This window comes from Aquimarina sp. Aq107 (genome assembly GCF_943733665.1).
Taxonomy (GTDB): domain Bacteria; phylum Bacteroidota; class Bacteroidia; order Flavobacteriales; family Flavobacteriaceae; genus Aquimarina.
Genome location: NZ_OX030782.1, coordinates 1,309,890 through 1,367,560 on the forward strand (window position 1 = coordinate 1,309,890; position 57,671 = coordinate 1,367,560).

Below are 57,671 nucleotides of genomic sequence, written 5' to 3' on the forward strand. Positions count from 1 at the left end.
CATGGGTCGTACTGCAGGATCTTGATGAACTTTAGGTATGAGTTCTACAAAGGCATCTATATAAGGTAAAATAGCTTCTAACTTTTTTTTACATAAAAATTCTAACCCCCACGATGCTCTACATGAGATCTCATCATCCACTTGATTGCAGATTTCGATAAGTTGAGGTAATAACTCAGGATTTTGCAAGATTAAGTTTGCAAAATGGCTTCGTTTTTCTCTAGAGTGGTTGGTGTTTTTAATTTCCTCTTCTAGATTAATCATGAATTCTAAATTATATGGCGATACACTATCCAGCTAATTCTTGTACCACTTTTGGGACACCAATTGTAGCTTTATCTGCTAATATGGTTAGATTTTTTTTTGGAGAAATAGCAGGTTTAGGGTCTATAAAATATATCGGTGTATCCGTAGGAGCAAATTGTACCAAACTAGCGGCCGGGTATACTTGCATAGAAGTTCCTATAATAATAAGAATATCTGCTTGTTCTGTGATTTTTATAGCTTTATCCAGCATAGGTACCTCTTCTCCGAACCAAACAATGTGTGGTCGTAACTGAGAATTATGCTCACATAAGTCACCAAGATTAAGATCTGTTTTCCAATCTAAAACTAAATTCTCATCAAATTGACTTCGGACTTTTAAGAGTTCTCCGTGTAAGTGCACTACATTGCTGCTTCCAGCACGTTCGTGTAAGTCATCTACATTTTGTGTTACAATGGTAACTTTATGTGTTTTCTCCAGTTCTACTAGTGCTAGATGCCCTTGGTTAGGACTTACGGTTGGTAACTGACTTCGTCTTTTGTTATAGAAATCTAATACTAATTTGGGGTTGTTATTCCATCCGATTGGGGAGGCGACTTCCATAATATCATGACCTTCCCATAATCCATTAGCATCTCTAAAGGTATTAATACCACTTTCTGCACTAATTCCTGCGCCCGTGAGCACAACTACGTTTTTCATTAGAATTTGTTTTTCTAAAACTATTTAAAATATTTTAATTGTAGATCTGTTTCTAAATAAAATAATGGAATTCATGGATAGAATGATTTATGAAAATTAGATGTAAACTGTAAATATTTGATTATTAGTAGTTGTATGAAACTTCGGATTATCCTGTGTTTTCTGGGTTAATTTCGCTTTTTTCTGGTCATATATACTAATTTCTTTCTTTTTTCGTTTAGAGAATCTAAACCCCATAAACCGATAACATGCAATATATTTCGATCAAAGAAATCTCCTTAAACCCCGTAAATAGTACGACTCCGTATTAATATTGTGGTTTTACCGTAACCTAAATATTATTAAAAAACATAACTTGTAGTCAGTAAATGTGTACAATTTTTTTTTGAATACTGACAGTATTTAATAACCAACGCTAACCTTTAATTGTTTACCTCATGAAATACCCTTACATCATTATTGATAATGATCAGAATTCTGCACGCACAATTCAGATCGCATTAGAAGATCACAATGATTATATCTGTACTGGAATTGCTAAAAATGAGCAAGAAGCGTTGGACTTAATTTTAGAAAGAAAACCAAGATTGGTTTTTCTTGAACCGGAAGTTCCGGGAGTTCAATCGTCCAAAACACAGTATAATTTATTGTCAGAACTAACCAAGTATATGACAAACTTACCCGAGTTTATCATTATGACTAAAACTACAGATTATGCTATAGAAGGTATACGTAATAGTGTACTGGATTATATCCTAAAACCTCTAAGCAAGAGTGATCTTATAAAAACGCTATTAAGGTTCGAGAAGGACTTTGATGAAGTAATGGATAACACACTATGCTTTAAGTCTTATGGTGATTATCGATTTGTTAATATCGATGAGGTGTTATATCTAAAAGCAGATAATAATACTACGGATTTTATAATGAGCAATGGTAATAAAGTAGAGGCGTTTAAGACGCTTAAGCATTTTCAGAACTTATTACCAGATCATTTTGTTCGTATCCATAATAGCTATATAATCAATACTAAATATGTATCTAGGATACATTTTGGTAAAGCGAAATGTGCTATTAAGAACACTAGTGATATGATTCCTTTTTCTAAATCTTATAAGACAAACGTAGAAGAAATCAAGGATACACTAGCAAAAAATAGTTTCTTATATGTGTAGTAAAAAGCACTAAGAGACTGATAATGATTAGGATGTTATTTATAAGTATCTAGTAAATGTGTATGATGACAGCCAAATTGTTTTATTTGATACTATATCACACAATATCATTTGTATAATAAAACGCAGGTCTAGAAAACCTTCCCAATTCGGGGAGGTTTTTTTGTTTTTAATAGAATTAGCTAATAACAAAGGAGGAATTTTCTGTCTGGATTATTTTTGTTTTGATAGCTAAATTTTCTTGTTGATTGGAAGCAAGTGAATTTTGTGGTTGTATAATTCCCTTATTTTCCTAGGTGCAATTTGTGTTACTTTATCTTTTTGGTTTCATATTTCTGTAATGTTGTTACGTATGTATAAGTTTGTTTTTTGAATAAAAAAATTCCCGGTGCTATCTGGTGTTTGTTTGTTGTTAGATGGTTTTTGAGACATGGGGATTTTTTCTATTTATTCTGAAGCTAAATACCTACAGTTAATAAAGGGAATTTTTTTGTAAAATTTTGGGGAATATCTATAATCCATTCTTTTTCAGGGGTCCAGGTGATTTAGTTCATGAAAAGAACAAAAGATTCTTTTTACTTGATTTTTGTTTTTTTTAAGCTTTTTTTATGGTTTTTTTTATCTAAACTAGAAGAGTAATCTATTTCCTACACTTTTTGCTGTTTTTTAAAATCGGGTCATCTACTCGTATAATCTACCCATCTACTTCTTAGAGGTACCCATCCACTAAACACACCTTAATATATTAGGCGCGAGGGGGCAATCTCCCTACATTTGTAGTGTACAATTAAGGTTATCAACCTATTACACATTTACTAAAAAGGATATACAAAGAGAAATCTAAGTATTAGCTGGCCAGCGAAATCCTTAACAACAAAAATTAGAATAGATGAAAGTCCATTCGAGCAGGGCAAAAAAAGTCTTGAAAAGGAAAAATTTTAATAACAAATAATTACAAACCAGAATAAAATATAATTATAAAAGATAAACCGTTATGAAAGCTATAAAAACTATATTCGCAGTATTATTCGTAAGTTCAATGTTCATCGCTTGTGAGTCAGACAGTATCAATGAAGAAGTAGGAATTGATGAGGTAGAGTTTGAAAATTTTGCAGGTGAAGAAGATGATGATGAAACAGTACGAGGAAACTAAAAATTAAATATAAAATATATTTAAAAGCTGTTTGTGATATGCAAACGGCTTTTTTATTTTTCGTATTTTAGTTTGATAATTATACTTACAAAGATTTTAAAGCGAAATGAACTTCCTTTCAAGAAATAAATCAATTCTATTTTTCATTGTTGTAATCGTTACTTTTTGTTCTTGCGATACAAAAACTACCGATTTCAAAGATGAAGAGTTAAAATACAAGTTAATAGATTCACATATAGAAAAATCTAAAGATGAAAGTAAAACTTTAGGAGAAAGAAAGCAAAGTGCTAATACAGCCTATGGATTATATTCCACTCTTGAAGGAGATACTAAATTAAAACTAAAAAGAATAGAGGAAATTTCTACAATATATTATGATCTAGGGGATTATGAAACTTCTTCAGAAATGGATCAAAAAATGTTAGATCTGGCTATTTCTATTAAGGATTCATTGTCTATTGCTAAATCGTATTGGTTTAGAGGTATATATTTTAGGAATAGAGAATTGGATAGTGCCTACAAGAATTTTTATCGCTCTGATAAAATATATAGTGCTTTAGATAATAGTAATTCAATGAATCCTATGGATTATGCTTTTGATCATGGTACAGTTCTTATTGACTTAGCAAAACTATGCAGAATGGTTAAGGATTATGGGCAAAGTGAAGACCTCACTATCAGAGCAATCAAAAAATTTGAACTGTCAGGAAATCTTTCTTATTTACCGTTATCATACAATAATTTAGGAATCGTTGCTAAGCATATGGAGCGTTATGATGATGCTGTAGAGTATTATTCAAGAGTTATAGAATATGCAAAAAACACGGAAAAGGAAACGTTGTATGCTGCCTTAGGAAATAATAATATAGGAACTGTTTATAAAACAATTAAAGAATATGATAAAGCGGAAGAATATTATAAAAAGGCATTATCATTTAAAGATTTTTTGGACAAAAGACCTAAGAGATACGCTAGGTACTTAGACAATCTGGCTTATGTTCAATTTTTATCAGGGAAGAATGATGAAGATATTCTTGAGGTGTTTAATAAAACCCTCAAAATAAGAGATAGTTTGGAGGATCTGGTTGGTATATCGACCAATACATTGCATTTGGCTGAATATTATCAATTAAAAGATAATGACAGTATCGCAAAGACATTTGCAGAGAGAGCGCGAGATGCTTCTTCCAAGGTCAATAATAATGTAGAGTTATTGCAGTCTTATAAATTACTCTCCCAGGTTTCGGGTAGTGGCGAAGGGTTGGTGTATGCTCAAAATTATATTAAACTAAATGATAGTCTTCAAAGAGAGGAGCGTTTGTTTAAAAATAAATTTGCTAGAATAAAGTTTGAAACTGCAGAAAAGGTTGAGAAAATTGCAGCAATAAGTAGAGAAAATCAATATTTAGTTTTTGCAATTCTTGGGTTATCTGTATTATCCTTATTGGGATATGTAATTTTTAAACAGCAGCAGAGTAATAAAGAATTACTATTCGAGCAGAATCAGCAACAATCCAATCAAGAGATTTATCGTTTACTACTTAGTCAGCAATTAAAATTAGAAGAAGGTCGTAAGATGGAGCAACATCGTATGTCCGAGGAGTTGCATGATGGGGTATTAGGTAGACTATTTGGTGTGCGGTTAAGTCTGGATGGGATCAATCAGCGAGCTAATGATGGATTTACAGATGCCAGGAACAAATATATAGACGAGTTAAAATCCATAGAACGAGAAATTAGATTGATCTCCCATGATCTTGGTACAGAAACCTTATCACCTGATATAGCGTATGTAGATGTAGTAGAGAGTTTGGTGAGTGATTTATGTACAGTTCATAAAATGGATTTTGCATTTGCTAATGATGAAAACATAGATTGGGAGACGGTAGATGATCAGAAAAAAGTAAACCTGTTCCGTATTATACAAGAGTCTTTACAGAATATATTTAAGCACGCTCGTGCAAAAAGCGTAAAAATAAACTTCGATTATGTGGATGATAAAATAAATCTTACTATTTTAGATGATGGAATAGGATTCAAAAGCAGTAAGGTCAAAAGAGGAATTGGTTTAAAAAATATTACATCTAGAGTTACTCAAATGGATGGTGTAGTAGATTTTATAAGTAATCAGGATTCAGGTACGAAAGTATCTGTTGGTATACCAATTTAATTAATGTAAAAAGTTGTCTGATCTGGTTTTCCATATAATAATAGGTGATAACTATAGTTACTACTATATAGAACCGATAGGATAACAACTGACACACAAAATTTTAAAGATGAAGAAAAAGTTAAAAGTTCTTATGATTGATGATCATCCTATGATTATTGAAGGATACAAGAACACCTTATTAGGAGAAAATCAAAAAGAATATCAGATTAAAATAGATATCGCATCCAATTGTGATGATGCATATGATAATATTCTAAAATCTTCTAAGACGACTCCTTATGATATGCTTTTTGTGGACATTAAATTACCACCTTCCTCTGATGGGAAAATTACATCCGGAGAGGATTTAGCAAAACATGCAAAAGAATTATTACCTAAGGCTAAGATTATTATTCTTACCATGCATAGAGAAGATCATAGGATTCATAATATATTAAAGAATATAAATCCATCAGGATTTTTAATAAAAAGTGATCTTACTTCTAGTGAGTTATTATTGGCTTTTAATAATATAGTAAGTGGTACTCCTTATTATAGCGCTACGGTGAATAATCATTTTAGAAAAATGATGACTAATAACTTCTCGTTAGATGAGAAAAACCTAAAGATTTTATATCATTTGTCTAGAGGTGTAAAAACAAAGAATTTACCTAATTACGTAAGTTTGTCATTGAGTGCAATTGAGAAGCGTAAGAATCAGATAAAAGAAATGTTTTCTATTGCAAAGGCAGATGATCAAAAATTATTAGAAGAAGCACGTAAAAGAGGTTTTGTATAGGATATAAAACACTTTTTTAAACTAATATGATAAGAAGGATAGCTATTTGCTATCCTTTTTTTATTTGATAACATATCGATGGAGAGTGAAATTATCTAATGTAACTCAAAGTGAACATAAAAAAAATGGAATAATCTAATTTTTATACAGGGGATTTTTCCCTTATTTATTAATGAAATTAACTTTTTTTTATGATCTGTAATGTATTTTTATTGATTAACGTTAATTCTGTTGTTAATTGAGGTGAATCCGTAATGATATAGGTGTGTTTATATTTGGTTTTCAATAGATTAGCATCGTATTAATAATGTGCTTTAATACTTCACACAAACTTTCTTTTTATAGTTCCTTTTTCTGAAATCATAAGATGTATGATGTTTTTTAGAAGAATATCATAATATGGATTTTCGACATAATCTGTAAGTGTCGTAAAATGTTTACAGAAAAATCAAATTTATTTTAATTATGAAGAAGTTATCAAGTTTACAGGGTGTGAGTGTTTTAAGTAAAAAAGCACAAAAAACCGTTCATGGCGGGGATTATGTTATGGCTAGCTGTAGCGACTATTGCCCAGGAACAGTTCAGGGCAATATTTTTACCGGACAATGCACTTGTATTACAGGAGAGTAATCAATATACCCCATATCCTTTAATATAAACCTAAAATTATTTAATTATGAAAAATCTAAAAAATGTTATCGGTGTAACTGTATTAAGTAAAAAAGCACAAAAAACAGTTCACGGCGGTGATTATGTTATGAGTAGTTGCAGTGATTATTGTCCAGGAACTGTTCAAGGAAACATTTTTACAGGGCAATGTACCTGTATTACAGGAGAATAATGATCTAGACAGTATTATGTCGTATATATATTAGTAAAACCTTCCTTGATCGGAGGGTTTTTTTATTGAAAAGAATCATTAAAACTGATACAGTATAAGTATTTATTAAAGTTAGAGCTTCATTGTAAACTGGTATTGGATGTTCACTAATTTAATTTTTTGTGACAGATTATTTTCAACCGTAATATTCCCCAAGTTTATTAAGGGAATTTATATGTTTAATGTTATTTATTTTTAAAGGGAAATATCACTTTTTTTTCTCACTATTTTATTTACCAATTGAATTATTTTTTATTAGTACGGTTTTTAAGTAAATATTTTGAGGTTATTATTTGCTGATAATCAGATTAATATAAGTAAATTTAAAATGTTAAAAATTATATTGTTGTTTTTTTACTGTTTGGTATCGGTGTTCGTGAGTTTTATGTTAATTTTTAACACGTTGATTTTCGACAATTTTTAACATTTTAACAAGTGTTTTTTTTAGGTGTTTTTTGTTTTTTTTTATTGTTGTTTTTTAAAAAATAGTCGTTGTCTTTTTTGTGTATTTTTTAATTAAAATTTGATCTATATTATTTAGTAGTAATAGGGCTTTATCAATTGATTAATTAAAGGAATAAACTTATAATAATAGATGTGTATGAAAATAATTACTTTAAGGAATAAACTATCATTACATATATATGTATACATAGCGATGATTTTCTGGTTAAGTGACCTTTACCCTTTTTTTATAAAAAGCTTTTTGAAACTGAGATTGTTTAGATTTCTAAATAAAAGAAATATTAAGAATCTTCACAATATGTGTTGGAAATTCTTTTTTCAGAACAGACCGCCAAAGAAAATATTTTGTTTTTTTCAATTACCTCCTAATGCCGTTATACTTCATATTAGGAATTCTCTAGTAAACCTACTCCGTACCCATATTTATATAATAAACTTTAAAATACTTGATCTGCACAAAAATGCTTTTGGACTTAAGATAACCACCGTTTTATCGATAAATAAAAATTTTCTAGAGTGGTTTTTTCTAAGTTTAAAAATAGGAAGAGCAATTAAATGGTCGAGTACTCCATTAGGACTATATACGTAAGTAGTAACTTCTATATAAACCCTAACCGAATTAGTAGTAAAGAATAAACAACTGTTTGTATTTACTATTAATAGAAATTGTTTTTAAGAAAAATATTAAAATCTAAGGTGTACTGATGCAAAAAGTAAATAATAAAACTATCACTAATCGATTAATCTTTTTAAATAAATATAATACAAAGTTTAAATCGGGATTTGAAAAATTCAGGAAACTCAAATTCTTTTTATTTGTATTGTATCTAGTATGTTTTATCAATCCTAAGGATCTTTTTGCTCAGAAAAAACCGTCAATCACAAAAGTCGAAGCATATCAGAATTTTTATCCACAGGATCAAGAAAGCAGCTTGAAAGGTAATGATTTATTGCTAAGAAGATCAAAAGTAGGTTTTAAGACAGAATCGTTACCGGTTTTTTCAAGTAAATCATTTTCATCGAGATCACCATCAGATCCTCCTACTTTAGATTTAGATGAGTTTACAGTCGGTAACAATTACGAATATGATTTAGAACCAACAACAGGTAATGTTTTTGCTATTTCTAGAGGAAATGTGGCGATTACTTCTGATACAGGTACTTTATCTAGTGCTACGATAACCGTTAGTGGAACTGTAGATGCAAGTGAGTTATTAGCGATAAATAATGGAGCTGGTTTTGATTTATATTTTTTAGCAAACCCTCCTAATACGTTCACTTATGATAGAGGGGGAGGTATTATTTTACAGGTATCCCGAACGGGAACTACCTTCACCATTACAGAAACTACCAATGATCCTATTCCGAATAGTGTTTTTGAAGATTTTATAGGGATTATGTTTTATGGAGATTTAACAGATCCATATACCGAAGGAACAAGAACGATAGATATTACCTTAAATGATTCAACAGGAGGTTCCTCCTCATCTCAGACTATTATTAACATAACAAGATTACCAGAAGCTGTTGATGATAATAATAGTATCGCTGCGAATGCGGTTACACCAGTAACAGGAAACGTACTCACAAATGATGTAGATAATACACCTGGAGAGATGTTATCAGTATCTGAGGTAAATGTATTTCCTTCTGAAGTGGGTATGAGTTACAATACTTTATATGGGACATTTACCATTCAGTCAAATGGATCCTATTCATATACGGTAGATACAACGAATCCGGCAGTGGCTGGACTAATAAACGGAACTAGTTTAGATGATATCGTTGCATATACGGTAGAAGATCTTGACGGAAATTTTGATTATGGTATTTTATCAATAACTATTAACGGAGTGGATGATCCACCAGTAGCAGTAGATGATTTTAATAGCGTAACTGTAGGAGTTACGAATACCGTAACTAGTAATCTTATAGAAGGTGATGGAGTTAATGGACAAGATTTATTGGATAGGCCATTATCTATGTTAGTTTGGGAAAGTCAATTTACAAATGGACAAGAAGTGAATGGTTTATCAAGAACTATAGATGGAATAACATTAGATTTTACCGAAGCGGATCCTGATAATATAGGGACCGTTAGTAATCTGGTGTCTCAAAATACAGCTACTAATGGAGGACATACAGGATATTTATTGTTTAATATAGATCCAGCCACAAATCCAAATGCTGATACTTCTATCACAGTTGATTTTGATCAAGAAGTTTTTAACCTTGGTTTTTTAGTAGTAGATATTGATTATTCACAGGGAACAGCTTGGCAGGATCAAATGACGATTCAAGGGTTTTTGGATGGTGTCCCTGTAACTTTTACTAATACTATAACTGGCGGAATTGTAGATGCTGGTGGAGATACTTATTATGGAACAGGTTCTGCTGTACCTTCTGATGCTACGGGTAATATTAATGTGGCGTTTGATGGGCCGATTAATCAATTAGTATTATCATACAATTACGGTCCAGATGCAACTGCAGCTGATCCTGGTGGACAAATAGCAGGTATTTCGGATATTTTTTGGCAAGGAGATAATGGGGTAACGGTGATAACTATTAATGGAACTCCTGTTGTTGGAGTAACAACCGTGGCTACCACCTATGGATTTATTACTGTTAATCCAGATGGAACATATACGTATACAGTAGATACCACAAACCCTGCAGTGGCTAATTTGCTGGTAGGGCAAACTCTTACAGACACGATTCCATATATATTAGAGGATGCTTTATCAAGCACAGATAATGCTAATCTTATAATAACAATTAATGGGTCCGCTGTAGATACTGATATGGATGGAGAACCAGATTGGACTGATTTAGATGATGATAATGACGGTATATTGGATGAAAATGAATGCTATGTAAGTCAAGTACTTATTGGTAATCCTGATGGGGTAGAAGATGGTAGTTTTGGAGTAGGGTATTGGGACACTGAATATTATAGTGGGCATTTTGCAATTGTAGGTTCTACTTTTGGCAACAGTAATCAGAATAGTACACTTAATGGATCTGTAGGTACACCTACTTTTGTTGGAGAGGCTTTTTTAGGTGGAAATTCTTTAAGTTTTACGGAGTCAGGGTCTTATGCTGAAACTTCATCAGGTGTTTTTGATACAAATACGAGTACAGGTTTAGTACCTTCAAGTTATGTGGGTACAAATGTTGATGATGTGGGTTTCCAACCTTATTATCAAACAATATTTAAACGTGAAGCAGATATAGATGGAGTATTAACTTTTGGAAGCACTGGATTTAGTGTTGACGATGTATTCGAACTTTTTATTAATGGAACCAGAGAAGTTTTTGCTTCTTTTTGTTGTGGTGCTACGGATTCTCCAAATGATTCTTTTAGTTTTAATGTTACTAAAGGAGATGAACTAGAAATTAGATATACTAATTTAGGTTTTGTAGGTAGTTTTCAATTTAATTTAGAATTAACGCCTTCTTGTAATATGGATGTTGATGGAGATGGCGATCCTAATGGACAGGACTTGGATAGTGATAATGATGGTTGTGATGATGTCATAGAATCAGGTGGAGTTGATACAACTCCAGCAGATGGAGTATTAGATGGTACTGGTTTTGATGGAAATGGTCTAGTAACTGGTGGTACTGGAGGTTATGATGGAATTACAGGAAATGAATATGTAGCTACGCAATTAACAGTGGGTACTCCACCTGCAAACGAAACCGTAAATGCAGGAGAGACTGCTACTTTTAGTGTTGTTGCTACCGCTCAATCGACTACTACATTCTCTAGTGGTACGCCAAATTATACAGTGCCTCCCGCTACGGATGTATCAGGTACTATTGTATACCAATGGCAAAGAAACGGAGTAAATATTAATGGAACTACGGATGGTGGTGTATATAGTGGATTCAATGGAGCTACCTTAACAATCACAAATCCAACAACAGCTTTAGATGGGAATACATATAACGTGATTGTCACGCATCCTACTAATGTATGTATTAATGAACAAAATAGTGCAACGTTAACAGTAAATCCAACCAGTGACTTGTCACTTACCAAAGGAGTTGTATTGACTACAGATGCCGATACTAGTGGAAGTATCAGTGCTGGTGATACGGTTACTTTTAGTATTACAGTGACCAATTCAGGTCCAAACAATGCTACGGGTGTTGGCGTAGGGGATACAGTTCCAGATGGATATACGACAATAGGAAGTATTAGTGATAGTGGAAGTGAAGCAGGTGGCTTGATCAGCTGGAGTGGATTAAGTGTTACTACTACGACTCCATTAGTATTGACCTATACAGCCGTAGTTACTGCTACAGGTAACTACACAAACTTTGCAGAGGTTACCGCTAGTGATCAGACAGATTTAGATAGTACTCCAGATAGTACTCCCGATACAGATACTCCAACGGAGGATGATGAGACGAGTGCTACACCAACGGTTGCGGCAATCGCAGATTTAAGTATTGCAAAGAGTGCAGTATTGACCACGGATGCTGATACTAGTGGAAGTATCAGTGCTGGTGATACAGTTACTTTTAGTATTACAGTGACCAATTCAGGTCCAAACAATGCTACGGGTGTTGGCGTAGGGGATACATTTCCAGATGGATATACGACAATAGGAAGTATTAGTGATAGTGGAAGTGAAGCAGGTGGCTTGATCAGCTGGAGTGGATTAAGTGTTACTACTACGACTCCATTAGTATTGACCTATACAGCCGTAGTTACTGCTACAGGTAACTACACAAACTTTGCAGAAGTTACGGCTAGTGATCAGACAGATTTAGATAGTACTCCAGATAGTACTCCCGATACAGATACTCCAACGGAGGATGATGAGACGAGTGCTACACCAACGGTTGCGGCAATCGCAGATTTAAGTATTGCAAAGAGTGCAGTATTGACCACGGATGCTGATACTAGTGGAAGTATCAGTGCTGGTGATACAGTTACTTTTAGTATTACAGTGACCAATTCAGGTCCAAACAATGCTACGGGTGTTGGCGTAGGGGATACATTTCCAGATGGATATACGACAATAGGAAGTATTAGTGATAGTGGAAGTGAAGCAGGTGGCTTGATCAGCTGGAGTGGATTAAGTGTTACTACTACGACTCCATTAGTATTGACCTATACAGCCGTAGTTACTGCTACAGGTAACTACACAAACTTTGCAGAAGTTACGGCTAGTGATCAGACAGATTTAGATAGTACTCCAGATAGTACTCCCGATACAGATACTCCAACGGAGGATGATGAGACGAGTGCTACACCAACGGTTGCGGCAATCGCAGATTTAAGTATTGCAAAGAGTGCAGTATTGACCACGGATGCTGATACTAGTGGAAGTATCAGTGCTGGTGATACAGTTACTTTTAGTATTACAGTGACCAATTCAGGTCCAAACAATGCTACGGGTGTTGGCGTAGGGGATACAGTTCCAGATGGCTATACAACAATAGGAAGTATTAGTGATAGTGGAAGTGAAGCAGGTGGCTTGATCAGCTGGAGTGGATTAAGTGTTACTACTACGACTCCATTAGTATTGACCTATACAGCCGTAGTTACTGCTACAGGTAACTACACAAACTTTGCAGAGGTTACGGCTAGTGATCAGACAGATTTAGATAGTACTCCAGATAGTACTCCCGATACAGATACTCCAACGGAGGATGATGAGACGAGTGCTACACCAACGGTTGCGGCAATCGCAGATTTAAGTATTGCAAAGAGTGCAGTATTGACCACGGATGCTGATACTAGTGGAAGTATCAGTGCTGGTGATACAGTTACTTTTAGTATTACAGTGACCAATTCAGGTCCAAACAATGCTACGGGTGTTGGCGTAGGGGATACAGTTCCAGATGGATATACGACAATAGGAAGTATTAGTGATAGTGGAAGTGAAGCAGGTGGCTTGATCAGCTGGAGTGGATTAAGTGTTACTACTACGACTCCATTAGTATTGACCTATACAGCCGTAGTTACTGCTACAGGTAACTACACAAACTTTGCAGAAGTTACGGCTAGTGATCAGACAGATTTAGATAGTACTCCAGATAGTACTCCCGATACAGATACTCCAACGGAGGATGATGAGACGAGTGCTACACCAACGGTTGCGGCAATCGCAGATTTAAGTATTGCAAAGAGTGCAGTATTGACTACAGATGCCGATACTAGTGGAAGTATCAGTGCTGGTGATACAGTTACTTTTAGTATTACAGTGACCAATTCAGGTCCAAACAATGCTACGGGTGTTGGCGTAGGGGATACAGTTCCAGATGGTTATACGACAATAGGAAGTATTAGTGATAGTGGAAGTGAAGCAGGTGGCTTGATCAGCTGGAGTGGATTAAGTGTTACTACTACGACTCCATTAGTATTGACCTATACAGCCGTAGTTACTGCTACAGGTAACTACACAAACTTTGCAGAAGTTACGGCTAGTGATCAGACAGATTTAGATAGTACTCCAGATAGTACTCCCGATACAGATACTCCAACGGAGGATGATGAGACGAGTGCTACACCAACGGTTGCGGCAATCGCAGATTTAAGTATTGCAAAGAGTGCAGTATTGACCACGGATGCTGATACTAGTGGTAGTATCAGTGCTGGTGATACAGTTACTTTTAGTATTACAGTGACCAATTCAGGTCCAAACAATGCTACGGGTGTTGGCGTAGGGGATACAGTTCCAGATGGTTATACGACAATAGGAAGTATTAGTGATAGTGGAAGTGAAGCAGGTGGCTTGATCAGCTGGAGTGGATTAAGTGTTACTACTACGACTCCATTAGTATTGACCTATACAGCCGTAGTTACTGCTACAGGTAACTACACAAACTTTGCAGAAGTTACGGCTAGTGATCAGACAGATTTAGATAGTACTCCAGATAGTACTCCCGATACAGATACTCCAACGGAGGATGATGAGACGAGTGCTACACCAACGGTTGCGGCAATCGCAGATTTAAGTATTGCAAAGAGTGCAGTATTGACCACGGATGCTGATACTAGTGGAAGTATCAGTGCTGGTGATACAGTTACTTTTAGTATTACAGTGACCAATTCAGGTCCAAACAATGCTACGGGTGTTGGCGTAGGGGATACAGTTCCAGATGGATATACGACAATAGGAAGTATTAGTGATAGTGGAAGTGAAGCAGGTGGCTTGATCAGCTGGAGTGGATTAAGTGTTACTACTACGACTCCATTAGTATTGACCTATACAGCCGTAGTTACTGCTACAGGTAACTACACAAACTTTGCAGAGGTTACCGCTAGTGATCAGACAGATTTAGATAGTACTCCAGATAGTACTCCCGATACAGATACTCCAACGGAGGATGATGAGACGAGTGCTACACCAACGGTTGCGGCAATCGCAGATTTAAGTATTGCAAAGAGTGCAGTATTGACCACGGATGCTGATACTAGTGGTAGTATCAGTGCTGGTGATACAGTTACTTTTAGTATTACAGTGACCAATTCAGGTCCAAACAATGCTACGGGTGTTGGCGTAGGGGATACATTTCCAGATGGATATACGACAATAGGAAGTATTAGTGATAGTGGAAGTGAAGCAGGTGGCTTGATCAGCTGGAGTGGATTAAGTGTTACTACTACGACTCCATTAGTATTGACCTATACAGCCGTAGTTACTGCTACAGGTAACTACACAAACTTTGCAGAAGTTACGGCTAGTGATCAGACAGATTTAGATAGTACTCCAGATAGTACTCCCGATACAGATACTCCAACGGAGGATGATGAGACGAGTGCTACACCAACGGTTGCGGCAATCGCAGATTTAAGTATTGCAAAGAGTGCAGTATTGACCACGGATGCTGATACTAGTGGTAGTATCAGTGCTGGTGATACAGTTACTTTTAGTATTACAGTGACCAATTCAGGTCCAAACAATGCTACGGGTGTTGGCGTAGGGGATACATTTCCAGATGGATATACGACAATAGGAAGTATTAGTGATAGTGGAAGTGAAGCAGGTGGCTTGATCAGCTGGAGTGGATTAAGTGTTACTACTACGACTCCATTAGTATTGACCTATACAGCCGTAGTTACTGCTACAGGTAACTACACAAACTTTGCAGAAGTTACGGCTAGTGATCAGACAGATTTAGATAGTACTCCAGATAGTACTCCCGATACAGATACTCCAACGGAGGATGATGAGACGAGTGCTACACCAACGGTTGCGGCAATCGCAGATTTAAGTATTGCAAAGAGTGCAGTATTGACTACAGATGCTGATACTAGTGGAAGTATCAGTGCTGGTGATACGGTTACTTTTAGTATTACAGTGACCAATTCAGGTCCAAACAATGCTACGGGTGTTGGCGTAGGGGATACAGTTCCAGATGGATATACGACAATAGGAAGTATTAGTGATAGTGGAAGTGAAGCAGGTGGCTTGATCAGCTGGAGTGGATTAAGTGTTACTACTACGACTCCATTAGTATTGACCTATACAGCCGTAGTTACTGCTACAGGTAACTACACAAACTTTGCAGAAGTTACGGCTAGTGATCAGACAGATTTAGATAGTACTCCAGATAGTACTCCCGATACAGATACTCCAACGGAGGATGATGAGACGAGTGCTACGCCAACGGTTGCGGCAATTGCAGATTTAAGTATTGCAAAGAGTGCAGTGTTGACTACAGATGCCGATACTAGTGGAAGTATCAGTGCTGGTGATACGGTTACTTTTAGTATTACAGTGACCAATTCAGGTCCAAACAATGCTACGGGTGTTGGCGTAGGGGATACAGTTCCAGATGGATATACGACAATAGGAAGTATTAGTGATAGTGGAAGTGAAGCAGGTGGCTTGATCAGCTGGAGTGGATTAAGTGTTACTACTACGACTCCATTAGTATTGACCTATACAGCCGTAGTTACTGCTACAGGTAACTACACAAACTTTGCAGAAGTTACGGCTAGTGATCAGACAGATTTAGATAGTACTCCAGATAGTACTCCCGATACAGATACTCCAACGGAGGATGATGAGACGAGTGCTACACCAACGGTTGCGGCAATCGCAGATTTAAGTATTGCAAAGAGTGCAGTATTGACCACGGATGCTGATACTAGTGGAAGTATCAGTGCTGGTGATACAGTTACTTTTAGTATTACAGTGACCAATTCAGGTCCAAACAATGCTACGGGTGTTGGCGTAGGGGATACAGTTCCAGATGGCTATACGACAATAGGAAGTATTAGTGATAGTGGAAGTGAAGCAGGTGGCTTGATCAGCTGGAGTGGATTAAGTGTTACTACTACGACTCCATTAGTATTGACCTATACAGCCGTAGTTACTGCTACAGGTAACTACACAAACTTTGCAGAGGTTACCGCTAGTGATCAGACAGATTTAGATAGTACTCCAGATAGTACTCCCGATACAGATACTCCAACGGAGGATGATGAGACGAGTGCTACACCAACGGTTGCGGCAATCGCAGATTTAAGTATTGCAAAGAGTGCAGTATTGACCACGGATGCTGATACTAGTGGTAGTATCAGTGCTGGTGATACAGTTACTTTTAGTATTACAGTGACCAATTCAGGTCCAAACAATGCTACGGGTGTTGGCGTAGGGGATACAGTTCCAGATGGATATACGACAATAGGAAGTATTAGTGATAGTGGAAGTGAAGCAGGTGGCTTGATCAGCTGGAGTGGATTAAGTGTTACTACTACGACTCCATTAGTATTGACCTATACAGCCGTAGTTACTGCTACAGGTAACTACACAAACTTTGCAGAAGTTACGGCTAGTGATCAGACAGATTTAGATAGTACTCCAGATAGTACTCCCGATACAGATACTCCAACGGAGGATGATGAGACGAGTGCTACACCAACGGTTGCGGCAATCGCAGATTTAAGTATTGCAAAGAGTGCAGTATTGACCACGGATGCTGATACTAGTGGAAGTATCAGTGCTGGTGATACGGTTACTTTTAGTATTACAGTGACCAATTCAGGTCCAAACAATGCTACGGGTGTTGGCGTAGGGGATACAGTTCCAGATGGCTATACAACAATAGGAAGTATTAGTGATAGTGGAAGTGAAGCAGGTGGCTTGATCAGCTGGAGTGGATTAAGTGTTACTACTACGACTCCATTAGTATTGACCTATACAGCCGTAGTTACTGCTACAGGTAACTACACAAACTTTGCAGAAGTTACGGCTAGTGATCAGACAGATTTAGATAGTACTCCAGATAGTACTCCCGATACAGATACTCCAACGGAGGATGATGAGACGAGTGCTACACCAACGGTTGCGGCAATCGCAGATTTAAGTATTGCAAAGAGTGCAGTATTGACTACAGATGCCGATACTAGTGGAAGTATCAGTGCTGGTGATACGGTTACTTTTAGTATTACAGTGACCAATTCAGGTCCAAACAATGCTACGGGTGTTGGCGTAGGGGATACATTTCCAGATGGTTATACAACAATAGGAAGTATTAGTGATAGTGGAAGTGAAGCAGGTGGCTTGATCAGCTGGAGTGGATTAAGTGTTACTACTACGACTCCATTAGTATTGACCTATACAGCCGTAGTTACTGCTACAGGTAACTACACAAACTTTGCAGAAGTTACGGCTAGTGATCAGACAGATTTAGATAGTACTCCAGATAGTACTCCCGATACAGATACTCCAACGGAGGATGATGAGACGAGTGCTACACCAACGGTTGCGGCAATCGCAGATTTAAGTATTGCAAAGAGTGCAGTATTGACCACGGATGCTGATACTAGTGGAAGTATCAGTGCTGGTGATACAGTTACTTTTAGTATTACAGTGACCAATTCAGGTCCAAACAATGCTACGGGTGTTGGCGTAGGGGATACAGTTCCAGATGGATATACGACAATAGGAAGTATTAGTGATAGTGGAAGTGAAGCAGGTGGCTTGATCAGCTGGAGTGGATTAAGTGTTACTACTACGACTCCATTAGTATTGACCTATACAGCCGTAGTTACTGCTACAGGTAACTACACAAACTTTGCAGAAGTTACGGCTAGTGATCAGACAGATTTAGATAGTACTCCAGATAGTACTCCCGATACAGATACTCCAACGGAGGATGATGAGACGAGTGCTACACCAACGGTTGCGGCAATCGCAGATTTAAGTATTGCAAAGAGTGCAGTATTGACCACGGATGCTGATACTAGTGGAAGTATCAGTGCTGGTGATACAGGTTACTTTTAGTATTACAGTGACCAATTCAGGTCCAAACAATGCTACGGGTGTTGGCGTAGGGGATACATTTCCAGATGGATATACGACAATAGGAAGTATTAGTGATAGTGGAAGTGAAGCAGGTGGCTTGATCAGCTGGAGTGGATTAAGTGTTACTACTACGACTCCATTAGTATTGACCTATACAGCCGTAGTTACTGCTACAGGTAACTACACAAACTTTGCAGAAGTTACGGCTAGTGATCAGACAGATTTAGATAGTACTCCAGATAGTACTCCCGATACAGATACTCCAACGGAGGATGATGAGACGAGTGCTACACCAACGGTTGCGGCAATCGCAGATTTAAGTATTGCAAAGAGTGCAGTATTGACCACGGATGCTGATACTAGTGGAAGTATCAGTGCTGGTGATACGGTTACTTTTAGTATTACAGTGACCAATTCAGGTCCAAACAATGCTACGGGTGTTGGCGTAGGGGATACATTTCCAGATGGATTATACGACAATAGGAAGTATTAGTGATAGTGGAAGTGAAGCAGGTGGCTTGATCAGCTGGAGTGGATTAAGTGTTACTACTACGACTCCATTAGTATTGACCTATACAGCCGTAGTTACTGCTACAGGTAACTACACAAACTTTGCAGAAGTTACGGCTAGTGATCAGACAGATTTAGATAGTACTCCAGATAGTACTCCCGATACAGATACTCCAACGGAGGATGATGAGACGAGTGCTACACCAACGGTTGCGGCAATCGCAGATTTAAGTATTGCAAAGAGTGCAGTATTGACCACGGATGCTGATACTAGTGGTAGTATCAGTGCTGGTGATACAGTTACTTTTAGTATTACAGTGACCAATTCAGGTCCAAACAATGCTACGGGTGTTGGCGTAGGGGATACAGTTCCAGATGGATATACGACAATAGGAAGTATTAGTGATAGTGGAAGTGAAGCAGGTGGCTTGATCAGCTGGAGTGGATTAAGTGTTACTACTACGACTCCATTAGTATTGACCTATACAGCCGTAGTTACTGCTACAGGTAACTACACAAACTTTGCAGAAGTTACGGCTAGTGATCAGACAGATTTAGATAGTACTCCAGATAGTACTCCCGATACAGATACTCCAACGGAGGATGATGAGACGAGTGCTACACCAACGGTTGCGGCAATCGCAGATTTAAGTATTGCAAAGAGTGCAGTATTGACTACAGATGCTGATACTAGTGGAAGTATCAGTGCTGGTGATACAGTTACTTTTAGTATTACAGTGACCAATTCAGGTCCAAACAATGCTACGGGTGTTGGCGTAGGGGATACAGTTCCAGATGGATATACGACAATAGGAAGTATTAGTGATAGTGGAAGTGAAGCAGGTGGCTTGATCAGCTGGAGTGGATTAAGTGTTACTACTACGACTCCATTAGTATTGACCTATACAGCCGTAGTTACTGCTACAGGTAACTACACAAACTTTGCAGAAGTTACGGCTAGTGATCAGACAGATTTAGATAGTACTCCAGATAGTACTCCCGATACAGATACTCCAACGGAGGATGATGAGACGAGTGCTACACCAACGGTTGCGGCAATCGCAGATTTAAGTATTGCAAAGAGTGCAGTATTGACCACGGATGCTGATACTAGTGGTAGTATCAGTGCTGGTGATACAGTTACTTTTAGTATTACAGTGACCAATTCAGGTCCAAACAATGCTACGGGTGTTGGCGTAGGGGATACAGTTCCAGATGGATATACGACAATAGGAAGTATTAGTGATAGTGGAAGTGAAGCAGGTGGCTTGATCAGCTGGAGTGGATTAAGTGTTACTACTACGACTCCATTAGTATTGACCTATACAGCCGTAGTTACTGCTACAGGTAACTACACAAACTTTGCAGAGGTTACCGCTAGTGATCAGACAGATTTAGATAGTACTCCAGATAGTACTCCCGATACAGATACTCCAACGGAGGATGATGAGACGAGTGCTACACCAACGGTTGCGGCAATCGCAGATTTAAGTATTGCAAAGAGTGCAGTATTGACCACGGATGCTGATACTAGTGGAAGTATCAGTGCTGGTGATACAGTTACTTTTAGTATTACAGTGACCAATTCAGGTCCAAACAATGCTACGGGTGTTGGCGTAGGGGATACAGTTCCAGATGGTTATACAACAATAGGAAGTATTAGTGATAGTGGAAGTGAAGCAGGTGGCTTGATCAGCTGGAGTGGATTAAGTGTTACTACTACGACTCCATTAGTATTGACCTATACAGCCGTAGTTACTGCTACAGGTAACTACACAAACTTTGCAGAAGTTACGGCTAGTGATCAGACAGATTTAGATAGTACTCCAGATAGTACTCCCGATACAGATACTCCAACGGAGGATGATGAGACGAGTGCTACACCAACGGTTGCGGCAATCGCAGATTTAAGTATTGCAAAGAGTGCAGTATTGACCACGGATGCTGATACTAGTGGAAGTATCAGTGCTGGTGATACAGTTACTTTTAGTATTACAGTGACCAATTCAGGTCCAAACAATGCTACGGGTGTTGGCGTAGGGGATACATTTCCAGATGGTTATACAACAATAGGAAGTATTAGTGATAGTGGAAGTGAAGCAGGTGGCTTGATCAGCTGGAGTGGATTAAGTGTTACTACTACGACTCCATTAGTATTGACCTATACAGCCGTAGTTACTGCTACAGGTAACTACACAAACTTTGCAGAAGTTACGGCTAGTGATCAGACAGATTTAGATAGTACTCCAGATAGTACTCCCGATACAGATACTCCAACGGAGGATGATGAGACGAGTGCTACACCAACGGTTGCGGCAATCGCAGATTTAAGTATTGCAAAGAGTGCAGTATTGACTACAGATGCGGATACTAGTGGTAGTATCAGTGCTGGTGATACAGTTACTTTTAGTATTACAGTGACCAATTCAGGTCCAAACAATGCTACGGGTGTTGGCGTAGGGGATACAGTTCCAGATGGATATACGACAATAGGAAGTATTAGTGATAGTGGAAGTGAAGCAGGTGGCTTGATCAGCTGGAGTGGATTAAGTGTTACTACTACGACTCCATTAGTATTGACCTATACAGCCGTAGTTACTGCTACAGGTAACTACACAAACTTTGCAGAAGTTACGGCTAGTGATCAGACAGATTTAGATAGTACTCCAGATAGTACTCCCGATACAGATACTCCAACGGAGGATGATGAGACGAGTGCTACACCAACGGTTGCGGCAATCGCAGATTTAAGTATTGCAAAGAGTGCAGTATTGACTACAGATGCCGATACTAGTGGAAGTATCAGTGCTGGTGATACAGTTACTTTTAGTATTACAGTGACCAATTCAGGTCCAAACAATGCTACGGGTGTTGGCGTAGGGGATACAGTTCCAGATGGCTATACAACAATAGGAAGTATTAGTGATAGTGGAAGTGAAGCAGGTGGCTTGATCAGCTGGAGTGGATTAAGTGTTACTACTACGACTACGACTCCATTAGTATTGACCTATACAGCCGTAGTTACTGCTACAGGTAACTACACAAACTTTGCAGAAGTTACGGCTAGTGATCAGACAGATTTAGATAGTACTCCAGATAGTACTCCCGATACAGATACTCCAACGGAGGATGATGAGACGAGTGCTACGCCAACGGTTGCGGCAATTGCAGATTTAAGTATTGCAAAGAGTGCAGTGTTGACTACAGATGCCGATACTAGTGGAAGTATCAGTGCTGGTGATACGGTTACTTTTAGTATTACAGTGACCAATTCAGGTCCAAACAATGCTACGGGTGTTGGCGTAGGGGATACAGTTCCAGATGGATATACGACAATAGGAAGTATTAGTGATAGTGGAAGTGAAGCAGGTGGCTTGATCAGCTGGAGTGGATTAAGTGTTACTACTACGACTCCATTAGTATTGACCTATACAGCCGTAGTTACTGCTACAGGTAACTACACAAACTTTGCAGAAGTTACGGCTAGTGATCAGACAGATTTAGATAGTACTCCAGATAGTACTCCCGATACAGATACTCCAACGGAGGATGATGAGACGAGTGCTACACCAACGGTTGCGGCAATCGCAGATTTAAGTATTGCAAAGAGTGCAGTATTGACCACGGATGCTGATACTAGTGGAAGTATCAGTGCTGGTGATACAGTTACTTTTAGTATTACAGTGACCAATTCAGGTCCAAACAATGCTACGGGTGTTGGCGTAGGGGATACAGTTCCAGATGGCTATACGACAATAGGAAGTATTAGTGATAGTGGAAGTGAAGCAGGTGGCTTGATCAGCTGGAGTGGATTAAGTGTTACTACTACGACTCCATTAGTATTGACCTATACAGCCGTAGTTACTGCTACAGGTAACTACACAAACTTTGCAGAGGTTACCGCTAGTGATCAGACAGATTTAGATAGTACTCCAGATAGTACTCCCGATACAGATACTCCAACGGAGGATGATGAGACGAGTGCTACACCAACGGTTGCGGCAATCGCAGATTTAAGTATTGCAAAGAGTGCAGTATTGATCACGGATGCTGATACTAGTGGTAGTATCAGTGCTGGTGATACAGTTACTTTTAGTATTACAGTGACCAATTCAGGTCCAAACAATGCTACGGGTGTTGGCGTAGGGGATACAGTTCCAGATGGATATACGACAATAGGAAGTATTAGTGATAGTGGAAGTGAAGCAGGTGGCTTGATCAGCTGGAGTGGATTAAGTGTTACTACTACGACTCCATTAGTATTGACCTATACAGCCGTAGTTACTGCTACAGGTAACTACACAAACTTTGCAGAAGTTACGGCTAGTGATCAGACAGATTTAGATAGTACTCCAGATAGTACTCCCGATACAGATACTCCAACGGAGGATGATGAGACGAGTGCTACACCAACGGTTGCGGCAATCGCAGATTTAAGTATTGCAAAGAGTGCAGTATTGACTACAGATGCTGATACTAGTGGAAGTATCAGTGCTGGTGATACGGTTACTTTTAGTATTACAGTGACCAATTCAGGTCCAAACAATGCTACGGGTGTTGGCGTAGGGGATACAGTTCCAGATGGATATACGACAATAGGAAGTATTAGTGATAGTGGAAGTGAAGCAGGTGGCTTGATCAGCTGGAGTGGATTAAGTGTTACTACTACGACTCCATTAGTATTGACCTATACAGCCGTAGTTACTGCTACAGGTAACTACACAAACTTTGCAGAAGTTACGGCTAGTGATCAGACAGATTTAGATAGTACTCCAGATAGTACTCCCGATACAGATACTCCAACGGAGGATGATGAGACGAGTGCTACGCCAACGGTTGCGGCAATTGCAGATTTAAGTATTGCAAAGAGTGCAGTGTTGACTACAGATGCCGATACTAGTGGAAGTATCAGTGCTGGTGATACGGTTACTTTTAGTATTACAGTGACCAATTCAGGTCCAAACAATGCTACGGGTGTTGGCGTAGGGGATACAGTTCCAGATGGTTATACGACAATAGGAAGTATTAGTGATAGTGGAAGTGAAGCAGGTGGCTTGATCAGCTGGAGTGGATTAAGTGTTACTACTACGACTCCATTAGTATTGACCTATACAGCCGTAGTTACTGCTACAGGTAACTACACAAACTTTGCAGAAGTTACGGCTAGTGATCAGACAGATTTAGATAGTACTCCAGATAGTACTCCCGATACAGATACTCCAACGGAGGATGATGAGACGAGTGCTACACCAACGGTTGCGGCAATCGCAGATTTAAGTATTGCAAAGAGTGCAGTATTGACCACGGATGCTGATACTAGTGGAAGTATCAGTGCTGGTGATACAGTTACTTTTAGTATTACAGTGACCAATTCAGGTCCAAACAATGCTACGGGTGTTGGCGTAGGGGATACAGTTCCAGATGGCTATACGACAATAGGAAGTATTAGTGATAGTGGAAGTGAAGCAGGTGGCTTGATCAGCTGGAGTGGATTAAGTGTTACTACTACGACTCCATTAGTATTGACCTATACAGCCGTAGTTACTGCTACAGGTAACTACACAAACTTTGCAGAGGTTACCGCTAGTGATCAGACAGATTTAGATAGTACTCCAGATAGTACTCCCGATACAGATACTCCAACGGAGGATGATGAGACGAGTGCTACACCAACGGTTGCGGCAATCGCAGATTTAAGTATTGCAAAGAGTGCAGTATTGACCACGGATGCTGATACTAGTGGTAGTATCAGTGCTGGTGATACAGTTACTTTTAGTATTACAGTGACCAATTCAGGTCCAAACAATGCTACGGGTGTTGGCGTAGGGGATACAGTTCCAGATGGATATACGACAATAGGAAGTATTAGTGATAGTGGAAGTGAAGCAGGTGGCTTGATCAGCTGGAGTGGATTAAGTGTTACTACTACGACTCCATTAGTATTGACCTATACAGCCGTAGTTACTGCTACAGGTAACTACACAAACTTTGCAGAAGTTACGGCTAGTGATCAGACAGATTTAGATAGTACTCCAGATAGTACTCCCGATACAGATACTCCAACGGAGGATGATGAGACGAGTGCTACACCAACGGTTGCGGCAATCGCAGATTTAAGTATTGCAAAGAGTGCAGTATTGACCACGGATGCTGATACTAGTGGAAGTATCAGTGCTGGTGATACGGTTACTTTTAGTATTACAGTGACCAATTCAGGTCCAAACAATGCTACGGGTGTTGGCGTAGGGGATACAGTTCCAGATGGCTATACAACAATAGGAAGTATTAGTGATAGTGGAAGTGAAGCAGGTGGCTTGATCAGCTGGAGTGGATTAAGTGTTACTACTACGACTCCATTAGTATTGACCTATACAGCCGTAGTTACTGCTACAGGTAACTACACAAACTTTGCAGAAGTTACGGCTAGTGATCAGACAGATTTAGATAGTACTCCAGATAGTACTCCCGATACAGATACTCCAACGGAGGATGATGAGACGAGTGCTACACCAACGGTTGCGGCAATCGCAGATTTAAGTATTGCAAAGAGTGCAGTATTGACTACAGATGCCGATACTAGTGGAAGTATCAGTGCTGGTGATACGGTTACTTTTAGTATTACAGTGACCAATTCAGGTCCAAACAATGCTACGGGTGTTGGCGTAGGGGATACATTTCCAGATGGTTATACAACAATAGGAAGTATTAGTGATAGTGGAAGTGAAGCAGGTGGCTTGATCAGCTGGAGTGGATTAAGTGTTACTACTACGACTCCATTAGTATTGACCTATACAGCCGTAGTTACTGCTACAGGTAACTACACAAACTTTGCAGAAGTTACGGCTAGTGATCAGACAGATTTAGATAGTACTCCAGATAGTACTCCCGATACAGATACTCCAACGGAGGATGATGAGACGAGTGCTACACCAACGGTTGCGGCAATCGCAGATTTAAGTATTGCAAAGAGTGCAGTATTGACCACGGATGCTGATACTAGTGGAAGTATCAGTGCTGGTGATACAGTTACTTTTAGTATTACAGTGACCAATTCAGGTCCAAACAATGCTACGGGTGTTGGCGTAGGGGATACAGTTCCAGATGGTTATACGACAATAGGAAGTATTAGTGATAGTGGAAGTGAAGCAGGTGGCTTGATCAGCTGGAGTGGATTAAGTGTTACTACTACGACTCCATTAGTATTGACCTATACAGCCGTAGTTACTGCTACAGGTAACTACACAAACTTTGCAGAAGTTACGGCTAGTGATCAGACAGATTTAGATAGTACTCCAGATAGTACTCCCGATACAGATACTCCAACGGAGGATGATGAGACGAGTGCTACGCCTGACGTTCCAAATCTAAGTGTTATCAAGACAGTTAGAGTTGCAGGATCTGTATTAAATGATGTAATCGAATATGATATTGTGGTTACCAATACAGGTAATGTTACTTTGACAGATATTGAGATCACTGATGATAATGCAGATGCAGGAAGTATTGTAGGTAGCCCAATAGTTAGTCTAGCACCAGGAGTTAGTGTAACAGTAACGGCGAATCAAACAATTACTCAGGCTGATATTGATGCAGGTTATATAGAGAACAGTGCTACAGCAACAGGAGATAGTCCATTAGGAGGTCCAGATGATGTTAGTGATGTATCTGATGCCGGTGATGAGACTGTTGAGACACCAGATGGAGATGGTAGTACAGATTCAGATCCTACTAATGATACAACGGTGACTACCTTTACACCATCACCAAGTCTAAGTGTTATCAAGACAGTTAGAGTTGCTGGATCTGTATTGAATGATGTAATCGAATATGATATTGTGGTTACCAATACAGGTAATGTTACTTTGACAAATATTGAGATCACTGATGATAATGCAGATGCAGGAAGTATTGTAGGTAGTCCAATAGTTAGTTTAGCACCAGGAGTTAGTGTAACAGTAACGGCGAATCAAACAATTACTCAGGCTGATATTGATGCAGGTTATATAGAGAACAGTGCTACAGCAACAGGAGATAGTCCATTAGGAGGTCCAGATGATGTTAGTGATGTATCCGATGCTGGTGATGAGACTGTTGAGACACCAGATGGAGATGGTAGTACAGATTCAGATCCTACTAATGATACAACGGTGACTACCTTTACACCATCACCAAATCTAAGTGTTATCAAGACAGTTAGAGTTGCAGGATCTGTATTAAATGATGTAATCGAATATGATATTGTGGTTACCAATACAGGTAATGTTACTTTGACAGATATTGAGATCACTGATGATAATGCAGATGCAGGAAGTATTGTAGGTAGCCCAATAGTTAGTCTAGCACCAGGAGTTAGTGTAACAGTAACGGCGAATCAAACAATTACTCAGGCTGATATTGATGCAGGTTATATAGAGAACAGTGCTACAGCAACAGGAGATAGTCCATTAGGAGGTCCAGATGATGTTAGTGATGTATCTGATGCCGGTGATGAGACTGTTGAGACACCAGATGGAGATGGTAGTACAGATTCAGATCCTACTAATGATACAACGGTGACTACCTTTACACCATCACCAAGTCTAAGTGTTATCAAGACAGTTAGAGTTGCTGGATCTGTATTGAATGATGTAATCGAATATGATATTGTGGTTACCAATACAGGTAATGTTACTTTGACAAATATTGAGATCACTGATGATAATGCAGATGCAGGAAGTATTGTAGGTAGTCCAATAGTTAGTTTAGCACCAGGAGTTAGTGTAACAGTAACGGCGAATCAAACAATTACTCAGGCTGATATTGATGCAGGTTATATAGAGAACAGTGCTACAGCAACAGGAGATAGTCCATTAGGAGGTCCAGATGATGTTAGTGATGTATCTGATGCTGGTGATGAGACTGTTGAGACACCAGATGGAGATGGTAGTACAGATTCAGATCCTACTAATGATACCACGGTGACTGATTTAAGTCAAGATCCAGAATTAACATTAGTTAAAACAGGTGTAGCTAGCGGTTCTAATGTAGGAGATGTTATTACATACACTTTTACAGTTACTAATACAGGAGATGTAACTATTGATAATATCTTTATAGATGATATTCTTACAGGAAGTACAAATCTTGCTGTTAGTCCATCAATATTAGCTCCAGGTGAAGAAGGTATTGCTACAGTAGAGTATGTGATTACACAGACCGATATTAATAATGGTGAAGTGATCAATAGTGCAACTGTAATTGGAGATGATCCTGATGACAATGATGTTATTGATATATCTGATAATGGAGATGAGACTGTTGATGATAATGGAGATGGTGATCCTACCAATGATGAGACGATTACGGATATAGAACAGCTACCTAATTTAGCTTTAACTAAGACAGGTTTTTATGTTGATGTTAATGGTGATGATCTTCCAAATGTAGGCGATGAGATTCAGTACACCTTTACGGTAGAGAACACAGGTAATGTTGATGTTACTAATATTGTTCTTACTGATCCATTGGAGGGTATTGTTGTTACTGGAGGTCCAATAGATTTAGCAGTTGGCGAGATAGATATGACCACATTTACTGCTACTTATGTATTAACGGCAGAGGATGTTCTTTTAGGAGAAGTTATAAACCAAGCTACAGTGACTGGTCAGGATCCAAATGGAGATGATGTTATTGATCTTTCTGATGATCCTACAGATACAACAGATGTAGATCTTGATAATGATGGAGATGCAGAAGATGAAACGGTAATTGAAATTCTTGCAGATGATCCAATCATAATCTATACAGGTATAACTCCTAATGGAGATGGAATCAATGATAATTTTAGGATTGTAGGTTTAAGAAACTTCCCAGATAATACATTAAGAATCTATAACAGATGGGGAGTTCAGGTATTTGAAGAAGATGGTTATGAACAACCAGGTGTAGAGTTGTTTACAGGAATAAGTAATGGTAGAGTTACTATTTCGCAGAATAATAAATTACCTGTAGGTACCTATTACTATGTCTTAGAATATGTAACGGATACGGGACAAACAAAAAATAAAGTCGGATATCTATATATCAATATGTAAAGAAAATATATAGCAAATGTTTATAGTAGGAAATTGTAAGATTGTACTTGAATTTATTAAATAAAAGTTAATGAAAAAAATATATATACTAATTGTTACGGTTCTTTTAGGCTTCGTCTTCCAACAAAATAGTTGGGCTCAGCAAGACGCACAATATACTCAGTATATGTATAATACTATTAGTGTAAATCCTGCTTATGCGGGTAGTCGAGGAGTTATGAGTATAATGGGTTTACATCGTAGTCAATGGGTAGGACTTGATGGAGCTCCACGTACTCAAACATTAACTCTAAATACACCTATAGGAGATAATAATCGAGTTGGGTTAGGTTTGTCAATTGTAAATGACGAGATTGGACCAACTGATGAAACATATTTTGATATTGATTTTTCTTATACGATTCCTACTTCGGATACTGGAAAATTAAGTTTTGGAATAAAGGCAGGTGGACATTTATTAAATGTAGATTTTGATCGGTTGTCACAGTTTGATACTGGAGACCCTCTTTTTAATAATGGAAATATAGATAACAAATTTAGCCCTAATGTAGGTGCAGGTATTTATTATCATACTGATAAGTTCTATTTAGGATTAAGTGCTCCTAATTTATTAGAAACGGATCATTTTGATGAAAGTGCAGCGATAGATAGTAATGGGAACTCCTCATTTATAGCAGAAGAACGAATTAATTATTATTTAATAGCAGGTCATGTTTTTGATCTAAGTGATACCGTAAAGTTTAAACCGGCGATTTTAAGTAAGTTAGTTTTTGGGGCTCCGCTGCAAGTAGATTTATCAGCTAACTTCTTGTTGTATGATAAGCTTACTCTTGGGGTAGGATATAGATGGAGTGCAGCATTTAGTGCGATGGCTGGGTTCCAGATATCAGATTCTTTAATGATCGGATTTGCATATGATAAGGAGTCTACAGAATTGGGCAGAACACAGTTTAATGATGGAAGTTATGAAGTTATGTTACGTTTTGAATTATTCAGAAAGTATAACAGAATGCTAACTCCTAGATTCTTTTAGAAAAAATAATTATGAACTTTATGAAATATATTATTTCTACATTTTTAATTTTTATGTTTTCATGTGTCTTGATTTCACAAGAAAAACGACTCTTACGAGCAAATGAAAGCTTTAAGAGATATGCGTTTGTAGATGCTCGTAAAATTTATTTGGATGTGGCTGAGAAAGGATATGCTTCTGCGGATTTATTCAAAAAACTAGGAGACTCTTATTACTTTAATGGACAATTAGAAAAATCTGTTATATGGTATGAAAAATTGGTGAATGAATATCCTGATGATATAGATACAGAATACCTATTTAGATATTCACAAAGTTTGAAAAGTATAAAAAAGTATGATGAAGCGGATAAGATCATGGAAATGTTTTATAACATAACCAATACGGATCAGCGAGCAGTATATTTCGTAAGTACTCGTGACTATCTTAGATTTATTGAAATGCAATCTGGTAAGTTTACACTGAAAAAGATAAGTGTTAATTCTGCTTTTTCAGACTATGCGCCTAGCTTTGATAATCTTGGAAATCTTGTTTTTGCCTCTTCAAGAGGAAAACATAATTCTATGTCAAAAGTTATTCACGAATGGAATGAAATGCCTTTTTTAGATCTTTATAAATCTGATATCGAAACTGATAAGAATGTATTAGGACCAGTTAAAAAAATAAAAGGTAAGATAAATACTAAGTTTCATGAATCCTCCACTTCTTTTAGTTCTGATGGGCAAATAGTTTATTTTACAAGAAATAATTTTACAAAAAAGAAACTTAAATCAGATGCTAATGGAACTATTCTTTTAAAGTTATATCGAGCAAGATTAGAAGGTAGTAAGTGGGTTGATATAGAAGAGTTGCCATTTAATAGCGAAGAGTATTCAGTAGCTCACCCAGCATTAACCGCAGATGGTAAATATCTATATTTTGCCAGTGATATGCCTGGCACTAGAGGGTTGTCGGATTTGTATAAAGTAGAAGTATTTGAGGATGGTACGTTTGGTGAGCCTATCAATCTTGGAGATAAAATAAATACAGAGGGAAGAGAAACTTTTCCATATGTAAGTGATTCTGGAAGACTTTATTTTGCGAGTGATGGACACGTTGGGTTAGGTGGATTAGATATATTCGTTACAGTTCCAGAAGAAGGTACTTTTTCTATACCATACAATATAGGAAGACCTGTAAATAGTTCGGAAGACGATTTTAGTTTTGTATTAAATGAAGAAACTAAAATAGGTTATTTTTCTAGTAATAGACAAGGAGGTAAAGGAAATGATGATATTTACAGTTTTAAACAAATAGATGAATTAATAACTACCTGTAGACAATATGTTTCTGGAGTAGTAACAGAGGATCCTACGGGTGAAATATTAGCCAATTCTGATGTGATCTTATTGGATGGTGATGGTAACGAAATCAATAAAACAACAAGTGATAATAATGGAGTGTATACTTTTGAAGTAGAATGTGAGAAATCCTACATCATTAGAGCGCTTAAAGATGGGTATAATCCATCAGAAGAAATGCTATTGACCAACACAGCTTTAGAGTATACTCATCAGGTACCATTACAATTATCAAAAGGAGGTTTTAGTAATAAAGAGGTGCTACCAGGTGATGATTTGGCAAAAGTATTAGATCTTCAAATTATTTACTTTGATTTAGATAAATCTTTTATTAGGCCTGACGCCGAAATAGAATTGCAAAAGATAATAGCTGCGATGAAAGAATATCCTACTATAAAAATTGATGTTCGTTCTCATACAGATAGTCGTGCCCCAGATGATTATAATTTGGCTTTGAGTGAACGTAGAGCAAAAAGCACAATTAAATATATAGTAGAAAAAGGAAGGATAGATAGATCCAGACTCACTGGTAGAGGATATGGAGAGTCTTCATTAGTAAATAAATGTGACAATAATACTAACTGTAATGAACAACAACATCAGGAAAATAGAAGAAGTGAATTTATTCTATTAGAATGATAAACGATATTTTTTGATCTTTTTAATCATTAAGAGTATAGTTAGGCATAAATATTGAAATGATTTGATAAGTTTTATTTTTTAAAAAAATATGAGAAAGAACAATGTGATTTGTTAATGGGAGCTAATTTAATTTCAAAATATTGTGTTTTTTATTTTTATATGACGATGGGAATAAAAACGTTAAGCAACATTTTACAAAATTTTTGATCTTATTTTAGTATGGCCTCTCTTATGTTTGGGTGACATTAGAGAGGTCTCCCTTATTAATAGTCTTTCTATTACCTTCTCTTTGCGTTTATTTCCAGAATGATCTTTGTAATGAATAGAGCAGGATCAATTTTTTTATCTCTAAATTATCAATGTTTCCTATTTTAGCAGTCTATGGTAGATCATAAATTATTAGCGTATTTAGAATCTTTTCTTACGCCCAGACGACAAGGCCTTTATAAAAAGGTAATTGAGGAACGTACTAATTATTTTACGGTTGCGGTAGAAGATGTATATCAATTACACAATACAAGTGCAGTAATTAGGAGTTGTGATGTTTTTGGAATTCAGAATGTACACGTAATAGAAGAAATAAATGCTAAACGTATTGATAGAGAGATTGCAATGGGAGCTCAAAAATGGGTAGATATAAATAGATATACTACTTCTAAAGCTTGTATTGCTGAGTTAAAAAATAAAGGATATCAAATAGTAGCTACTACACCACATGATAATTCGATAGAGTTAAAAGATTTCAATATTAATAAGCCTTCTGCATTTTTCTTTGGACAGGAACAAGAGGGATTAAGTGATATGATCTTAGATGAAGCCGATGTGAAATTACACATACCTATGGTTGGCTTTACAGAAAGCCTTAATATTTCGGTTTCAGCTGCTATTATTTTACAACATGTAACATCCTTATTAAGGAACTCTAAGATTGATTGGAAGTTGTCAGAAGAAGAAAAATTAGAAAAAAGATTGGATTGGGCTAAAAAAGTAATCAAAAGTCACGAGAAAATTATAGCTAGGTATGAAAAAGAAAATACCTAACAGATACTAAATAAATCACTACGAATTACTTTTAATAACTAACAAATTCTAGGTAAATGTTATTTTTTGTTTTTGTAAATAACTTATAAAGAAAGGTTTACGCGTAAAAGGTTAATGTTCTTAAATCAGAGGTTTTATTAATTAATTCCCTATATTTGATAAAGACTAATCGTTTTAACTCCCTAAAAACATGTTTGTCATGAGCAAAAAACAGTCGCCTACCAACAAGATTAAGTCACTTTTTAAACAAGTGAAAACAGGAATTAAATCTAATAAAACTACAATTAATTATACATCCGAAGTAGTACACGATATTTTTCAAAAAAGAACAAGTACTTCTTAATTCTATTTTAAAAATATAGAATAAAAGTATATCCAAAGATATCAAGTAAGCCTTGGATATACTTCTAAAATCATAAGATTTATCTTTTGGTTAAGTATATGTTTTGTGTAAAATAATTGTTGTAGTCATAGTTCTCTTTTACTTCAATATTTCTTGAAAAATTTTGATACGCAACATTTGATACTTTTAATTCCCAGTTACCTTTTGGTAATTGTAGAGAATAAAATCCATTTTCTGATGTGGTGCTAAAGTGTCTAATTCCATTTTTAAATACTTCTATGGATATTGGATTTTGAATAGTTTGAAATGTATTATTGTCAAAAACCCTACCTTTTACATTATAAAAACTTTGAAGTATCGGTTCTTTTTTTGATGTCTTGGTACCATTCCAATTATACCAATTTGGTGTGTTACCCCAAGTCCATTTACCAGAGAAAGAATTATTAAAATTAGAGTTATTCATTTCAAAACGAATTATCCCTTTTCTATTCATCCTGTAATTGTCAAAAGTTCCTTCAAAATATTCTTTACCATTTATATAATGTCTATACCCATAAATGACGCCAATATCTGCATAATCTCCATATATTAATTGTCCTTTTTCTACAAGTCTTAATTCTCCATAAGTGGAGCTCCAGGTTCCTACCCAGTTTATAGTATTGCTTTTTTCTAAAAGAGATATTTCATCTACAAATGTTATATCGTCTTCATTAGAACAGCTAAACAAGAATAAAGAAGTTAAGCATAGACAAACTATTTTTAATTTTTTCATGGTATGTATGTTATTTAAAAGTTACATCCGTTAGTATTAAAAAAATAGAAAGGTTAACAGATAATATTTTTTTATAAAACATTTATTGTTTTTTAAATCTAATTTGTAATTTAAAGACTTAATTTTTAGATCAATAATTATGGTTACATGGTTTGAAATTCCGGTTATAGATATGGATCGTGCTAAATCTTTTTATGAAAAAGTTTTTGAAATAGAAATAGCTATCCACAAAGTAGAAGGGTTACAAATGGGTTGGTTTCCTAATAAAAATGTAACCGGTGAAGTTACAGGCTCATTAATACTTGCAGGAGATAATTATAAACCTAGTGAAGACGGAGTTATGATCTATTTTTCTTGTAGTGATGTAGCTAATGAAATAAGTAGAGTAGAGGATGCTGGAGGAAAAGTATTATCTAAGAAAACACAAATATCAGAAGAACATGGGTACATGGCTTATTTTATAGATTCGGAAGGGAATAGAATATCATTACATTCCCTTCGATAAGATAATGTGTTATTATTTTCTGTCTAGAACTTTATACTCTTCATAACATTCGCTGATTGCATCAAGAATTTGTAAGTCATTAGCAAACTTTATAAAATCAGCAGAATAGTTACAATTACGTAATATTTCATCAATGTCAATACGTTCTACTTGGAGCAATGCCATAAGTGTAGCTCTATCGAATTTTGTTTCCAGTAGGTTCCTTATTTCATCATCTTTCTTCATCTTTCTTAGCTTACGCAGTTCATTAGACCGTTTGCTAAAAATGTTATAGAGAAAGTCTGCGGGATTAAAAATAGCACCTAACACTTTATTAACAGCTCCAGGTTGTCTGCTGCCTCCTTCATATCCAGAGTTTAAACCAGAAATGCTATATCTGTAATTATTATATACAGGGATTTTTTTCGCATCAATTTCTAAGTATCCAGTAAGTTGTACATCTGCAACGACAACTTCTTCAAGAGCGATACCAAGTTCAGTCATTTTGATTTTTACATCACCAAATTTTTTCCAGTCATTAGTAACTCGAACTCTAAGAGGTTTATATCCAATGTACGTAAAATATAAGGTGTCATTAACTTTAGCTTTAATCTCAAAATCACCTTCCTTATTAGTAATGGTACCAATAACTTGACTTAGGTTTACTACGTGAACACTTTGCAATTTACTATCAGTAGAGGCATTCAGTACTTTTCCCGATACTGTTTGTGAATCAGTTTCTTGGGCATTTATACTGATGCCTGCAATAAGTAATATGTATATTAAAAATCTTTTCAAAAGCTTATTTTTATAATTATTCTATATCGTTAACTACTATATATGACGACCAATCTATACGAACATAACATAAAAATCGGACCAAAAATCATATAATTTAGTTAATTCATAGAAAAATTATCTACGATCACTACGTTTTCTTCGGTCTCTTCTTCCATTACCTCCGCGATCACCACCATCATTATCACGACGGTTTCTTCCTTTTGGTTTAAAACCATCACTTCTTCGCTTTCCTTTAAAACCGCCACCGCCGTTATTATCTCTTCTTCGTCTACCGCCTCGGCTTCGACCAGAATCTTTAGAGATTTCAACGTTAACTTTTCTACCTTCTATTCTAAAATCTTCGAAAACTGCAAGAATTGCATCTTGGTGTTCAGAATCTGTGTTAAAGAATGAAAAACTTTCCTTAACATCAACACGGCTTACTCCATCTCTTCCAAGACTTAGATTTTCCTTTAGGAAATCTTTTAAGGTCATCCAATCAAACCCATCTTTTTCACCTACGTTAATAAAATAACGCGTGCTTCCATCTCTTCCTCTAGATCCATCTCCACCGCTATCTCTGGATGCATTTAGATCTTTAGAGTTTTTATAATAATTATGAAAACGAGAGAATTCTACAGAGAAGAATTTTTTAATAAGTTCTTCTTTAGTAAAATCTTCTAATACCTCATTAATTGATGGTAAGTAGCTTTCAATTTCGTCATTAATTTCCGATTTGGCAATATCATTTGCTAAATGAAATAATTGTACTTGACATATTTCTTCGCCACTTGGTATTTCTTTTTCTTCAAATTTCTTTTTGATGATTCGTTCTACAGACTTAATCTTTCTAAGTTCACTCTTAGAAACAATAACCATAGATACACCACTTTTTCCTGCACGTCCTGTTCTACCGCTTCTATGTGTATAGGTTTCTATCTCATCTGGTAGTTGATAATTAATCACGTGAGTAACATCATCTACATCAATACCTCTTGCAGCAACATCGGTGGCCACTAACATCTGTATTTGTCGATTTCTAAAACTCTTCATCACCAAATCTCGTTGGTTCTGACTTAGATCTCCGTGCAAGGCAGCTGCATTATATCCATCCTCGATAAGTTTTTCTGCAACTTTTTGCGTGTCTCGTTTGGTACGACAAAATATTACAGAAAAAATGTCTGGGTTTGCATCTGCTAGACGTTTTAAAGCAGCATAACGATCTCTAGAACTAACTACATAATATTCGTGAGAAACATTCTTAGATCCTGTGTTTTTGTGTCCTACAGTAATTTCTATAGGATTGTGCATAAAACGTTTTGCAATTGTAGAAACTTCTTTTGGCATTGTAGCAGAAAATAACCAAGTACTTTTATCTTCTGGTGTGTGAGAAAGTATAGAAGTTATATCTTCATAGAATCCCATGTTAAGCATTTCATCTGCTTCATCAAGAACACAATAACCGATATTAGATATGTCAACCATCTTTCTATTGATCATATCCTGCATACGTCCTGGAGTTGCTACAATAATTTGAGCTCCACGTTTGATTTCTTTAGCTTGGTCATGGATACTTGCACCACCATAAATGGCTACAGTACGCAATCCTTTACTAAACTTAGAATAGTTTTTTAATTCATTGGTAATCTGTAAACAAAGTTCACGGGTAGGGGATAATATTAATCCTTGTGTAATTCTACTATCAATGTCTACTTTTTCTATTAAAGGAAAACCAAATGCAGCGGTTTTCCCTGTTCCGGTTTGTGCAAGAGCAACAATATCCGTTTCTTCATTAAGCAAAATAGGGATAGCCTTTTCCTGTACTTCACTTGGGGTCTCAAACCCCATTTCATTCACCGCCTTAATAATGGCTTCACCGAGGCCTAATGCTTCAAATTTGTTCATATAAATAAAAATAAGCCGCAAAGGTACGGTTTATTATCTGTCTATAATAATAACGAAGTACTTATTCTGATGTTACAAAAGAATTGTTTTAAATGTAAAATTAGATTAGGTGTTTGATTACTTAATTATCTCAATTTCAAAAAGTTTGTCCCAATTCTTGCCGGTAACAAATAATTGTTTCGTGTCCTTTTTGTAAGCGATACCATTTAGCACATCTAGATCAGAATGTTGACTCACCTTTTCTCTTAGACCAGATAAATTAATAACCGCTTCTACAGCTCCATTTGCTGGATTAATTACAGCAATTCCGTCTTTTTGCCAAGTGTTAGCATAAATTTTTCCTTCTATCCATTCTAATTCATTAAATTTTGACTTTACCTTGTTGTGAGTTGCAACTTCAATGAATGTTTTTTCAGCCAAGCTTTCTGCGTCTAATATCCAGATTTTTTCAGTACCATCACTTTTATATATTTGATTACCATCATTACATAATCCCCATCCTTCTTTACTCTTATTATAAGCAAAGCTTCCTGTTTTTTCTAGAGTGTTTAAATCGTAGATAAAACCTTCTTTAGATTGCCATGTAAGTTGAAACACTTTATCATTAATAATAGTAATACCTTCTGCAAAATATTTCTTATCGATATCTTTTTTGATAATCACTTTTCCAGTTTTGTAATCTACCTTACGTAATGAGGACAATCCATTTTTACCAGTACTTTCATAAAGTGTGTCACCAATAAATTCTAATCCTTGAGTAAAAGCATTTTGATCGTGGGGATATTCTGCTATAACTTTATACTTATATAATTTAGGAGGGACGTTGTTAAAAAAAGAAAGTTTTTGATAGATATCTTCCTCTTTTCCTTCATAATGAACAATAGCTTTTAGAAGGTGTTTTCCCAATCTCTCGTTATCGATTTTTTCTTCTAATTGATTCTCATTATTAGTTGTTAATCTAATATCTTCTAAAAAGTAAACGACAGAATCAATTTTGATTTTTTGGTCATTAACTATACTAGCTTTTATGGTTTCTCCAAGCTTATATTTGGTCTGGTTATTATCGGTTTTAATCGAAAAATGTTTTTTTTTCGTCTCAATATTACTACCACAAGAAAAAATAATAGCACATAATGTAATGATGACGAAGAGGTTACGTTTGTTCATGATATTTGGTAATATTTAGAGCAAGATATTTATTTTAATTGGGTTTAAAAAATCATTGTTTTATATAGTAAAGATTGTATCTTTGCAGCGGCAAGTCCTACACAACTAGCTCCTGTTGAATCCTCCAGGGCGGGAACGCAGCAAAGGTAAACGGTTGTAGCAGTGTGATGTAGGTAGCTTGCCTTTTTTTATGCCTTTTAGTTTCGTCTTTTAAGTATTTTTAAGTTTATTTCGTAAATCTAAATTCATAATTCTAAATTCCGAATGTATATTTGCGAACATGAACGCAAATCAAAACTCTAAAGTTGTTTTAATAACCGGTGGTTCTTCAGGTATTGGAAAATCTATCGGTACATTTCTTACCAATAAAGGATATATCGTATACGGTACTAGTAGAAACCCTTCGCGTTTTTCGGATTTTAATGCTTTTACTTTGTTGCAACTTGATGTAGCGGATAAAAAAAGTATTTCTAATGCTGTTAGTATAATTGAGCAGAAACACGGACGATTGGATGTTTTGATTAATAATGCGGGAGCAGGAATTACAGGACCGTTAGAAGAAATACCAGAAGAAGAGATTATAAGGAATTTTACGACCAATTATTTTGGGCCTATCAATGTCACTAAAGCAGTGTTGCCTTTAATGAGGAAACAGCATAGTGGTTTAATTATTAATATAACTTCTATTGCAGGATATATGGGATTGCCATATCGTGGAATTTATAGTGCTTCTAAATCTGCCTTAGAGATAACCACAGAAGCTTGGAGAATGGAGTTAAAAGCATTTAATATTCATATGACTAATATTGCCCCTGGTGATTTTGCTACTAATATTGCAGCAGGAAGATATCATGCTCCAGTTATCAGTGGTTCTCCTTACGAAAAATCATATGGTGATTCTTTACAATTAATGGATGAACATGTAGATGAGGGTAGTGACCCGGATGAGATGGCTAAAGCAGTGTTTAGGGTTATTTGTACTTCTAGTCCTAAGGTACATTATAAGGTTGGTGCGTTTATGCAGAAATTCTCTGTGGTTTTAAAGCGAATTTTACCAGATAAAGTATATGAGAAATTACTAATGAATCATTATAAGTTGTAATTTTGACCGCATATTTTAAAAACATATTATAGTTAATAATCATAATAAATAAATCATAAATTTAAACACAACAATATGAAGTTTTTTATTGATACTGCTAACCTTGATCAAATCAAAGAAGCACAAGATCTAGGTGTACTTGATGGAGTAACTACAAATCCATCATTGATGGCTAAAGAAGGTATCACAGGGAAGGATAATATTATAGAGCATTATAAAAAAATATGTGATATAGTTACTGGAGATGTAAGTGCCGAAGTGATTTCTACAGATTTTGAAGGAATCGTTAAAGAAGGTGAAGAACTTGCTAAACTTCATGATCAGATTATTGTAAAAGTACCTATGATTAAAGAAGGTATAAAAGCAATAAAATATTTTAGTGATAAAGGAATTAAAACTAATTGTACATTAGTTTTTTCAGTAGGACAAGCTTTATTAGCTGCAAAAGCAGGAGCAACTTATGTTTCTCCGTTTATAGGAAGATTGGATGATATTTCTACAGATGGTCTTAATTTAATAGCAGAAATAAGAATGGTATACGATAACTATGGTTTCGATACACAAATCTTAGCAGCTTCTGTAAGACATACAATGCATGTAATCGACTGTGCAAAAATTGGAGCAGATGTTATGACTGGACCTCTTTCTTCGATAGAAGGTTTGCTAAAACACCCTTTAACGGATATTGGTCTAGCTAAGTTTTTAGCGGACTATAAAAAAGGAAATTAATTTTTTGAAATAATAAAATTCTAAAAACTGTTCTTTTAATCGAGAACAGTTTTTTGTTTTTCGATACTTGCCATTCTGCTATAACTCATCAATTGTTTTTCGAAAATTGACGAGAATAGATCTGCATTTGGATTGATTATTTTTCCTTGTTGATTAACCAAAATCACCTTGTTTGAATAATGAATAACTAACTCATCAGAAGAACATTTAGGAAACTTAAACTCATATTCATTTGATAGATCGTAATTATGACGATTAATCGTTTTTAGCCAATTGTCCGTTTGTTCGTCATCTGTATTAATAGCTATAAAATCAATATCTGGATATATTTTACTTAAGTGATCTGTTTTCTTATGAGCTTGGATATAATGATCTTTTCTCTCAATGGACCAAAAATACAATGCGGTAATAGGCTTTTCGAAAAGTGAGGATAGTTTAGTCATTTCTCCATTAGAAGAAATAAGATCCTGATCAGGAATGATGTTATTTGGTTTCAATCTGGCAGTAGCTTTTGCTAATTTTACCAGTTCTTTTTGGATCTTTTTGTCAGTACTTATAGATAGGTAATGATTAAGTACTTTTTGAGAAGTATAGTCATTTTTATTATCTAATATAAAATTAGTGGTTATACCTCTTAAAAGATTGTTTTTGATATAAGAATGCTCTATTAAACTATCTACAAGATCCAATTTATACATGGTATACTCAACTTTACTTTTAGAAAAAGATTTTTTGTTCATGTATTTCGTGTAAGAAGAATTGGTAAAATAATGATTAAGGAATCTATTATAAGAGTATAATCTCATTAGATCATCATCATTAAAATTAACCTGCTTTCTGTAATCGAAAAAACCTTCAGAAAACTCTTTATTTGGATCAAGGTTTTTAAGTCTGTGGTATTGGTATTTATATAAGTACAATTCATATCTCGAAAAGAAATCATACTCAAAACTAGATTTACATATTTTTTTCGAAAGGTCACTTATGTCATATTTATTGGTAAGACGATCAAACCTTTTGATTCTTAGGTCTAATAGGGAATCTTGTTCTTTCTTAAAGAATCTTGGGCTTTTTTTAAATTTTCTTTTTTGCAATTGATTGCGCTCAATTTCATTTTGCAAAAACATATCAATTAAGAAATTATTTTTCCTAGCTCCTTTTCCTGTAAAAACTAAAGATTCATCAAATTCCAGTGTATTTAGACGCATTAGAATACTATCTCCTTTTTCCAGTAATATTAACTGAAACTCTGGATTATGTCTAAAAGAGTATAAACCTTCTTTAATACCTTCTATCTTATGTAAAAATCTGTTGTTTTTATCTAAGTAAATCGTGTCCTGAAAGTCTTTGTCCTTATAAAGAACAATATAATCGGCATTAGGATTGATAATCTCACCTCCGAAATAGATATGTTCGTTGGTTATCTTTGTAGTTGTTGATTCACAACCACATAAGCAAAAACCAATAATCGAGATATAAATAGAATATTTTATCCTGAAGAAATACATTTTGGGTGCTCTTATTAAACTGACAAACATTCAAAAATAAATGGAATGACCTCTAAGATTTGTTAAGAATACGTTAATTGTGTTATTATTAGGCAATTCGGGGGAGGTATTAATAATTGTTTATGCTGCGAAAGTATGATATGACAAGAACTTTTATTTCATAAACTCTAATTTAAAATACTACTATATTCTTTCAAGTTCTGGATCCATTTTTCTACTTTTGCCGAAAATACAATTTATAACTATGTTATCAGTTTCTAATCTTTCAGTACAATTCGGTAAAAGAATTTTATTTGATGAAGTAAATACTACCTTTTCGCAAGGTAATTGTTACGGTATTATCGGAGCAAATGGGGCAGGAAAGTCTACTTTTTTGAAGATTCTTTCGGGAGTTTCTGAACCAACTTCAGGGCATGTTCATTTGGAACCTGGAAAGCGTATGTCGGTCTTGGAGCAAAACCATTATGCATATGATGAATATACTGTCCTAGAAACAGTGATCATGGGTAATAAAGAATTGTATAAGATTAAGACTGAAATTGATGCTCTTTATGCTGATTACACAGATGAGAATGCAGAGAAAATAGGAGAGCTTCAAGTACAGTTCGAGGAGATGAATGGATGGAATGCAGATAGTGATGCCGCAACTATGTTGTCTAATCTTGGAATAAAAGAGGATTTGCATTATACAAGTATGGCAGATTTAGATACTAAACAACGTGTACGAGTGTTACTTGCACAGTGTTTGTTTGGTAATCCAGATGTACTGATAATGGATGAGCCTACCAATGACTTGGATTATGAAACAATATCTTGGTTAGAAAATTTCTTGGCTAATTATGATAATACCGTAATTGTTGTTTCTCACGACCGTCACTTCTTAGATTCTGTATGTACACATATCTCGGATATTGATTTCGGAAAAATTAACAACTATAGTGGTAACTATACATTCTGGTATGAATCATCTCAATTAGCAGCGAGACAAAGAGCGCAACAAAACAAGAAAGCTGAAGAGAAAAAGAAAGAATTACAAGAATTTATAGCTCGTTTTAGTGCGAATGTGGCAAAATCAAAACAAGCTACTTCTCGTAAAAAGATGATCGAGAAATTAAATATAGAAGATATTAAACCATCGAGTCGTCGTTATCCAGCTATTATTTTCGAAAGAGATAGAGAAGCAGGAGATCAAATCCTTAATGTAGAAGGGTTGGCAGCAAGCATAGAAGGAGATGTTCTTTTTAAAGGAGTTGATATTAATCTAGCTAAAGGCGATAAAGTAGTAGTTTTTTCAAAAGATTCTAGAGCGACTACAGCTTTTTATCAAATCCTCAATGACAAACAAAAAGCTGATAATGGTACTTTTTCTTGGGGTATTACTACGACACAATCTTATTTGCCAGCGGATAACAGTGAATATTTTCAGAATGATTTAACGTTAGTAGATTGGTTACGTCAGTGGGCAACTACAGAAGAAGAAAGAGAAGAGGTATTTATCAGAGGTTTTCTTGGTAAAATGATTTTTAGTGGAGAAGAGGCATTAAAGAAATCAAACGTATTATCCGGAGGAGAAAAAGTTAGATGTATGTTATCTAAGATGATGATGACAAGAGCAAACGTATTGATGTTAGATGAACCAACAAACCATTTGGATTTGGAATCAATTACAGCATTTAATAATTCTTTGAAAAATTTTAAAGGAACTATTCTTTTTACAACACACGATCACGAGTTTGCTCAAACTGTAGCAAATCGAGTAATTGAGTTAACTCCTAATGGAGTAATTGATCGTTACGCTACGTTTGATGAATATATGAGTGATAAAAAAATTAAAGAATTACGAGATAAGATGTATGCAGTTAATGTTTAATGAATACGTTTTTCTAAGACAAAAAAAATCTCGCAAACTGCGAGATTTTTTTTGTTATCTTGATACTAAACCTTCAAATTTTATATACATATATTCCTTAATCGCAGATTCTAAAGTTTGCTGATTATTATTAAAGAAAGTATGATCAGTAATAAGTTGCATGATAAAATATTCGTCAAGTTTGATTAATAATTCAGGCGAAACTGTTTTAAACATTTTATTCTCTATCCCCAAAACATAAAAGTGCTTTAGGTCTTTTAACAAGCCTTGCAGAAAATCATTAACAATACTCCAAGCAGTAGGATAATGAATTTGTAATTGCTTTAGATAAAAAGGAGAAATATCTTTTACTCCTTCTGCAAGGATCTTTGCTAAAGTTTCATAATGGTAATTTATGGTAGATAGTTCTCCAGAGATTTCATTTTTATAAGCTTTAAGACGATCAATACGAACCTGCGTGATGTATTCAAAGATTTCTTCTTTAGTTACAAAATACTGGTAAATTGTAGACTTGCTTTTGTTCATCAATACTGCTAGATCGTCAATAGTAAGCTCTCCAAGAGGCATAGTGCTCAATTTAGGAAGTATTGCTTGAGTCCATTGTTCAACCTTTTTGGTTTTATCTTTTCTTTCTCGATGAATTGATTTTCTTCCCATATTTGGTATTTTCTAATAATCGAACTATATTTGATAAAATAGTTCGAAAAAATAAATATCTTTTTCAAACATAACCATTTGACCTGTGAAAAATCAAGCAGTTTGGCAAAAATATTCTGGAAAAGTAGCTTGGCCAACTATAATTTTGTTTTCCGTTTTATGTATTGGATATATTCTGCTTTGGAATTTTTATTTGTTAGGCCTCTCGTCAATATGGACCTCCATTATTGGAGCTGTAATAGCTTACGGGATGTTTACAATTGCCCACGAAGCAAGTCATGGTAATATTTCTGGAGGAGTTCAGTCGTTTGTAAAATTAGAAAAAGCCTTGGGTTGGGTATCTAGTTTCTTTTTGTTATTTCCTTTTTCTGCATTCGTAGTGATACATCTTAGGCATCATGCACATACAAATGATCCAGTAAATGATCCAGATCATTATGTTAATGGTAGTAACCCTTTGTCAATTTTCTTTCGTTGTCTAACATTGATTGGCTATTATTTCGAATTGGCGTTAGGTAAGCACAGTAAAAAGAACGAAGCAATGAACAAAATTAGAGGTCAATCTATTTTATTTTTATTTTTTCTGACTACGATCTTAAGCGCTGTGATTTTTTTGGGATATGGAAGTGCGTTGTTTTTTGTTTTTATTTTATCAGCACTTATTGCGGCACCAGTATTAGCTTTTTCTTTTGATTGGTTACCACATTATCCGCATAATAATTTAAGTAGGTATCATAATACGCGCATTATTACGATTCCAGGCTTAGAGTTTTTATCACTATACCAAAGTTATCATCTAATACATCATTTACACCCTAGAATACCCTTTTATAAATATAGAAGTTGCTTTCTGGATATGGAATCCGAATTATTAGAAAAACAATCTGTGATTGAGGGTTATAGAGACCAGGATTTAAAATTGTTAGACAAAAAAAACACATATGCAGATATTCAATTAGGAAAAAAATGGAATTATGTTTTAGAGGTGGAAGAAGTATACCGAGAAACATCGAACACTATAAAACTTGTCTTCAAAAATTTAGACCAGATTCCTTTTCTTTATGAAGCTGGTCAATATATAGTCATTTCAGACTTAGTTAATGGATATTTAATAAGTAGATGTTATTCTATTTGTGAGGATCCTGTTACAGGAAAGCTTGCAGTAGCTATAAAAAGAATAACAGGAGGAAAGTTGTCTAATCATTTAGTAAATACTATTAAGAAGAAAGATAAGCTAAGAGTTTCTGGTCCATTTGGTAAGTTTTTATTGCCAAAAAGTATTAGTAAACCATTTGTTTTTATTGCCGGCGGAAGCGGTATTACACCTATCATATCTATGATCAAATCTGCTTTAAGGACTTCAGAAGAAAAGGTGACATTGCTTTATGGATCTAGGAGTAAAGAAGAAGTAATATTTGATCAAGAACTTAAAGAGCTTTCTTTACGCTATCCAAACCGTTTAGATATATTATTAACTTTCGAAATATTGAATGCGGATTTACAACATAAATATTTATCAAAGTTATGGGTAGATTCCTGTTTTTATATCTGTGGTCCATCGGCTATGATGGAGGCTTCTAAGAAAGTGTTAAGTAAGCTTGGTGTTTTGGATAATTTAATTAAAGTAGAAGAGTTTTCTCAGAACTTTAGTGAACTTTCTGGTGTAAAACGTCGGATTGATATAAAGATGAGTGGTAATCATTTTTCGTTTAACACCGATAGTTCTGAGACAATATTACAAGGGTCGATGAAAACTAAAAATGTATTACCACATGCCTGTAAAATGGGAGATTGTGGTACTTGTAAGGCTTTATTGATAAAAGGAGAAGTAAACTGGAAATCTAAGGAAGATATAGTTCTTTTAAATAATGAAATAAATCAAGGATATATACTTACTTGTATGTGTACTCCACAAACCGATATAATATTAAAAGTATGAATATTGAAAAAGAATATGATTATGTAATAATTGGTAGCGGTTTCGGAGGATCAGTTAGTGCATTACGCCTTTCAGAAAAAGGATATAAAGTTTTGGTTATCGAAAAAGGAAAATGGTATAAACCGAAAGATTTTCCTAAATCAAATTGGAATCTTAGAAAATGGTTATGGGTTCCTCTTTTGAGATGGTACGGGATTATGAAGATGTCTTTTTTTAAACACGTGGTAGTAATTTCTGGTACAGGAGTAGGAGGAGGTTCGTTGGTTTATGCTAATACATTACCGGTTCCTAAAAGAGATTTTTTTACATCAGGTAGTTGGAAGGAATTGGCGGACTGGCAGTTAGAATTAGAGCCTTTTTATCAAACAGCATTAACCATGCTAGGTGCTCAGAAAAACCCATATTTGTTCGATGGAGATAAGGCACTTAAAGAGTTGGCTGATAAAATGAATATTAAAGAAGAATTTTCTAAAACAGATGTAGCTGTTTTTTTTGGAACTCCTGATAAAAAAGTACCTGATCCATATTTTGATGGAAAAGGTCCTGATCGTACTGGGTGTAATTTTTGTGGTGGCTGTATGACTGGATGTAGAGTTGGAGCAAAAAATACATTAGATAAGAATTATTTATACCTAGCACAGCAATTAGGAGCTACTGTTCTAGCAGAGAATGAAGTTTTCGATGTGATTCATTCTTCAGATGAATACTTAGTAAGGTTTAAATCATCTACTAAGCTTTTCAGTTCTAAAAAAGAAGTGAGAGCTAAAGGCGTTATTTTCTCTGGAGGCGTTTTAGGTACCGTAAAATTATTGTTAAAGCTAAAGAAGAAATCTTTAACGAAGTTATCGGATTATTTGGGATCAGATATCAGAACTAATAATGAAAGTTTGATCAGTGTAACAAACCTGAATGGTAAAAAAGATATGTCAAAAGGGGTCGCTATTGGATCGATCTTAAATACTGATGAAAATAGTCATCTAGAAATTGTTAGATATGCTAAAGGTTCCGGATTTTGGCGATTATCACATTTACCTTTAACTCACGGTAAAAATGCAGTTGTTCGGGTTACTAAAATGGTTATAAGTTTTATAAGTAATCCTTTGTCTTATCTTAGATTGTATACTACTAAAGATTGGAGTAAGAGTACAGCTATTCTTTTGTTTATGCAAACACTAGACAGTACTTTGAAATTTAAAAGAAACTCCTTAGGTCTTATGAATACTAGTGTTACAGAAGGTAAAAAACCTAGTGCTTTTATACCACAATCACTTAGTTTAGCAAAACAATATTCTGAAGTTACAGAAGGTAAGGAAACTGTTTTTGGTTTAGAACCATTAGCAGGAATACCTTCTACAGCTCATATTTTAGGTGGAGCCGTAATGGCTTCTGGCCCAGAAAAAGGTGTAATCGATAAAAATAATAAGGTGTTCGGTTATGATAATATGTACATCTGTGACGGATCTATGATTTCGGCAAATCCAGGAGTAAATCCATCATTGTCCATTACTGCAATTACAGAACGTGCAATGAGTAAAATTCCCAAAAAATAAAACTAATCTTCGCTAATATCCTTATTCTGAAGATGCCTATAAATTAAAAAACCACCATAAACAATAAATGAGATTGTAAGGAAAATTTTATAATCCCATTCAAATTCAACTCTGGTACGTTGGTATAATCTGAAACTTCCAAATAGTACTAATGCTATTCCGATCATAAAGTCCCAGTTTTTCCTTGGATTATTGCTTTCTTGATTCATAATAATTTATGACAAACTTTTTTCTATAATAGGAACTGCTTCTTCTACATCTATCTTTTTAACAAAAAGTTGGATATGATGAGGAATTCCTCCACCAAAACCAGCAGCCATTCCTGATTTCATATCGTCTCTAGTAATAGAATTAATACCACTGTCCTGCAATATATTCTGAAGAAATTGTATGTTAATTAGACTTCCTGTGTATACTCTTTCATATTCACTTTCTGGAAACATATTCATTTTTTTACGCGTTAAAGTATTTACTATCCCAAATTGCAGTATTAAAATTTTTACCCAATGCGAATCCATAAAATAAAACGACTGCGGCTACAGATTTAAACATAAAAAAGAATATCATAATAAATTCAGATGTATTACTTTCCTTACTAAATAAACCTTGTGGGACCATAAAGGTAATTAAAAGACTTACTAAAAAAGTAAGAATTAACAAGTTTTCAAAACTCTTAAAAAACCACATCATTAATTTACGAAAAGGATGAAGATCATCACCCCATTTATGAATTAAATAATAGTAATCATTGCCCATTGGGGCAAATAGTAAAGGATCATCGGCATTAGCTAACTTAAATAACTTTGATGGAGCTATAATTTTAAACCCTTTTAATTCTGTATTATGAATTTTTTCTAACTCCTTTATCTGCGAAATCGCTTCATGAGGAAGTTTACCTTTAAAATATTTAGTATCTAAAAAACGCAATCGATAATCAATACATATTTTTTTAATTTGATCAATATGATAAATTCTAGAACTTTCTATGTTATCAAAAATGAAATCATTTGTTTCGGAAACATTACCATTATCTATAGTTTGAAGTATTCTTTGGTTTTTCTTGTCTTCTTCCTCGAAAATAGATTCAATCTGCTGTTTCCAACTGGATACGTCATACTCTTTTGTGCGTAGTTGAGCTAACTTTTTTTCAATGTTGGTTTTTGGGAATATCATTTTCTTTTTCTTTAGCTCCACTAAATTAAGTATTTACGATATAGATTACAAGATTTCATTGTTTTTAACAAATGTTGAATTAATTTCCCGACACACTTTCCTTATGGTCGTAAGGAATATAATTTTGCCATTTCCAAGGGGTATATATATCTCCTAATGCAACTTCCAGTAATTCTTTGAAAATACTTTCTCCATTATCACTATTAGTCATTATCATGATTCCTTTTTTAGCTTTTGGGAATAATATAGAATAATGTTGAAAACCATCACCATGACCTTCTTTAAAAGCACCTATGCCATATGGGGATTTTAAAACTCCCCAACCTAATCCATACCCTAGTTCAATAGTATCATTGGCGTCACTTTTTTTATGAGATAAAGGTCCAAACTGAGCTAGTGTTCGAATTCTTATTTGTTGTTTAAACATTTCACTCCATGAACTTTCCGAAATAATTTTGTTTTGTAACACGGCTTCTAGAAATTTACTGTAATCATCTGTAGTAGTTTCCAGCGTTCCTCCACCTCTAGGTTCATTATCTTTATCTTTTTTAAGAGGAGTACCTTCTTTAGAATGACCATATGCAAAATCATTTTCGAATGATGTATTCCATTGGTAACTAGAATGATTCATGTTTAATGGTTCAAATATTTTTTCCTGTGCTATTTCCTCAAGCCCTTTACCAAGTAGCTTTTCTAATACTACCTGTAAATAGATAAACCCTTCTCCAGAATAACTATAACGAGTCCCAGGTTCAAAATGAACTCTTAATTTATGATCAGGTTCGTACCATCTGTAATTATGAAAACCAGTTGTATGAGCCAAACACATCCTTGCAGTAATTTTATGATATAGGGAATCTGTTTTTAAAGAAGAGAAATCATCATGCCATCTGGTTTTTGGTTTATATTCATATACTTTTTTTGGTAAGTAAGATTCTAAAGGAGTATCTAAATCAATCACATTTTCTTCTGCCAATTTCATTACCAACACCGCAAAAACTGCTTTACTAAAAGATGCTCCGTACATATTGGTAGAATCGGTTAATCTTTTTTTATGGTCATAATTTTTGTACCCAAAAGTTTTTTGATATGTTATTTGATTCTCATCAAAAACAGTTACAGCAATGCCATGTACATTCGCATCGCGGACTAATTGATTTACTTTAGAGGTTAAGGAATCTTTAGTAATTATAGAGTGGTCAAGCCTAACAATTTGCTTTGATTTGTTATCAGTACATCCTATGAATCCAATCGAAATTAGAATGATCAAAAAGTTGATATGTTTTATCGATTTGTTTTTCTTTAAAAATGGGATTGATAAAGGGTAGTAAAACTTTTGTGTGTTTAAAACAGAAACTATATTAATAATCATGACAATAAGACAAAAAGGAATAACTGCAATAAATAGAAAGAAACCTACACCTTCAATTGTAACTAAACCAATAAATGATACTAGGAATAATATGGTCATTGTTATCTGGAAGTTTATAATAGCTCTTCCGTGTACATCGTAGATTTTATTGTCTTCTCTTTTGTGAATCCATAGAAAAACGGGTAATAGAATATTACATAGAGGTATCATTAGTCCTAAGAAAGGTGTAGCGTGCAATAGTAATAGCCATTTTTGTTGTATAGATTCTTCTTTTGGGTTTTCTATAGGTAGGAGATCTTCTACCTTGATTTCTAAAGCTATTGCTAATAGTTTTATGGTTTGTAAATGTGGGGTTACTTCTCCTTTTTCAATGCGTTGGATAGTTCTTATTCCTACGGTTGTTCTATGTGATAGCTCTTCCTGTGTGTAGCCTTTTAATTTACGTTGATATAGTAAGTTTTTAGAAATAGATTGATTCTCCATGATTTTGTTTTTTGTACAAGACAAAACTATTAATTGGCATTGGTATTTATTACGCCATTTAGGTGTCACCTATCTGTCATTTAGCATTTTTATTGAGGTTTAGGGTTAAAGATATTGTTTTATTAAATAAAAAATGCCTTTAAGAAACTTAAAGGCACTGTTGTGATTTTTATAATGAGATTGCTTTTTTATCGTAATTCTGCTCCTAATTTGTTCTCAAAATTATACTGAAGCTTATTCATGATTTTATCAATTTGCTTATCTGTTAATGTCTTATGTTCATCTTGCAATGTAAAACTTACAGCATATGATTTTTTACCATCAGGCAAATTCTTCCCTTCATATACATCAAATAAATTAATGTTTTTTAGAAGTTGTTTTTCTGTTTGTTTTGCAATAGTATGAATTTCTTCAAAAGTAACAGTGTTATCTAATAACAGTGCAAAATCTCTCTTAACTTCTGGAAATTTAGGAATATCTCTAAATTTAATTTTACTTCTTCTAGCAAACTCCAATATTATATCCCAGTTAAAGTCTGCAAATAATACTTCTTGAGAAATTGAAAAATGCTTTAAAACGGATTTTTTTACAATTCCAAATTCTACTAATTTAGATTTTCCTAAACTATATGAAACTCCTTCAGAAAAAATATCATTTTTAGCTGGAGCTGTTTTGGATCTTTTAATACCTAAGCGATCAAGGATTGTTTCGATGATTCCTTTTAGATAAAAGAAGTCGCTTTTTTCCTGTGTTACTTTCCAGCTTTCTTTTGCCTTATTTCCTGTAACTAGTAGGGTAAGATGTTTGTTTTCAATTCTTCCGCTTTCATAATTATGATAGGTTTTACCAAACTCAAAAAACTTAAGATCAGAGCGCTTCCTATTAATATTGTAAGAAACTGCTTCTAATCCAGAGAATAACAAAGACTGACGTAATACTGCTAGGTCATTACTTAATGGGTTTAGCATTTCTACATTATTATCAGCATTTAATTGTTCTGATAGAGAAATATATTCTGGAGCTGTTAGAGAATTTGCTAACATTTCATTAAATCCTTGACCTACTAATTGATTAGAAATGGTGTTTTGGATATTATGATCAGAAAATTTATCAATATTAGAGATGGATGCATTTAGTTTTTGTGTAAACTTAATGTTATTGTAACCATATACTCTTAGAATTTCTTCAATAACATCTGCTTCTCGTTGAACATCGTTTCGATATGCAGGAATGGTAAGACCCAAACCACCTTCTGTGACACTATTTACTTTAATTTCTAATGAACTTAAAATATCTTTAATAGTTTCTTGCGGAAGTTCTTCACCAATAAGTTTTGTTGTATTTTCAAAAGATAAAAACACCTGAAAGTCCTCTGTCTTTTTAGGGTAGAGATCGGTAATTTCACTTGTAATATCTCCACCTGCTAATTCTTGAATAAGTAAAGCTGCTCTTTTTAAAGCATACTCTGTGATATTAGGATCGATACCTCTCTCGAATCTGAAAGAAGCATCTGTATTTAGGCCATGACGTTTTGCTGTCTTACGAACACTTACTGGATTAAAATAGGCACTTTCTAGGAATATTGAAGTGGTTTTTTCAGTAACTCCAGAATTAATTCCACCAAAAACTCCAGCAATACAAAGTGGTTTTTCTGCATCACAGATCATTAAGTCCTCAGAATCAAGCTCTCTTTCGACTTCATCTAAAGTGGTAAATTTAGTACCAGCCTTAAGCGTTTTAACTTCTATTTTGTTTCCTTCTATATAATTTGCGTCAAAAGCGTGTAGAGGTTGCCCTAATTCGTGTAATACGTAATTGGTAACATCAACAACATTGTTTTTTGGTGTAAGACCAATGGCTCTTAATCTATGTTGCAACCAAGAAGGAGATTCTGCTACTTTTAATCCAGAAATGGAAACACCGCAATACCTTGGTGCTAATTCGGGATTTTTTACTTCAATATCAAACTTATGTAATCTGTTCTCTATTTTAAAATTACTCACCGATGGTGTGATCAACTCTAGATTGATATCCTTTTGTTGTAAACCAGCTTTTAAGTCTCGAGCGGTACCCCAATGACTCATTGCGTCTGCTCGATTAGGTGTTAAACCTATTTCGAATATCTGATCGTTTTCTATATCAAAAATATCAGCTGCAGGTGTCCCAACAGGAATATCTTTGTCCAAAACCATGATTCCATCATGACTTTTTCCTAGCCCTAATTCGTCTTCAGCGCAGATCATCCCATGACTTTCTTCTCCACGAATCTTGCCTTTCTTTATGGACCATTCTTCTCCATTAGCATCATATAATTTTGTTCCGATAGTGGCAACAGGAACTTTCTGACCTTCTGCTACATTGGGAGCACCACATACAATTTGCACGGGTTCTCCATTACCTAAATCTACTTTGGTAACTTTTAATTTATCAGCATTAGAGTGTTGTGAACAACTAATAACTTGTCCTACTACTACACCTTGTAAACCACCTTGTACACTTTGATAGGTTTCGATTCCTTCTACTTCAAGTCCCAAATCGGTTAGTAATTCTCCAGCTTTTTCTGCATCCCAATCAAGCTTAATAAATTGCTTGAGCCAGTTATATGAAATTTTCATTAATGATGATTCTGTAATTAGCCGGTAAAGATAATACTTTGGGTAAAGCTAACAAACAAGAACTTTGGGTTATCTAGAATAATTTTTTAATGTTGTAAAGACTATTTTACTTATAAAAAAGTAATAGTATTTTGATTAAATAACGATTAGATTTAGAATGCTTATTTTTGAATATTAGTTTTAATTAAATAATGCCGCTATGAACATGAAAAACCTACTTATTATTTTTCTTTTTGTTAGCTGTTTTACTTTATCCGCTCAACAGGTAGATGAAAATAACTCTAAAATAGAAAAAGGACAGAATACATTATTACAAGAACAACAACGAGATAAAAAGAGTTCTAATACTAAAAAAAGAAGTAAGGCAACCAGATTAAATGATAAAGAAGAACAAGATTTACAAAAACTTCACGAGAAACGCTTGAAAAAGAATAAAGGTTTGAAAGAGAAATCTTTATCTAAAAAAGGGAAACAAAAAAATGTTAAGGTATACGATAAAAAGGACCCTAGTGGTTTATAAATACATATACCATTTTTTCGTTTTCTACAATAACATTCTTAAAATACTACAATAATTTTTTTACGGTAAAATTCAATGATAAGAGTTAATTTCCTTAATTATACAGCTAAATTATTTTTTTTGATATTTTTAATAAGTTTAGCCTCTTGCAAAAAAGAAGAGAAATCAAATAATGAATTATTCCTTAAAAGTGGCCTTTGGAAGGCTTCTTTAGCAGTTCAAGATGATAAAGAATTGCCTTTTCTATTTGAAGTTTTTGAAGATCAAACATTGAAAATTTTTAATGCAGAAGAAATAATTGATGTTGATGAGGTGAGTATTAAAGGAGATTCTATATTTATTAAATTCCCAGTTTTTGAAGGTTATGTAGCTGCGAAATTTCAGGATTCTATGACGATTTCGGGAAGTTTTATAAAAGAAAGTTTGGATAGAATCGTGCCTTTTAAAGCAGATTTTGGTGTTAGAGATAGGTTTGAAGTAACCTCAAAACCTGCTGCTAATATAAAAGGAAATTGGGAATCGGTTTTTAGCCCCGAGACTCCAGAAGATAGATATATAGCTAAAGGTATTTTTAAGCAAAACGGAAATGTCGTAACCGGAACTTTTAGAACGACAACGGGAGATTACCGATTTTTAGAAGGAGTTCTTAATAATAATAAATTAGAACTATCAGCTTTTGATGGAGCTCATGCCTTTCTATTTACGGCACAAGTTACGGATAGCACAATGAGTGGTCATTTTTATTCTGGAAATCATTGGAAAGAACCTTTTACAGCCAAACGTAATGAACAGTATGAATTACCTTCTGCAGATTCTTTAACTTTTATCAAAGAAGGATATGATAAACTAGAGTTTAGTTTTCCAGACGCTAAAGGAAATCAAGTTTCTTTAAATGATGAACGTTTTAAAGGAAAAGTAACGATGGTACAAATCATGGGAACTTGGTGTCCTAATTGTATGGATGAAACCAAATACTATGTAGATTATTATAATAAAAATAAGGATAAAGATATAGCATTTGTAGCATTAGCATTTGAGTATGCTAAAACTTCAGAAAAAGCATTTAAATCGATAGAAAGGCTTCGAACAAAATTAAAAGTAGAATACCCTATTCTTTTAGCGCAGTATGGAACATCAGATAAAGAAAAGGCACAAGAGAAATTACCAATGCTCAATCATATTTTATCATACCCAACTACAATTTTTATAGATAAAAAAGGAGAAATTCGTAAGATTCACACTGGGTTTAATGGCCCTGCCACTGGTCAAAAGTATATTGAGTATAAGGATGAGTTAGAAGGTTTTGTTAATCAGCTGTTAAAAGAATAATCGATTTAACAATTATTAGTACTTATCATCTTAGTTTAACAATATAGTAACATTAGGATTAAGAATATCATCTTATTATTGTTTGAAGCGTATGACTTTTCTTTCATACATATTCAAAATATAATTCAAACAATTCAAGTCATGAAACAATCTAAACTTATAGGAGCATTTTTTGTGAGTGCATTAATGTTATTATCGATTCCGATAAATGCTCAATTAAAAACTCCAGAAGCAAGTCAGCGGGCTCAAGTCACTCAAAGAGTTGGAATAACAGATATTACTATTGATTATGGTAGACCAAGTGTAAAAGAACGTGAGGTTTGGGGTAAACTAGTTCCTTATGGATATAATAATTTAGGATTTGGAACATCTAAAGCGGCGCCTTGGAGAGCAGGAGCTAATCAGAATACTACTATAGAATTTTCGCATGATGTAAAAATAGAAGGAAAAGATATTAAAGCAGGACTTTATGGACTTCATGTTGCTTTAAAAGAAGGAGGTGGGGCAACAGTCATATTTTCTAGGAACTCATCATCGTGGGGGAGTTATTTTTATGATGAAAAAGAAGATGCTTTGCGTGTAGATGTACAAACTAAAGAAGTAGGGCATACAGAAACGTTATTATTTTTATTTCCTTCTTTTGATGCTACTAGTACTATCGCGGCTTTACGGTGGGAAAAGAAAGAAATTCCGTTTAAGATAGAGGTAGACGTTGATGATATTGTAATGAAAGGGGTTAAAGATGATCTTAGAAGTAATGCTGGATTTACGCAATCAAACTGGGATAATGCAGCTAATTATGCTTTTAATTCTGGAGATTTAGACCAAGCACTTGATTGGGTAAATGCCTCTATAAGTGGTAATTTCTTTAGTAAAGAAACTTTTGGTAACCTTTCTCTAAAGTCTAGAATTTTAGCAAAACAAGGAAAGACAGCAGAGGCAATGGAAATAGTAGATAAGGCAGTAACAAAAGGAAACGCTTCTCAGGTATTTCAATTAGGGAATGGTCTTATCGGTCAAGGGCAAAAGGAAAAAGCTTTGGAAGTTTTGAAAAGTAATGTAAAAAATAATAATGGTGCTTGGCCATCTAATTATGGATTAGCTAGAGCTTACTCGGCAACAGGAGATTATAAAAATGCAGTTAAATCAATGAATAATGCTATGAGTAAAGCTCCTGAAAGATTTAAAGGAAGATTATCTGGAGAATTAGAAAAACTAAAAAAAGGAGAGGATATTAATTAATATCTTCCTAAAAATATAGATAAGTAATAAAGGGATTAGAGTTTTTCTAATCCTTTTTTTATTGATTTAAAAGAAAAAAAGTTAATGTTTTTAAAGCTTAATCTATTGATTATTTCTTGTTATATTACCTAGTATTATTACCATATCTTTGTACTACCAAATTTATATACATGAGTAAAGCTGTTTATATCGCTACTATTGAACCTAATAGTGGTAAATCAATTGTTGTTTTAGGATTAATGAGAATGTTACTTGGAAAAGTAGCAAAAGTTGGATACTTCAGACCTATTATAGATGATCCCAAAGAAGGAGAGATCGATAACCATATTAATACTGTAATATCACATTTTGAGTTAGATATTAATTTTAAAAACACCTACGCTTTTACAAGAAGTGAAGTATTACAAAAATATAATCAAGGAAGATCCGGAGCAATTATAGATGGTATTATTCAAAAATATAAAAATCTGGAGGAAAAGTTTGATTTCATTCTTGTAGAAGGAACTGATTTTTCTGATGAAGGTACTATTATCGAGTTTGATATAAATGTAATTATAGCAAAGAACTTAGGAATTCCTTCTATTATAGTTGCTAGTGGAGTTGATAAAACTAAAGAAGAAAT

The 57,671-nt window shown here is 34.9% G+C and carries 35 protein-coding genes and 1 other RNA gene (2 of these 36 cut by a window edge); 23 read left to right on the forward strand and 13 right to left on the reverse strand.

Annotated features, from left to right (window positions below):
* Nucleotides 1-264, reverse strand: the beginning of a protein-coding gene (locus tag NMK29_RS05320; RefSeq protein ID WP_108802558.1) for an adenylosuccinate lyase. The gene continues 288 nt to the left of window position 1, outside the view; only the first 264 of its 552 coding nucleotides appear in the window; its start codon is at nucleotides 262-264; its stop codon lies beyond the left edge, outside the window.
* Between the two features lie 25 nt (nucleotides 265-289).
* Nucleotides 290-967, reverse strand: a complete 678-nt coding sequence (locus NMK29_RS05325; protein WP_108802559.1) for an NAD-dependent deacylase — start codon at nucleotides 965-967, stop codon at nucleotides 290-292.
* Between the two features lie 437 nt (nucleotides 968-1,404).
* On the opposite strand from NMK29_RS05325, the gene NMK29_RS05330 reads away from it, so the two are divergent.
* The 12 genes from NMK29_RS05330 (at nucleotide 1,405) to NMK29_RS05385 (ending at nucleotide 33,852) form a co-directional block, all read left to right on the forward strand.
* Nucleotides 1,405-2,142: a LytTR family DNA-binding domain-containing protein gene (locus tag NMK29_RS05330; protein WP_108802560.1), complete on the forward strand. Its 738-nt coding sequence runs from the start codon at nucleotides 1,405-1,407 to the stop codon at nucleotides 2,140-2,142.
* A 994-nt stretch (nucleotides 2,143-3,136) separates the two neighbouring features.
* The gene (locus NMK29_RS05335; protein WP_155839704.1) at nucleotides 3,137-3,295 is read left to right on the forward strand and encodes a hypothetical protein; all 159 of its coding nucleotides are present in this window, start codon (nucleotides 3,137-3,139) and stop codon (nucleotides 3,293-3,295) included.
* 106 nt (nucleotides 3,296-3,401) lie between these two features.
* Nucleotides 3,402-5,465, forward strand: a complete 2,064-nt coding sequence (locus NMK29_RS05340; RefSeq protein ID WP_108802561.1) for a tetratricopeptide repeat-containing sensor histidine kinase — start codon at nucleotides 3,402-3,404, stop codon at nucleotides 5,463-5,465.
* 109 nt (nucleotides 5,466-5,574) lie between these two features.
* Entirely contained in the window at nucleotides 5,575-6,246 is a 672-nt protein-coding gene (locus tag NMK29_RS05345) for a response regulator (RefSeq protein ID WP_027393808.1), read from the forward strand.
* Nucleotides 6,247-6,922: 676 nt separating this feature from the next.
* Nucleotides 6,923-7,087 (forward strand): hypothetical protein, encoded by a 165-nt coding sequence (locus tag NMK29_RS05350; RefSeq protein WP_159092145.1) that lies wholly within the window; start codon nucleotides 6,923-6,925, stop codon nucleotides 7,085-7,087.
* A 1,208-nt stretch (nucleotides 7,088-8,295) separates the two neighbouring features.
* Nucleotides 8,296-18,849 (forward strand): VCBS domain-containing protein, encoded by a 10,554-nt coding sequence (locus tag NMK29_RS05355; RefSeq protein WP_254097172.1) that lies wholly within the window; start codon nucleotides 8,296-8,298, stop codon nucleotides 18,847-18,849.
* Complete coding sequence (locus tag NMK29_RS05360) at nucleotides 18,800-19,363, forward strand: DUF11 domain-containing protein (RefSeq protein WP_254097174.1); 564 nt, start codon at nucleotides 18,800-18,802, stop codon at nucleotides 19,361-19,363. Before NMK29_RS05355 ends, NMK29_RS05360 begins: the two co-directional genes overlap by 50 nt.
* Nucleotides 19,335-29,453: a gliding motility-associated C-terminal domain-containing protein gene (locus NMK29_RS05365; RefSeq protein ID WP_254097176.1), complete on the forward strand. Its 10,119-nt coding sequence runs from the start codon at nucleotides 19,335-19,337 to the stop codon at nucleotides 29,451-29,453. The genes NMK29_RS05360 and NMK29_RS05365 overlap by 29 nt, the downstream gene beginning before the upstream one ends.
* 70 nt (nucleotides 29,454-29,523) lie before the next feature.
* On the forward strand, nucleotides 29,524-30,486 hold the full coding sequence (locus NMK29_RS05370; protein ID WP_254097178.1) for a type IX secretion system membrane protein PorP/SprF: 963 nt from the start codon (nucleotides 29,524-29,526) through the stop codon (nucleotides 30,484-30,486).
* Between the two features lie 20 nt (nucleotides 30,487-30,506).
* Nucleotides 30,507-32,465: an OmpA family protein gene (locus tag NMK29_RS05375; RefSeq protein ID WP_108802566.1), complete on the forward strand. Its 1,959-nt coding sequence runs from the start codon at nucleotides 30,507-30,509 to the stop codon at nucleotides 32,463-32,465.
* Nucleotides 32,466-32,849: 384 nt separating this feature from the next.
* The gene (locus tag NMK29_RS05380) at nucleotides 32,850-33,509 is read left to right on the forward strand and encodes an RNA methyltransferase (protein ID WP_108802567.1); all 660 of its coding nucleotides are present in this window, start codon (nucleotides 32,850-32,852) and stop codon (nucleotides 33,507-33,509) included.
* Between the two features lie 199 nt (nucleotides 33,510-33,708).
* Nucleotides 33,709-33,852 carry a hypothetical protein gene (locus tag NMK29_RS05385; RefSeq protein WP_159092148.1) on the forward strand — a complete coding sequence of 48 codons (144 nt, stop codon included), beginning with the start codon at nucleotides 33,709-33,711 and terminating at the stop codon, nucleotides 33,850-33,852.
* A 79-nt stretch (nucleotides 33,853-33,931) separates the two neighbouring features.
* On the opposite strand, the gene NMK29_RS05390 is transcribed toward NMK29_RS05385, so the two are convergent.
* Nucleotides 33,932-34,624 (reverse strand): hypothetical protein, encoded by a 693-nt coding sequence (locus NMK29_RS05390; RefSeq protein WP_108802568.1) that lies wholly within the window; start codon nucleotides 34,622-34,624, stop codon nucleotides 33,932-33,934.
* A 139-nt stretch (nucleotides 34,625-34,763) separates the two neighbouring features.
* Here NMK29_RS05390 and NMK29_RS05395 point away from each other — a divergent pair, with 139 nt between their 5' ends.
* The gene (locus NMK29_RS05395; RefSeq protein WP_108802569.1) at nucleotides 34,764-35,129 is read left to right on the forward strand and encodes a VOC family protein; all 366 of its coding nucleotides are present in this window, start codon (nucleotides 34,764-34,766) and stop codon (nucleotides 35,127-35,129) included.
* A gap of 12 nt (nucleotides 35,130-35,141) precedes the next feature.
* Here NMK29_RS05395 and NMK29_RS05400 read toward each other — a convergent pair whose 3' ends face one another.
* The 3 genes from NMK29_RS05400 to NMK29_RS05410 form a co-directional block, all read right to left on the reverse strand.
* On the reverse strand, nucleotides 35,142-35,906 hold the full coding sequence (locus NMK29_RS05400) for a carboxypeptidase-like regulatory domain-containing protein (protein ID WP_108802570.1): 765 nt from the start codon (nucleotides 35,904-35,906) through the stop codon (nucleotides 35,142-35,144).
* Between the two features lie 117 nt (nucleotides 35,907-36,023).
* Entirely contained in the window at nucleotides 36,024-37,793 is a 1,770-nt protein-coding gene (locus tag NMK29_RS05405; protein ID WP_108802571.1) for a DEAD/DEAH box helicase, read from the reverse strand.
* A gap of 117 nt (nucleotides 37,794-37,910) precedes the next feature.
* Nucleotides 37,911-38,960 (reverse strand): glutaminyl-peptide cyclotransferase, encoded by a 1,050-nt coding sequence (locus NMK29_RS05410; protein ID WP_027394038.1) that lies wholly within the window; start codon nucleotides 38,958-38,960, stop codon nucleotides 37,911-37,913.
* An 88-nt stretch (nucleotides 38,961-39,048) separates the two neighbouring features.
* On the opposite strand from NMK29_RS05410, the gene ffs reads away from it, so the two are divergent.
* From ffs to fsa, 3 genes are all read left to right on the forward strand, one after another.
* Nucleotides 39,049-39,147: signal recognition particle sRNA small type (gene ffs / locus NMK29_RS05415), an RNA gene on the forward strand.
* Between the two features lie 93 nt (nucleotides 39,148-39,240).
* On the forward strand, nucleotides 39,241-40,062 hold the full coding sequence (locus tag NMK29_RS05420) for an SDR family oxidoreductase (protein ID WP_027394037.1): 822 nt from the start codon (nucleotides 39,241-39,243) through the stop codon (nucleotides 40,060-40,062).
* Nucleotides 40,063-40,137: 75 nt separating this feature from the next.
* Nucleotides 40,138-40,791, forward strand: coding sequence for a fructose-6-phosphate aldolase (gene fsa, locus NMK29_RS05425; RefSeq protein ID WP_027394036.1), 654 nt, complete (start codon nucleotides 40,138-40,140; stop codon nucleotides 40,789-40,791).
* Nucleotides 40,792-40,826: 35 nt separating this feature from the next.
* On the opposite strand, the gene NMK29_RS05430 is transcribed toward fsa, so the two are convergent.
* Nucleotides 40,827-42,299 (reverse strand): hypothetical protein, encoded by a 1,473-nt coding sequence (locus NMK29_RS05430; protein ID WP_108802572.1) that lies wholly within the window; start codon nucleotides 42,297-42,299, stop codon nucleotides 40,827-40,829.
* Between the two features lie 244 nt (nucleotides 42,300-42,543).
* Between NMK29_RS05430 and NMK29_RS05435 the strand changes: the two genes are divergently transcribed.
* Nucleotides 42,544-44,169 carry an ABC-F family ATP-binding cassette domain-containing protein gene (locus NMK29_RS05435; RefSeq protein ID WP_108802573.1) on the forward strand — a complete coding sequence of 542 codons (1,626 nt, stop codon included), beginning with the start codon at nucleotides 42,544-42,546 and terminating at the stop codon, nucleotides 44,167-44,169.
* A 54-nt stretch (nucleotides 44,170-44,223) separates the two neighbouring features.
* Here NMK29_RS05435 and NMK29_RS05440 read toward each other — a convergent pair whose 3' ends face one another.
* Nucleotides 44,224-44,826 (reverse strand): TetR/AcrR family transcriptional regulator, encoded by a 603-nt coding sequence (locus tag NMK29_RS05440; RefSeq protein ID WP_108802574.1) that lies wholly within the window; start codon nucleotides 44,824-44,826, stop codon nucleotides 44,224-44,226.
* Between the two features lie 85 nt (nucleotides 44,827-44,911).
* Here NMK29_RS05440 and NMK29_RS05445 point away from each other — a divergent pair, with 85 nt between their 5' ends.
* Nucleotides 44,912-46,765, forward strand: a complete 1,854-nt coding sequence (locus NMK29_RS05445) for a fatty acid desaturase (RefSeq protein ID WP_108802575.1) — start codon at nucleotides 44,912-44,914, stop codon at nucleotides 46,763-46,765.
* Nucleotides 46,762-48,315: a GMC oxidoreductase gene (locus NMK29_RS05450; RefSeq protein WP_108802576.1), complete on the forward strand. Its 1,554-nt coding sequence runs from the start codon at nucleotides 46,762-46,764 to the stop codon at nucleotides 48,313-48,315. Before NMK29_RS05445 ends, NMK29_RS05450 begins: the two co-directional genes overlap by 4 nt.
* A 2-nt stretch (nucleotides 48,316-48,317) precedes the next feature.
* Here NMK29_RS05450 and NMK29_RS05455 read toward each other — a convergent pair whose 3' ends face one another.
* The 5 genes from NMK29_RS05455 to pheT form a co-directional block, all read right to left on the reverse strand.
* A complete protein-coding gene (locus tag NMK29_RS05455) occupies nucleotides 48,318-48,524 on the reverse strand; it encodes a hypothetical protein (protein WP_108802577.1) in 207 nt (68 codons plus the stop codon).
* A 6-nt stretch (nucleotides 48,525-48,530) separates the two neighbouring features.
* Entirely contained in the window at nucleotides 48,531-48,758 is a 228-nt protein-coding gene (locus NMK29_RS05460) for a putative signal transducing protein (RefSeq protein ID WP_108802637.1), read from the reverse strand.
* Nucleotides 48,759-48,768: 10 nt separating this feature from the next.
* Nucleotides 48,769-49,488: a hypothetical protein gene (locus NMK29_RS05465; RefSeq protein ID WP_108802578.1), complete on the reverse strand. Its 720-nt coding sequence runs from the start codon at nucleotides 49,486-49,488 to the stop codon at nucleotides 48,769-48,771.
* A gap of 79 nt (nucleotides 49,489-49,567) precedes the next feature.
* Nucleotides 49,568-51,343, reverse strand: coding sequence for a serine hydrolase (locus NMK29_RS05470; protein ID WP_108802579.1), 1,776 nt, complete (start codon nucleotides 51,341-51,343; stop codon nucleotides 49,568-49,570).
* 188 nt (nucleotides 51,344-51,531) lie between these two features.
* Nucleotides 51,532-53,958 (reverse strand): phenylalanine--tRNA ligase subunit beta, encoded by a 2,427-nt coding sequence (pheT, locus tag NMK29_RS05475; RefSeq protein ID WP_108802580.1) that lies wholly within the window; start codon nucleotides 53,956-53,958, stop codon nucleotides 51,532-51,534.
* 205 nt (nucleotides 53,959-54,163) lie between these two features.
* On the opposite strand from pheT, the gene NMK29_RS05480 reads away from it, so the two are divergent.
* From NMK29_RS05480 to pta, 4 genes are all read left to right on the forward strand, one after another.
* Nucleotides 54,164-54,478 carry a hypothetical protein gene (locus NMK29_RS05480; protein WP_108802581.1) on the forward strand — a complete coding sequence of 105 codons (315 nt, stop codon included), beginning with the start codon at nucleotides 54,164-54,166 and terminating at the stop codon, nucleotides 54,476-54,478.
* 75 nt (nucleotides 54,479-54,553) lie between these two features.
* Nucleotides 54,554-55,807 carry a TlpA disulfide reductase family protein gene (locus NMK29_RS05485; protein WP_108802582.1) on the forward strand — a complete coding sequence of 418 codons (1,254 nt, stop codon included), beginning with the start codon at nucleotides 54,554-54,556 and terminating at the stop codon, nucleotides 55,805-55,807.
* A gap of 141 nt (nucleotides 55,808-55,948) precedes the next feature.
* Nucleotides 55,949-57,049: a DUF2911 domain-containing protein gene (locus NMK29_RS05490; protein ID WP_108802583.1), complete on the forward strand. Its 1,101-nt coding sequence runs from the start codon at nucleotides 55,949-55,951 to the stop codon at nucleotides 57,047-57,049.
* Between the two features lie 170 nt (nucleotides 57,050-57,219).
* On the forward strand, nucleotides 57,220-57,671 hold the 5' end (the start) of the coding sequence (gene pta / locus NMK29_RS05495; RefSeq protein WP_108802584.1) for a phosphate acetyltransferase. Its footprint extends 1,642 nt past the window's final position; 452 of the gene's 2,094 nt are visible here — the first part of the coding sequence; its start codon is at nucleotides 57,220-57,222; its stop codon lies beyond the right edge, outside the window.

Bases quoted from the DNA above. Each gene is read 5' to 3' on its own strand.
- NMK29_RS05325 (WP_108802559.1), bottom strand. From the start codon at position 967: ATGAAAAACGTAGTTGTGCTCACGGGCGCAGGAATTAGTGCAGAAAGT.
- NMK29_RS05330 (WP_108802560.1), top strand. From the start codon at position 1,405: ATGAAATACCCTTACATCATTATTGATAATGATCAGAATTCTGCACGC.
- NMK29_RS05335 (WP_155839704.1), top strand. From the start codon at position 3,137: ATGAAAGCTATAAAAACTATATTCGCAGTATTATTCGTAAGTTCAATG.
- NMK29_RS05340 (WP_108802561.1), top strand. From the start codon at position 3,402: ATGAACTTCCTTTCAAGAAATAAATCAATTCTATTTTTCATTGTTGTA.
- NMK29_RS05345 (WP_027393808.1), top strand. From the start codon at position 5,575: ATGAAGAAAAAGTTAAAAGTTCTTATGATTGATGATCATCCTATGATT.
- NMK29_RS05350 (WP_159092145.1), top strand. From the start codon at position 6,923: ATGAAAAATCTAAAAAATGTTATCGGTGTAACTGTATTAAGTAAAAAA.
- NMK29_RS05355 (WP_254097172.1), top strand. From the start codon at position 8,296: ATGCAAAAAGTAAATAATAAAACTATCACTAATCGATTAATCTTTTTA.
- NMK29_RS05360 (WP_254097174.1), top strand. From the start codon at position 18,800: ATGCTGATACTAGTGGAAGTATCAGTGCTGGTGATACAGGTTACTTTT.
- NMK29_RS05365 (WP_254097176.1), top strand. From the start codon at position 19,335: ATGGATTATACGACAATAGGAAGTATTAGTGATAGTGGAAGTGAAGCA.
- NMK29_RS05370 (WP_254097178.1), top strand. From the start codon at position 29,524: ATGAAAAAAATATATATACTAATTGTTACGGTTCTTTTAGGCTTCGTC.
- NMK29_RS05375 (WP_108802566.1), top strand. From the start codon at position 30,507: ATGAAATATATTATTTCTACATTTTTAATTTTTATGTTTTCATGTGTC.
- NMK29_RS05380 (WP_108802567.1), top strand. From the start codon at position 32,850: ATGGTAGATCATAAATTATTAGCGTATTTAGAATCTTTTCTTACGCCC.
- NMK29_RS05385 (WP_159092148.1), top strand. From the start codon at position 33,709: ATGAGCAAAAAACAGTCGCCTACCAACAAGATTAAGTCACTTTTTAAA.
- NMK29_RS05390 (WP_108802568.1), bottom strand. From the start codon at position 34,624: ATGAAAAAATTAAAAATAGTTTGTCTATGCTTAACTTCTTTATTCTTG.
- NMK29_RS05395 (WP_108802569.1), top strand. From the start codon at position 34,764: ATGGTTACATGGTTTGAAATTCCGGTTATAGATATGGATCGTGCTAAA.
- NMK29_RS05405 (WP_108802571.1), bottom strand. From the start codon at position 37,793: ATGAACAAATTTGAAGCATTAGGCCTCGGTGAAGCCATTATTAAGGCG.
- NMK29_RS05410 (WP_027394038.1), bottom strand. From the start codon at position 38,960: ATGAACAAACGTAACCTCTTCGTCATCATTACATTATGTGCTATTATT.
- NMK29_RS05420 (WP_027394037.1), top strand. From the start codon at position 39,241: ATGAACGCAAATCAAAACTCTAAAGTTGTTTTAATAACCGGTGGTTCT.
- fsa (WP_027394036.1), top strand. From the start codon at position 40,138: ATGAAGTTTTTTATTGATACTGCTAACCTTGATCAAATCAAAGAAGCA.
- NMK29_RS05430 (WP_108802572.1), bottom strand. From the start codon at position 42,299: ATGTATTTCTTCAGGATAAAATATTCTATTTATATCTCGATTATTGGT.
- NMK29_RS05435 (WP_108802573.1), top strand. From the start codon at position 42,544: ATGTTATCAGTTTCTAATCTTTCAGTACAATTCGGTAAAAGAATTTTA.
- NMK29_RS05440 (WP_108802574.1), bottom strand. From the start codon at position 44,826: ATGGGAAGAAAATCAATTCATCGAGAAAGAAAAGATAAAACCAAAAAG.
- NMK29_RS05450 (WP_108802576.1), top strand. From the start codon at position 46,762: ATGAATATTGAAAAAGAATATGATTATGTAATAATTGGTAGCGGTTTC.
- NMK29_RS05455 (WP_108802577.1), bottom strand. From the start codon at position 48,524: ATGAATCAAGAAAGCAATAATCCAAGGAAAAACTGGGACTTTATGATC.
- NMK29_RS05460 (WP_108802637.1), bottom strand. From the start codon at position 48,758: ATGTTTCCAGAAAGTGAATATGAAAGAGTATACACAGGAAGTCTAATT.
- NMK29_RS05465 (WP_108802578.1), bottom strand. From the start codon at position 49,488: ATGATATTCCCAAAAACCAACATTGAAAAAAAGTTAGCTCAACTACGC.
- NMK29_RS05470 (WP_108802579.1), bottom strand. From the start codon at position 51,343: ATGGAGAATCAATCTATTTCTAAAAACTTACTATATCAACGTAAATTA.
- pheT (WP_108802580.1), bottom strand. From the start codon at position 53,958: ATGAAAATTTCATATAACTGGCTCAAGCAATTTATTAAGCTTGATTGG.
- NMK29_RS05480 (WP_108802581.1), top strand. From the start codon at position 54,164: ATGAAAAACCTACTTATTATTTTTCTTTTTGTTAGCTGTTTTACTTTA.
- NMK29_RS05485 (WP_108802582.1), top strand. From the start codon at position 54,554: ATGATAAGAGTTAATTTCCTTAATTATACAGCTAAATTATTTTTTTTG.
- NMK29_RS05490 (WP_108802583.1), top strand. From the start codon at position 55,949: ATGAAACAATCTAAACTTATAGGAGCATTTTTTGTGAGTGCATTAATG.